This is a genomic window from Blautia sp. MSK18_10, from assembly GCF_020553185.1.
In the GTDB taxonomy this organism is placed as follows: domain Bacteria; phylum Bacillota; class Clostridia; order Lachnospirales; family Lachnospiraceae; genus Blautia_A; species Blautia_A wexlerae.
In genome coordinates this window covers 1-57,671 of sequence record NZ_JAJCGT010000009.1, presented here as the reverse complement: position 1 = coordinate 57,671, position 57,671 = coordinate 1, and the positions used below count along the sequence as shown (strand labels likewise).

The following is a 57,671-nucleotide window of genomic DNA, read 5'->3' as shown; positions in this document are numbered from 1 at the left end:
TGAGGAATAACACTGAGCTGTTTGCGTTCAACCAGCTCTTTACGGAATTTAACAAGTTTTCTGTCAACTTCTTCTGCAAGTTCTCTGCATCCAAGAGCTGCAATACGGATAGGTGCAACCGGCATGGATTTTTCCAACAATTCTATGTTTGGCATAATACTCCTCCTAAGTAGTGATTTTATACTCAAAAAATAGATTTCAATATAATATATAACATTTGCCCTAAAATACGTCAAGGAATTTATTGATTTTTTCTTTTACAATTGTTATGATATAAAAGATAGTGGATTCTGGGCGCAGGTATATTTTGCCCGGAATTACTGTCATATGATATCAGGAGTAAATGTCAGAAAGTTACTGTGCCTGCACAGTAAATAAATCAGCGGCTCCTGAATGATCGAGAAACAAAATGTGCCGGAAAAGTTTATCCCACACACAATTTCCGGTTACATTCCAATGGAGTAAAATTCATGAAAAAAAATTTACACATAATATCCAGGGTTCTTCCGGACAGTATCGGAGAAGAACTGGAACTGGAACCGGGAGATGCGTTGCTTTCCATTAACGGCCAGCCGGTAGAGGATGTGTTTGATTATCGTTATTTGATGAATGACGAATTTGTTACGCTCCTTATCCGAAAGAAGAATGGCGAGGAATGGGAACTGGAAGTAGAAAAGGAATATGAAGATGATCTTGGCGTGGAGTTTGAGAACAGTCTTATGGATGAGTACCGCTCCTGTTCCAATCACTGTATTTTCTGTTTTATAGACCAGATGCCGCCCGGTATGAGAGAAACTTTATATTTTAAAGATGACGATTCCAGACTGTCATTCCTGCAGGGAAACTATGTTACCCTTACCAATATGAGTGACTATGATCTGGATCGTATTATCAAGTTTCATCTTTCCCCGATCAATGTATCGTTTCAGACTATGAATCCTAAGCTTCGCTGTAAAATGCTCCATAATCGATTTGCCGGAGATGCCCTTGCAAAAGTTGACAGGCTTTATAAAGGTGATGTGACCATGAACGGGCAGATTGTGCTCTGCAAGGGGATTAATGACAGGGATGAACTGGAATACAGTCTGGAAAAACTGTCGGAATATGCGCCTGTACTGCAGAGTGTTTCAATCGTACCTGTAGGTCTTTCTAGGTATCGAAAAGGTCTGTATCCACTGGAATCTTTTGATAAAGAGGATGCAAGGTATCTGATCAGTCAGGTAGAGCGGTGGCAGAAGATCATGGTGAAGAAGCATGGTATTCATTTTGTACATGCTTCGGATGAATGGTATATTCTTGCAGGATATGAACTTCCTGAGGAGGGCAGATATGACGGATACCTTCAGCTGGAGAATGGTGTTGGTATGATGCGTCTGCTTGAAACAGAGGTAAAAGAGAGACTTGAGCAGCTTGAAGGCGATGACAGAGAGGTAAATGCCACTGTTGCAACAGGACGGCTGGCAGCGCCTTATATAGGTAAAATGATAAAACTGGTACAGAAGAAATTTCCGAATGTCCAGGCTGAAGTATATGCAGTAAAGAATAATTTCTTTGGAGAGAAGATCACAGTTTCCGGTCTGATCACAGCTACTGATCTTATGGATCAGCTTGCACAGAGAAATCTGGGAGAAAAAGTACTGATCCCATGCAATATGCTCAGAAGCGGCGAGGATGTTTTTCTGGATGACCTGACGGTGGAAGATGTCAGACAGGCTCTTAAGACGGAAATTGTAGTGGTAGATGAACCGGGTGCTGACCTGGTAAACTGTCTGATCGAAGCACCAGACCATAAAAAGATAAGAAGGAGACAGATATATGAGCAAACCGGTAGTAGCGATAGTGGGCAGGCCTAATGTAGGTAAATCCACATTGTTTAATGCGCTGGCAGGTGAGAAGATTTCTATTGTAAAAGATACACCCGGCGTTACAAGAGACAGAATTTATGCAGATGTGACATGGCTGGACAAGACATTTACCATGATCGATACAGGCGGTATTGAGCCGGACAGCAGTGACATCATCCTTTCTCAGATGAGAGAGCAGGCACAGATTGCCATTGATACGGCAGATGTTATCATCTTTATCACAGACGTTCATCAGGGACTGGTGGATTCCGATGCGAAGGTGGCAGATATGCTCCGACGCAGCGGCAAACCGGTTGTCCTTGTTGTGAATAAGGTAGACAGTATCCAGAAATTTATGATGGATGTTTATGAGTTCTATAACCTTGGTATCGGTGAACCGATTCCGATTTCTGCGGCAAACCGTATGGGGTTGGGTGATATGCTGGATGAAGTGGCAAAACATTTCCCTGAGGATGCAGATACAGAAGAAGATGATGAAATCCCGAGAATTGCCATTGTGGGAAAACCAAACGTAGGAAAATCGTCACTGGTAAACAAACTTCTGGGAGAAGACCGTGTGATTGTTTCTGATATTGCCGGAACTACAAGAGATGCGGTAGATACCAGAGTAAAATGGCAGGGAAAGGATTATATCTTTATTGATACTGCCGGACTTCGCCGTAAGGGAAAAGTTAAAGAGGAGATTGAGAGATACAGTGTGATCCGTACAGTGACTGCAGTAGAACGTGCAGATATTGTCATTGTAATGATTGATGCATCAGAGGGTGTTACAGAACAGGATGCCAAGATCGCAGGGATTGCCCACGAAAGAGGAAAGGGTGTTATCATTGCAGTAAATAAGTGGGATGCCATTGAAAAGAATGATAAGACTATTTATAAGCACACAAACAGAATCCGCGAGGTTCTGGCATATATGCCATATGCGGAGCTGGTATTTATTTCTGCAAAAACAGGACTCAGGATTTCCAGAATGTTTGAAACGATTGATGCGGTTATCGAAAACCAGACACTGCGAATCCAGACAGGTGTCCTGAATGAAATCCTTTCTGAGGCAGTGGCAATGCAGCAGCCTCCGTCTGACAAGGGAAAACGTTTGAAGATTTACTATATGACACAGGTGGCTGTCAAACCGCCTACATTTGTTATCTTTGTAAATGACAAAGAACTGATGCATTTCTCTTATACCAGATATCTGGAGAACAAGATCAGGGATGCCTTTGGATTTGCGGGAACATCACTGAAATTCATTATTCGTGAACGAGGTGAAAAAGAATAATCATGGAACGCCTGATTTGTATTGCAATTGGATATGCATGCGGACTTTTTCAGACCGCATACATTTTAGGAAAGATTTATCATATTGATATACGCAAACAGGGAAGCGGAAATCTGGGTTCTACAAATGTACTGCGTACACTTGGCAAAAAGGCCGGGGCATTGAATCTGTTGTGTGACTGTCTGAAGTGTATTGCGGCCATCCTGATCGTAAGGGCAATATTCGGAAATTCTTATGGAGATATTCTGCCGCTGCTGAGCCTTTATGCAGCAGCTGGGTGTATTCTGGGGCATAATTTTCCGTTTTATCTTAATTTTAAGGGCGGGAAGGGCGTAGCTGCATCTGTAGGACTTGTGATTGCTTTTGACTGGCGGATTTTTGTGATCTGTGCAATTGTATTTTTCGGACTGTTTTTCCTGACACACTATGTTTCTCTGTGTTCGGTAAGTGCATATCTGGCTGCATTTATCAGTATGATCGTATTTGGACAGATGGGTTCTTATCATATGGATTTTTCTCATATGATCGAGCTTTATACTGTTATGGGACTTTTGACAGTACTGGCATTTTACAGACATAAAAAGAACATAAAACGGCTTCTTGACGGGACAGAAAGTAAAATTTATTTAAGCAAAAAAAATAAATAAAAAGAGGTATTTATATGGCAAAGATAAGTGTGCTTGGTGCGGGAAGCTGGGGAACTGCCCTGTCTATCCTTCTTTACAATAATGGACACGAGGTGATTCTCTGGTCGGCGCTTGGGGAGGAGATAACAACATTAAGAGAAAAGCGGGAACACGTGAGCAAACTTCCGGGAGTAAAGATTCCTGAACCGATTGATATCACAATAGATCTTGAGAGAAGCCTGCGGGATACAGATGTGGCAATTCTGGCAGTTCCTTCGCCTTATACCAGAAGTACCTGCAAGCGTATGGCGCCTTTTGTAAAAAACGGACAGAAAATTGTAAATGTTGCCAAAGGTGTGGAGGAAAAAACTCTTCTTACTTTAAGCGAGATCATTGAACAGGAACTTCCACAGGCAAATGTGTCTGTGCTTTCCGGCCCAAGCCATGCAGAAGAGGTTGGAAAGGGACTTCCGACTACCTGTGTGGTAAGTTCTCACCAGAGAGAGACAGCAGAATATCTGCAGGGAATCTTTATGAGCCCTGTTTTCAGAGTTTATACCACGCCGGATATGCTGGGAGTGGAGCTTGGCGCAGCGTTAAAGAATGTGATCGCACTGGCAGCCGGAACCGCAGATGGTCTGGGATACGGTGATAATACCAAAGCAGCCCTGATCACAAGAGGAATTGCGGAAATTTCACGTCTGGGTGTTAAAATGGGAGCACGTATGGAAACCTTTTATGGTCTGTCCGGAATCGGAGATCTGATCGTTACCTGTGCCAGTGTCCACAGCCGTAACCGGAAAGCCGGATATCTGATGGGAAAAGGATATACCATGGAGCAGGCGATGGCTGAAGTGAAAATGATCGTGGAAGGTGTCTATTCCGCAAAAGCAGCAAAAGAACTGGCTGAGAAATATGATGTGGAAATGCCGATCATCACAGAAATAAACAAAGTCCTGTTCGAAGGAAAAAGTGCAGCGGAAGCGGTGATCGATCTTATGGTAAGAGATAAGAAAGTGGAGACGCCGATGCTTCCATGGGAAGACGGACAGAAAACTAACTGAGATGTTATAGAAAAACTGTAACTGTTCAGTACCTCGCGGGATAGCTGACTGCTGAATGGTTACGAAAAACTTTCGAATGCATCATTTACGGAAAATTCTATAGACAGAGATGATAAATATGCAAAAAGCAGATGTTATATAAATACATCTGCTTTTTACATTTGAATGATAAAATATTTTTTAACTACTCTTTATCAGAATGCAATGTCCCTTAAATCCTCGGGAATATGTGAACTGTGAAAATTCTCATTCAGAGTATCGATCAGATCCATGTCTTCCTGTTCGATTGTGAAATCAAAAATATTGCCATTGCTTCTGATGCGATCAGGATGTACGGATTTGGGAATTACGGAAATTCCCTTCTGAGTAGCCCAACGCAGACCGATCTGAGCGGGAGTATGAGCGTATTTGGTTCCAAGTACACACATTACATCGTTATCAAGATATGCGCCTCTGGCAAGTGGGGCATATGCCTGTACCTGAATTCCTTTATTCTGGCAATAATCAATCAGCTCTTTCGGATAGCAGAGAGGATGGCATTCAATCTGATTTACAGCAGGTATGATTCCGGAATTGGCTTCCAGTTCTTCCAGATGACGGATTTCAAAATTACTGACACCAATAGAAAGAGCCCGCCCGGATTTTTGGATTTCCTCCAGTACTTTCCAGGTGCTGAGATAACATCCCGGAACCGGCCAGTGGATCAGATACAAATCCACATAATCCAGTTTGAGCCGGTCCAGGCTTCTTTCAAAAGCACCCTGAATGTCTCCCAGACGCTGTGCGGTATTCCATACTTTTGTAGTAATAAAAAGTTCATTTCGCGGTATTCCACAGCTGGCGATTCCCCGTCCTACATTTTCTTCGTTTTTATATACGGAGGCTGTATCAATCAGACGGTATCCTGATTCAACAGCAGAAATAATAGCATTTTCGGCCTCATTTTCCCCGGTGGCTTTGTATACTCCCAGTCCGAGTAAAGGCATCTCTCTGTTTGTATTCAGAAAAACAGTATTATCCAAAACAATTCCTCCAATTCCTATATACACTTTGGGCAAGCTGCTTTGCCCGATAATCTTGTCCAAGTATAACATAAAAATGTGTCAGAAGTACATAAAAATTATTAAGTTTTTGCAAGAACACATTGTTAACAATATAACATAAGGGTTAAAGTATTAACAGTTCTTGTGAAAAAAGCTATTTCAAAGCATATATTTCAAAATTTTTTTAGTGATTATTTATGCTAAATGGCTTGCGGAAACGAAAAAAAAGATGTATAATATCAGTAAATTGATAATTTATTGTCATAAAAAAAGACTGAATTTTATAAATTCAGTGTATTTTTCAATAGAAGGGAGCATTTAACCATGCATTTAATCAAAGATGAAAATGGGAATCTTGTCCAGCATGGGCATGGACACACCCATGAACATACCCATGAAGATGGTATGACTCATACTCATGAGCATACTCATGGCGAAGGTCATGATCATGGACATTCTCATGCAGATCATGCCTGTGATACTGCTCATTGCGGATCCTGCAGTGAAGGTGACTGCAAGAATGAGACACTGGCTCTTCTGACATATATGCTTCAGCACAATGAGCATCATGCTCAGGAACTGGATCAGATGGCTGATAACCTTGCCAAGATGGGAATGGATGCAGCATGTAAGACTATTAAGGAAGCTGTTGCAGATTTTCAGAAAGGCAATATGAGACTTGGACTTGCCTTAACACTTGTTAAAGAAGAGATGAAATAGGAGGCGACATCACATGTGTCTGGCAACTGTATATAAAGAAAGTGACGATTCTGTTATTTTTAAAAATGTTTCCCGTATAGATGTGGATGGGAATAAATTGATTCTCCGTGATATTATGGGAGATGAGAGAGTGGTCGAGGGAACTATTTTAATGGTTGACCTTGCCAACAGTATTGTGAAACTGAAATGTGACTGATATTAAGATAGGGACAAAACTCCTTTTGACCTTAACATCATTTTTTATTTATAGAAAGAATACTAAGACAGATTTAGGAGGCACCTGGTTTTATGGCACACGTAATTGCTGTCGCAGGAAAAGGCGGCGTGGGAAAAACAACATTATGCGGAATGCTGATCCAGTACTTGTGTGAAAAGGGTAAAGGGCCGATTCTTGCAGTAGATGCTGATGCAAACTCAAACCTCAATGAGGTTCTTGGCGTAAAGGTAGAGACAACTCTTGGCGATGTGCGTGAAGAAATTGCACGTGCAGAGCTTGCAAAAGAGAATCCAATTCCTACCGGAATGTCTAAGGCTGATTACGCGGAAATGCGTTTTGAAGATGCGCTTGTAGAAGATGATGATTTTGATCTTCTTGTCATGGGCAGAACTCAGGGAAAAGGCTGTTACTGTTATGTTAATGGTCTTCTTCAGACTCAGCTTGCAAAATACCAGAATAATTATCCGTATATTGTTGTAGATAATGAAGCCGGAATGGAACATATCAGCAGAGGTGTTCTTCCGAGCATGCAGACTGCCATTCTGGTCAGCGACTGTTCCAGAAGAGGCGTACAGGCAGTAGGCAGGATTGCAGAACTCATTAAAGAATGTGATATGCATCCTGATACAGTTGGTCTGATCATTAACCGAGCTCCGAAAGGAGAATTGAATAAGGGAATTCAGGAAGAGATTGCAAATCAGGGACTGACACTTCTTGGTGTTGTTCCACAGGATGAAACAGTTTATGAATATGACTGTGAAGGACGTCCTACAAGCACACTTCCGGAAGACAACCCTGTCAAGACTGCACTTCGTGCAATCGTTGATAATTTAAAATTATAAGATACACCCCTTGTCGGATGAGAATCCGATGAGGGATGTTTGTGCGCATAGGAAATCTATATATGCAGAGATAAATACAAGTTTACATCTTTATTTTTTAAGTTAAATAACCCATGGGAGGGGATGGGATAGGTTATCACAGTTATTAGGTTATCACAGTTATCTTTAACGGAGCCAATTCTTCAGATATAGATAACCGGGATTTCCTGCCTGTGGGATTATTAATAAAATAAAAATGTGTATCTTAAAGGAATACACAAACCAGAATTAAAGGAGGTCTATAATGAGTGAATTCAAATTAACTACAGTGGAAGAGTTTGAAGAGGCTACTGCCAGACTTTTGGAGACAGGTGCAAAGGTTGGAGCTGACGCATGGCAGTTCCGTGTAAAAAACCAGACTCCACATTGTAAATTCGGTGAGCAGGGTGTCTGCTGTCGTATCTGTGCTATGGGACCATGTCGTATTACCCCTAAAGCACCAAGAGGTATCTGCGGATGTGACGTTCATGGTATCGTAGGAAGAAACTTCCTGAAATTTACAGCAGGTGGTGCAGCTACTCACTCTGATCACGGTCGTGAAATCTGCCACACATTATATTGTGCAAAAGACGGCGGAAACTATCAGGTAAAAGATCCTGAGAAACTGATCCGTATCGCAAAAGAATGGGGCGTAGAGACAGAAGGAAAAGATATCTATGATCTGGCTCATGAAATGGCTGAGACAGGATTGATGGAATATGGTAAACCATTTGGATATCAGAGATTCCTTGACAGAATGCCTGCAGGACAGAAAGAGAAACTGATTGAAAATGAAATTGCACCACGTGCGATCGACCGTGAGGTTTCCACTTCTTTACATATGGCTCATATGGGATGTTCTTCTCTTCCGGAAGCTCTTGTAAAACAGTCTATCCGCTGCGGTATGGCTGATGGATGGGGCGGTTCCATGATGGGAACAGAGTTCTCTGATGTTTTATTCGGAACTCCGAAGCCAATTGACACTGAAGCTAACCTTGGTGTAATGGTTGAAGAGAATGTAAACATCGTTGTACACGGACATGATCCGAGTCTTTCCGAGATGATTTGTGAATATGCAGACAGCAAAGAAATGATCGATTATGCAAAATCTGTAGGAGCAAAAGGAATCACTGTTTCCGGTGTATGCTGTACTTCAAACGAAGTAGCTATGCGTCGCGGTGTTCCGATGGCCGGTAACTTCCTGCAGCAGGAGAATGTAGTACTGACAGGTGCCTGCGAAGCGATCGTAGTAGATGTTCAGTGTATCTTCCCTGCATTAGGACCTTTAAGCAAATGCTTCCATACTAAATTTATCACAACTTCTCCGATCGCTCAGATGCCTGATGCTGAATTTATCAGATTCAATGCTGAGACAGCAGGAGAGAATGCAAAAGCAATCGTCAAGATGGCTATTGACAACTTCAAGAACAGAAAACCTGAACTTGTACATATCCCACAGCTGAAACAGAAAGCTACAGTTGGTTATTCCGTAGAAGCAATCGTTAAGGTTCTTGACGGTGTTACAAACTCTCAGGTTGATGAGACAGGAACAACAAAACCATTACTTGAGTGCATCACTTCCGGTGTTATCCGTGGTGCTGTTGCTATGGTTGGATGTAACAATCCTAAGATCCGTCCTGACTATGCACATATTGAACTGATGAAGAAATGTATCGCCAATGATATTGTTGTCATTGCTTCCGGATGTTCTGCGCAGGCAGCTGCAAAAGCAGGTCTTATGGACAAATCTGCAAAAGATCTCTGCGGTGCAGGTCTGAAACGTGTCTGTGAACTGGCTGATATCCCACCGGTACTCCACATGGGATCATGCGTAGATATTTCCCGTATGATGATCCTTGCTGCTGAACTTGCAAAAGATGCAGGTCTTCAGATCAATCAGCTTCCTGTAGTTGGATGTGCTCCTGAGTGGATGTCTGAAAAAGCTGTATCCATCGGTAACTATGTAGTAGGTACCGGTATTGATACATTCCTTGGTGTTGATCCATATGTTTCCGGTTCTTCAGAAATGGGAGAGCTTCTTACAGAGGGAACAAGAAAATGGACAGGAGCTGCTTATACAGTAGAAACAGATATTGAGAAATTAGTTGATCTGATGATCGAAAGAATCGAAGAGAAGAGAACAGCATTAGGAATTTAATCTGCTGTGATCTTAAAAATGTAATAAAAGGTGGATGACGTAAAATGAAAATAGCAGTTACAGGAAAAGGCGGCGTAGGCAAAACCACTTTTGCAGCAACGCTGGCCAGGTTGTATGCAGCAGAGGGCAGACCGGTACTTGCAGCAGATGTGGATCCGGATGCGAATCTTGGTCTTGCATTAGGCTTTGATGAAGAAACTCTGGATTCTATTGTACCGATTTCAAAGATGCGTAAGCTGGTGGAAGAACGTACAGGGGCTACAGCAGGAAATCAGTTCTATCATCTGAATCCGAAAGTAGACGATATTCCGGAGAAATATGGTAAGGTCTGTAATGGCGTACGGCTCCTTGTCCTGGGAACTGTCGAGACAGGCGGTGGCGGATGTGTATGCCCGGAACATGTAATGTTAAAGCGCATTATCAATAATCTGGTACTTAGAAGAGAAGATGTAGTAATTCTTGATATGGAAGCCGGCTTGGAACATCTCGGCAGAGGAACCACAGAAGGAGTTGACGCATTTATCGTAGTAATCGAACCAGGTGCAAGGAGTGTGCAGACATATAAAAATGTAAAGCGCCTGGCAAAAGATTTAGGAGTGTCTCAGGTAAAGGTTGTCGCAAACAAAGTGCGCAATGAAGATGACGAAAACTTTATCAGAGAACGGATTCCACAGGAAGATCTTTTAGGTATGATTCATTACAACACAGAGGTAATTGATGCAGACAGACAGGGAAAATCCCCGTATGACTTCAGCAAGACAGTTACCGATGAGATCATTAAAATAAAAGAAAAGATAGATCGTCAGTAATCATATATTAGGAGGTAGAACAAGTGACTTTATTTGAAAGTGTTTTTGCGGGAAACGACGCGGTTTATGGACTTACAGAGGGTGCCATCAACCAGGCAATTGAAAAATACGGCGCTGACAAAGCAGTCAGCTTCCCTGATACAGCATATTCTTTACCATGCTACTATGCAGTAACAGGAACAAAGGTTGGAACTCTTGCAGAGTTAAAAGATGCTCTTGCAGTAGTAAAAACTCTTATGACAAGAGAGAAAAGAACAAATGACGTATTTATGTCAGGTGTTGCTACAGCTCTCTGCGCAGAATTTATCGAAGTTCTGAAATATATTGACGGAGCAGTTCCTTATGAAGCTCCTTGCTACGGACATCTTGCAGATGCAGTGATCCGTGAACTTGGTGTACCGCTTGTAACAGGCGATATCCCTGGTGTAGCAGTTATCCTTGGAAAAGCTCCTTCCGCTCAGGAAGCAGCAGACCTTGTTAAATCCTATCAGTCTCAGGGTATCCTGATCACTCTGGTTGGTGACGTTATTGACCAGTTAGAGGAAGTTGGATACAAGACAGGTGCTAACGTACGTGTTATCCCGCTTGGAAAAGACGTTACAGCAGTTATCCATGTAGTATCTGTAGCACTTCGTGCAGCTCTTATCTTCGGTAACGTAAAACCAGGTGATGCTGCAACTCTGATGGATTACACAATGAAACGTGTACCTGCATTTGTTAATGCATTTGCACCGTTAAATGATGTGATCGTAGCTTGTGGTGCAGGCGCTATCGCTCTTGGATTCCCGGTTATCACAAACCAGGAAGATGTTGCAAGAGTACCGAAGAGCCTGATTTGCCAGAAAGACATCTCCAAATGGAATGCGACTTCTCTGGAAGCACGTGACATCAAGATTAAAATTACAAACATCGATATCCCGGTTGCTTTCGCATCTGCATTCGAAGGTGAGATTATCCGTCGTAAAGACATGCAGGTTGAATTCGATGGTTCCCGTGTAGACTGTGCAGAGCTTGTACATACATGTGATGCAAGTGAAGTAGAAGACCATAAGATCACAGTTGTTGGTCCTGAAGTAGACGACATGGAATTAGGAAGCAAGAACAGCATTGCATATGTTGTTAAAGTTGCCGGCAAGAACATGCAGCCTGACTTTGAACCTGTTATCGAGCGTAAGTTCCATAACTACATCAACTGTATCGAAGGTGTATACCATACAGGACAGAGAGATATGCAGAGAATCCGTATCAGCAAAGATGCATTTGCTGCAGGCTTCAAGATCAAACATATCGGTGAAGTTCTCTATACACAGGTTAAGAATGAATTTGACGCAGTTGTTGATAAATGTGAAGTTACTATTTATACAGATCCTGCTGAGTGTACAAGAATCCGTCATGAAGTTGCTATCCCGATCTTCGAGAAACGTGATGACCGTCTGAATACTCTGACAGACGAATCTGTAGATGTATATTACAGCTGTATCCTCTGCCAGGCATTCTCCCCGTCTCACGTATGTGTTGTTACACCTGAGAGACTTGGACTTTGCGGTGCCGTTTCATGGCTGGATGCAAAAGCTACCAACGAGCTGGATCCAAACGGACCTTGCCAGGTAATCACAAAAGAAAGACCTATTGATGAGAACCTTGGTTCTTATGAAGATGTAGATGAAGCTGTTAAGAAATTATCCCAGGGTGCATTAGAGCACGTTACACTGTACTCTATCATGCAGGATCCTATGACATCATGCGGATGCTTCGAGTGTATCTGCGGTATCGAGCCATTCTCCAATGGTGTTGTTATCGCTAACCGTGAGTATGCAGGCATGACACCTCTTGGAATGACATTCTCAGAAATGGCATCCATGACAGGTGGTGGTGTTCAGACACCTGGTTTCATGGGACATGGTAAACATTTCATCAGCTCCAAGAAGTTCATGAAGGCAGAAGGCGGTATTGAACGTATCGTATGGATGCCGAAAGAACTGAAAGAGTTTGTTGCTGAACGTCTTAATAAGACAGCAAATGAACTCTATGGTATTGAAAACTTTACAGATATGATCGGTGATGAAACAATCGCTACTGATCCGGAGACACTGGTTGGATTCCTTACAGAAAAAGGCCATCCGGCATTAGCTCTTGATCCGATGATGTAAAGATTGGTGGTTTTGCCCCGGAGGCGTGGATGGGCAATGCGGAAGCCACTAAACGTCTCCGGGGTTTAAACGCCTAAAGCGTTATATAGATAAAACCATAGTATTATTCTAAATACGAAATGGAGATGTGCAAATTGTTAATCGACAGAATCTTTAACGGAAATGATGCAGTCTACGGGTTAACCTGTCAGGCTGTAGAGGAAGCCATTGCACAGCACGGCGCAGACAAGGCAGTTGAATTTCCTCATACTGCCTACTGTCTGCCATGTTACTATGCAGTAACAGGAGTTAAGGTGAAGACCCTTGGCGAAATGAAAGAAGCACTTGGTGTGATCAAATCTCTTATGACAAGAGAGCATCAGTTAGATGACGCTTTGATGTCCGGAGTCGCTACCGCACTTTGTGCAGAGTTCATAGAAGTACTGAAGTATCTGGATGGAGCGGAGCCATACAGTGAACCGTACTATGGACACCTTCCGGATTCCATAATCCGTGAACTTGGTGTACCTCTTGTAACCGGTGATATTCCTGGTGTAGCTGTTATTATTGGATCGGCACCTACCGCACAGGAAGGTGTAGATCTGGTAAAGAGTTATCAGGCACAGGGAATTCTTGTTACACTGGTTGGAGGAATTATTGACCAGGCGCAGGAACTTGGATTGAAAATGGGCTATAATGTTCGAATCGTACCACTTGGAAAAGATATTACTTCTGTAATCCATGTAGTATCCGTGGCACTTCGTGCAGCTCTGATCTTCGGAAACGTTACTCCTGGAGATGCAGCCGCTCTGATCAAGTATACATCAGAGAGAGTACCGGCATTTGTCAATGCGTTTAAACCGATCGATGATGTGATTCTGGCTGCTGGTGCAGGAGCAATCAAACTTGGATTCCCTGTGATTTCCAATGAAGATGAAAACATTACAGAAGTTCCGGGTGCGCTGATCGCATGCCAGAATGTTGCTGATTTTAATAAGGTTTCTCTGGAAGCCAGAAATATTAAGATCAAAATTACCAATATTGATATTCCTGTTGCGTTTGCGTCTGCATTCGAAGGCGAGATTATCCGTCGTAAAGATATGCAGGTTGAGTTCGACGGTTCCCGTGTGGATTGTGCAGAACTTGTGCAGACAAGAAGCATGGATGAGGTAGAGGACCACAAGATTACAGTTGTAGGACCAGATGTAGATGAAATGGAATTGGGAAGCAAGAATCCGATCGCTTACGTGGTAGAAGTAGCGGGAAAGAGAATGCAGCCTGATTTTGAACCTGTAATTGAGCGTAAATTCCACAATTACATTAACTGTATTGAGGGAGTTTATCATACAGGACAGAGAGATATGCAGAGGATCCGTATCGGTAAGGAAGCTTACAATGCAGGATTCCGTATCAGACATATCGGTGAAGTTCTGTATACACAGGTAAAAAATGAGTTTGAAGCTGTAGTTGATAAATGTCAGGTAACCGTTTATACTGATCCGGCTGAGTGTACAAGAATCCGTCATGAGGTAGCAATCCCTGTATTCGATAAACGTGATGCACGTCTTGAAAATCTTACAGATGAAACTGTAGACGTATATTACAGCTGTATCCTTTGTCAGGCTTTTTCACCGTCTCATGTATGTGTTGTTACACCAGAGAGACTTGGACTTTGCGGAGCCGTTTCATGGCTGGATGCAAAAGCAACAAATGAACTGGATCCAAACGGACCTTGTCAGATCATTACAAAGGAAAGACCAATTGATGAGAACCTTGGTTCTTATGAGGATGTTGATGAAGCTGTACAAAAATTCTCACAGGGAGCTCTCGAACACGTTACACTTTATTCCATTATGCAGGATCCTATGACTTCCTGTGGATGCTTCGAGTGTATCTGTGGTATTGAGCCGTTTTCTAATGGTGTAGTAATCGCCAACCGTGAATATGCAGGAATGACACCTCTCGGAATGACATTCTCAGAGATGGCATCTATGACTGGCGGCGGTGTTCAGACACCAGGATTCATGGGACATGGTAAACACTTTATTTCATCCAAGAAATTCATGAAGGCAGAAGGCGGTATTGAACGTATCGTATGGATGCCTAAGGAATTAAAAGAGACAGTTGCGGAGCGTTTGAATAAGACAGCAAAGGAACTGTATGGTATTGACAACTTTACTGATATGATTGGTGACGAGACAAATACAACAGATCCAGAAGAGCTTGTTGCATTTTTAACAGAACATAATCATCCAGCCTTGTCAATGGACCCGATGATGTAGTATACTATATGAGATGATGTGATTTGTCTGCGTAGAGGCAAGTACATAGTAATTTTTTTAAGGAGGCCAAATAGAAATGCCGTTTAATCAGAAACTTCAGAAATTTAATGCAAAGATTAATACAGTCACAATTGGTAGCGGAGATAAGACTGTAACAATCGGCGGAGACTCTACTTATCCATTTTATTCTTTTGATGCACCATCAGAAAACACACCTAAGATCGGTGTTGAAATCTCTGATATGGGTCTTGAGAATATTGTATCCGAAGGTATCAAAGCATACTATGACGGAGCATCCACAATCGGAGAAATGGCTAAAAAAGCAGCAGCTATGGAAGGTGCTGACTTTGTAGCTCTGATCCTTGAGGGTGGAGATCCGAACGGTGTAAACAAATCTGTTGATGAACTTATCGCAGTTGTTAAAGAAGTTGCAGATGCAATTGATGCACCATTAGTAGTTGAAGGATGCAAGAATGTAGAGAAAGACGCAGAACTCCTTCCTAAGGTAGCAGAAGCTCTTCAGGGAAGAAACGTACTGATTCTTTCAGAAAAAGAAGAAAACTACAAAGCAATCGGTGCTGCAGCAGGACTTGCTTACGATCAGATCGTAGGTGCAGAATCTGCCGTAGATATCAACCTTGCTAAACAGCTTAACGTTGTAACTACTCAGTTAGGCGTTAATGCACAGAAAATTGTTATGAATATCGGTAGTGCTGCTGCCGGATATGGATATGAATATGTTGTATCCACTATGGACCGTATTAAAGGTGCAGCTTTATCTCAGAATGATAACATGCTGCAGATGCCTATCATTACACCGGTATCCGCTGAAACATGGGGCGTAAAAGAAGCAACAGCTTCTGAAGCTGACATGCCTGAATGGGGACCGGAAGAAGAGCGTGGAATCGATATGGAAGTTATGACAGCTGCTGCTGACCTTGCAGCCGGATCTGATGCAGTCATCTTAAGACATCCGGAAGCTGTTGCAACTATTTCCAGAATGATCAAAGCACTTGCGTAATTGAATAGGAGGAACAAATAAAATGGCACTGAATGGTATTCAGATCTTTAAATTAACACCAAAGAAAAACTGTAAGGAATGCGGATGCCCAACATGTATGGCTTTCTCTATGAAAGTTGCTCAGGGCGCTATGAAAATCGAACAATGTCCGCATATGTCTGATGAAGCTTTAGCATCTCTTTCCGAGGCAACTGCTCCGCCAATGAAGACAATCAAAATTGGTACTGGTGCAGAAGAGCACACTCTGGGTGGAGAAACAGTATTATTCAGACATGAAAAAACATTTGTAAGCAAGCCAAGATATGCAGTAGCTCTGTGCACATGTATGGATGATGCTACAGTAGAGGCGAAACTTGCAGAAATCCCGAAGGTAGATTATGACCGTATCGGTGAAAGAATGTATGCTGAACTTGTATATGTAAACTGTGGCGAAGGTGCAGATGCAGCTAAATATACTGCACTTGTAGAAAAAGCTGCAGGTCTTGGCAGAACTTTAGTTCTTGAATGTAAAGATCCTGAAATCGCAAAAGCAGCTCTTGCAGTATGCAAAGACAGCAAACCGGTCTTAAACGGTGCAGATGCTTCCAACTATGAAGCAATGAACGCAGTTGCTACAGAAGCAGGTGTTGTTCTCGGTGTATCCGGTAAAGACTTAAATGAATTATATGATACAACAGCAGCTCTTGAAAAACTCGGAAACAAGAACCTTGTTCTTGATACAACAGGCGCTGACATCAAAGAAACCTTTGCAAACACTGTACAGGTTCGTCGTGCAGCTCTGAAAGATCAGGACAGAACATTTGGTTATCCATCTATCGTAAACCTTGTTAAGATCGCAAAAGGTGACCTTCACTTACAGGCAGCTTTAGCATCTATGTTTACAATGAAATATGGTTCCATCATCGTTATGGAGCAGATGACATATGCAGAAGCTCTTCCATTATATGGTCTGCGTCAGAACGTTTTCACTGATCCGCAGAAACCAATGAAAGTTGAGCCAGGCATCTATCCATTAAATGGTGCTGATGAGAATGCAGTAGTAGTTACTACTGTAGACTTCGCTCTTACATATTTCGTAGTATCCGGCGAGCTGGAGCGTTCCGGTGTTCCGCTTAACCTGGTAATCAATGATGCAGGCGGACTTTCCGTACTGACATCCTGGGCAGCTGGTAAATTCTCCGGCAACAGCATTTCCGCTTACATCAAAGAAAATGTTGAGCCTAAGGTAAAATCCAGAAAGCTTATTATCCCAGGTAAGGTAGCAGTTCTTAAGGGTGACCTTGAAGCAAAACTTCCTGGATGGGAAATCATCGTTGGACCAAGAGAAGCTGTACAGCTTGTTAAATTCTTAAAAGATATGCAGGCTGACGGTCAGATCTGATCGGAATGACATGCCGGACCGGTCATCTGACCGGTCTGGCTCTTAATAAGAAGCATACAGGTTTTATTCCTGTGTAAATAAATAAAAAGGAGAACACGGTTATGGCAAAATTTGTAACAATCGGAGAAAGACTTTCCACTACTGCACCTGCAGTAAACAAAGCATTTACAGAAAGAGATCCAGAGCCGATCATCAAAAGAGCAAAACAGCAGCTTGACGCTGGTGCTACTTACCTTGATGTAAACATCGGACCTGCTGAGAACGATGGAGAAGATCTGATGAAATGGGCAGTACAGCTCCTTCAGTCAGAGTTTGACAATGTTCCGCTTGCACTGGATACAACAAACAAGAAAGCTATTGAAGCTGGTATCTCTGTATATAACAGAGCAAAAGGAAAACCGATCGTTAACTCTGCTGATGCTGGTGACAGAATCACAAACATCGACCTTGCAGCAGCAAACGATGCCATCTGTATCGCACTTTGCTCTTCCGGTATGGTAGCAGCAGACAATGATGAACGTATGATGCACTGCCAGAACATGCTTGAAAGAGGTATGTCTCTTGGTATGGAAGCTGAAGATCTGTGGTTTGACCCGTTATTCCTGGTTGTAAAAGGAATGCAGGACAAACAGATGGAAGTTCTTGAAGCAATCAAAATGTTCTCTGATATGGGACTGAACTCCACAGGTGGTCTTTCCAATAACAGTAACGGTATGCCGAAACATATCCGTCCGATCATGGACTCTGCTCTTGTAGCAATGGCTATGATGAACGGTCTTACATCTGCAATCGTTAATCCTAACGACCTTCGTCTGATGGAAACTATTAAATCCTGTGATGTATTCAAAGGCAATACACTGTATGCAGATTCCTATCTGGAAATCTAATCAGTATAGCTGAGAAATCTAATAAAATATTCGACCGACATAAATGAATACATAATTATGGGGGCTGAAGGCTTCGGTCTTCGGTCCCTGTTTTATTACAGGCTATTACGACTATGAGAAAGGTGGTTGCCGAATGTTTAAGGTAACATTTTCATTCGAAGATGGCAGTATGGTAGAAACTTTTGCCAATGCGGGGGATAATTTACTGGAGGTTGCACGAAGTGCCAATGTGGCTATTGATGCACCATGTTCCGGAAACGGAGCCTGCGGAAAATGTCGTGTCCAGTTAAAGAGCGGAGAACTGGAAAGCAAAAAGACATTACATATTTCTGACGAAGAATATCAGGCGGGATGGCGTCTGTCTTGCTGCAGCAAGATCAGTGCGGACGTCAATGTGCTGGTACCTGATATTGCATCTGCCTATAAGAGCAGAATGAAAGTAGCTGATTTAAGTTCGAAAGAGGAAATAGCCATTTTTGAAAATGCCAAGAGTGATATACAGCTGGCAGGCATTGAACTGAAAAATAGTCTGGAGGTTGTGGATGTGCTGATGGACGTTCCCTCTCTGGATGATACTATGCCGGACAATGAGAGACTGACACGTGCATTGCGGAAATATTTAAATATCAACAGAGTACGGATACCATATGTAGTCCTGAAAAAACTCCCTGATGTATTGAGAGAGAACAATTTTGCAGTGAAATGTGTGATCCGCGCTACTTCTGACGATATGTATGTCTATGATATATTTGGTAAAGACGAGGATGTTATCATCGGAGGTCTGGCAATTGATATCGGTACAACTACAGTTTCTGCTGTACTGATTAATATGGAGAATGGAGAAATTCTGGCAAAAAGTTCTGCCGGAAACGGACAGATCCGTTTTGGTGCAGATGTAATAAACCGAATCGTGGAATCACAGAAACCCGGAGGTCAGAAAAAATTGCAGGATGCTGTGATCAAGGAGACTATCAATCCAATGATCCACGAAATGTGCAAGAGTGCAAAATTCCCCAAAGACCACATCTACAGGATGTGTGTGGCATCCAATACAACTATGAATCATCTGTTTGCAGGAATCAATGCGGATCCGTTGCGTACAGAGCCTTATATCCCTGCATTCTTTAAGACCAATTCCCTTTTTGCTTCTGATGTGGGAGTTGATATCAATAAAGATGCTCATATTATTATGGCGCCGAATATCGGAAGCTATGTAGGTGGCGATATCACAGCCGGAACTCTGGTCAGCCAGATTTGGAACAGGCCCGAATTCTCACTGTTTATCGACCTTGGTACAAATGGAGAGCTTGTATTTGGAAACTCAGACTTTATGATGAGCTGTGCATGTTCAGCAGGTCCTGCCTTTGAGGGTGGTGACATCAGCTGTGGTATGCGTGCCACAGACGGAGCTATCGAAGCATGTACCATTGACAAAGAGACTATGGAGCCTACCTACAAGATCGTAGGTGATCCGGGAACGAAACCTGTAGGTTTATGTGGATCCGGTATCATCGATGTGATCAGTGAACTTTATATCTGCGGAATCATCAACCCCAAGGGTAAATTTATCCGTGAAGGAAAGAGAATCAAACATGACAAATACGGAATGGGCAGCTATATCCTTGCATTTGAGGAAGAGGCAGGTTCTGTAAAGGATGTTGAGATTACAGAAGTTGATATTGACAACTTCATCCGTGCCAAAGGTGCCATCTTCTCAGCAATCCGTACAATGCTTACTTCTCTGGACTTCGATGTGAGCATGATCGATGATGTGTATGTTGCAGGCGGTATCGGAAGCGGTATCAACATGCAGAATGCAGTCAACATCGGTATGTTCCCGGATATCCCGATCGAGAAATTCCACTACATTGGTAACTCTTCTCTGACAGGTGCGTATCTGATGCTTCTGTCAACACCGGCAGAGAAGAAGACTTATGAACTTGCTGCAAATATGACATATATGGAACTTTCTACAGTACCGATCTATATGGATGAATTTGTAGGTGCATGTTTTATTCCTCATACAGATACAAGTATGTTCCCGACTGTAATGGAAGAGGTTCAGAACCGCTGATGAATTTCAGTAATTTCTATATGAGAAATTATGAATATCTAGAGAAATAAAAATAACAGGACGGATCTTTAGATCCCTTTGATCTGTCCTGTTTATGGAGATTTATATGGCGTTTAGCTTAAGTGATTTAAATTATGAAAAAGACAGTAAGGAAAGAATGCCCTGGGAGCATTACACTCAGGAGTTTGCAACTGCAGATCCGAAGGAAATTGCTTCCAGACTGTCTATTCCTTACGATGAAGAAGCAAAAAAACTTACTTTAACTTTTCTTGGAACACAGTATCAGATTACATGGCCGGATTTTGAAGTAACACATACTCCGGATGATAAAGGTTTTTATCCACTGGAGAACATGATCTATGCAAGGATCCTGACGATTCGTTTTCTTTTAAACGGTGTGAAGTCTGAGAGTTCCGGAAAATTTAAGACATACCGGGAGATGCCATGGGGAGAAGTATATTTAAGACAGTTTGACGGCAGATGTATCAAACGTCTGGCATTTTCCTATGGTAACCGTCCGGGAGATTTCAGGGCGATCATGGAGCATATCAGTGCCATACCTGTAAAGCATGGAGATATTGCCTATGAAGTAGAAATTTTTCCGGAATATAAAATACAGATGATCCTCTGGGAAGGCGATGAGGAATTTCCGCCGTCTTCACAGATTCTCTTTTCTGACAACTTCCCTGTTTCTTTCCAGGCAGAGGATATGGCAGTTATGGGAGATGTGATCATTGGTTCTCTGAAAGCATATCTGAAATGCGTTCAGAAATGACAAATGATATCAGGATTATAGAGATTACAGAATAATCCGCGGATATCAGAGTCAGATAAGTAAATATAAACAGAAAGAAAGAGGGAGAAAAATGGGATTTTCAACAAGTACATGTACAGAATTCGTTGAAGTTCTGGCATCTAAGGCTCCGGTTCCGGGCGGCGGCGGTGCGTCTGCATTAGTTGGTGCAGTAGGAACTGCTCTTGGAAATATGGTAGGAAGCCTTACTGTAGGAAAAAAGAAATATGCGGATGTTGAAGACGAAATGTACGAATTAAAAGCAAAATGCGATCAGTTACAGAAGGATTTCCTCCGTCTGATCGAGCGTGATGCAGAAGTATTCGAGCCATTATCAAAGGCATATGGAATGCCAAAAGAGACAGAAGAAGAGAAAGCTGAGAAAGCCAGAGTCATGGAGATCGTATTAAAAGATGCCTGCTCTGTACCAATGGAGATCATGGAGAAATGCTGTGAAGCAATTGAACTGATCGTAGAATTCGGTGCAAAAGGCTCTAAGCTTGCCATCAGTGATGCAGGCGTTGGTGCAGCTTTCTGTAAAGCAGCATTACAGGGTGCCAGCCTGAACGTATACATCAACACAAAATCCATGGCTGACAGAGAGTATGCAGAAGAATTAAACAGAAAAGCAGATGCGATGCTTGAGAAATATACAAAGATCGCAGATGACACATTTAACAGCGTACTTGGCAGACTGAAATAATAGTAAATAAAATAGAAATTTCTGTATTGTTTTCCGTCTCTTTTAATAAAGTGTAACATTATTTATTGAGATGTATTTTTTTACAGAGTGCATATGATTTATGAGGCGGTTATGCTGAAATCATTCAGATACAGTATAGAATAATAACGTATAATTTCGGAGGGAACGACAAATGGCTAAGCAGTTATTAGGTAAAGAAGTAACAGCAGCATTAAATGAGAAAATCAAAGCAAACGTAGCAGAGCTTCAGGGAAAAGGAGTAAATCCTACCCTCTGCATCATCCGTGTTGGTGAAAACCCAAGTGATATCTCCTATGAAAGAGGAGCAACAAAACGCTGCGAAACTTTAGGCGTTGCATGTGAGAAAATCTTACTTCCGGAAGATGTTTCCCAGGAAGAACTTCTTGCAACAATCGATAAAGTAAACAAAGATGACAGCATTCACGGCGTATTATTATTCCGTCCGCTTCCAAAACATCTGGATCAGGCAGTGATCGAGAATGCACTTGCTCCTGAAAAAGACGTTGACTGTATGACAGACCTTTCCATGTCCGGTGTATTTACAGGCAAGAAGATTGGTTTCCCGCCATGTACACCACAGGCTTGTATGGAAATCCTTGATCATTACGGAATCGACTGCACAGGCAAAAAGGCAGTAGTAATCGGAAGAAGCCTTGTTGTTGGTAAACCTGCAGCAATGATGCTGGTTAAAAAGAACGCAACTGTTACAATCTGCCACACAAGAACTGTAGATATGCCGTCTGTAGCACGTGAAGCAGATATCATTATTGTAGCAGCAGGCCGCGCCGGTGTTGTTGGTGCCGAATATGTAAAAGAAGGCCAGACAATCATCGATGTAGGTATCAACGTAAATGCAGAAGGCAAACTCTGCGGTGATGTTGATTACGCAGCAGTAGAGCCTATCGTAGATGCTATTACACCTGTACCTGGCGGTGTTGGAAGTGTAACAACTTCTGTACTGGTTGGTCATGTGGTAGAAGCTGCAATGAGAAAGGTAAACGCATAAGATGAAAAAAGTGCCGGGAAAATATTTCTGGCTGCTTATGACAATAACAGGTGCCCTGATGTTCGGGGCACCTGCTTTGGTAAGTGCCAGTGAAGGGATAGCGTCCACTGATACAGAAAACAGCGCAGCAGACAATGCTGCAGATACCCCAGATGACGACACGATAGCTAAAACAACTGATAGTGCAGAAAAAAACAGTCAGGAAACTGATCATTCAGGAGAGGGACAGATCTCCAAACCTAAATATCTCGAAAATGCAGAAAGTAACGGAGAAGAAATTATCTCCGATGAAGACCCGACAGATAATACTTATGGATACTACACGATTATGGGTGGAACAACTGTTTCCGTCGATGAAATGTGTTCATTATACAACAGTCAGGGATGCACTTACCCATCTGAAGAACTCAGTGGCGGCGGAGCATCTGATATAGATACCTTTTGCAATATTATTGTAGAGGAGGCAAATGCCGAGAATGTACGTGGTGAAGTAGTTTTTGCGCAGGCAATGCTGGAAACCGGATGGCTGAGTTTCGGTGGTGATGCGGGAATCGACCAGTTCAATTTCGCAGGTCTTGGAACAACCGGAGGTGGAGTCAAAGGAATCGCATTTCCGGATGTAAGAACAGGAATACGTGCTCAGGTTCAGCATCTCAAAGCCTACGCCTCCACAGATTCACTGAATCAGGAATGTGTAGATGAACGCTTCGATTACGTGACAAGAGAGACGGCGCCTTACGTGGAATGGCTGGGAATCCAGGAAAATCCTTATGGCGGCGGCTGGGCAGCAGGAAAAGATTATGGAAGTAAATTAAGAAAAATACTGGCAGATTTGAAATCAGGGACATAAAGACAGAGTTTTGCGCCTTATTTGTATTATTTTTCTGAACTGCTGTAAATGATTTTTAAATTCTTAAATAAAGAAAGGATGTTGAGTAAAATGAAAAGAAAATTGATGATCTGTGCAATGGCTTTGTGTATCTGTGCAGGATTGACCGGTAACACTGGAGAGGTCAGCGTATGGGCATCCGAAGGATCATCTTCGGATGCTGTCCGGATAGGCGCCCTGAAAGGTCCGACAGCAATGGGAATGGCGCAGCTTCTTGATGAAGACGGATACGATTTTACGATTGCTGCATCTCCGGATGAGATTGTTCCGATGGTAGTACAGGACAAGCTTGATATTGCAGCTGTTCCGGCAAATCTGGCAGCAACGTTGTATCAGAAGACAGATAAGGATGTCAGTGTCCTGGCGGTCAATACGTTGGGTGTTCTCTATCTTGTAGAGAATGGAGACAGTGTAAAATCTGTGGAGGATCTTAAGGGAAAGACCATTTATGCCAGTGGAAAGGGTGCAACCCCGGAATATGCTCTGAACTCTGTTCTTAAAGCGAATGGAATCGACCCTGAAAAAGATGTGACTGTTGAATTTAAATCTGAGCACGCAGAGGTAGTCTCCGCACTTGTGCAGGATCAGACAGCAGTCGGACTTCTTCCGCAGCCTTTTGTAACTACAGCGCTGATGAAAAACGATAAGCTGAAGGTTGCCCTGGATCTGAACAAACTGTGGGAAGATTCCATGGATGACGGAAGTAAACTGGTGACAGGAGTTGTGATCGCGAACAATGAGTTTATTCAGGATCATGCAGATAAAGTAAATGATTTTATGGATGCTTATAAAGAATCTGTAGATTTTGTCAACAGTGACACAGAAGCTGCGGCCCAGATCATAGGAGATCATGATATTATTGCAAAAGAAGTTGCACAGAAAGCAATCCCTGACTGCAGTATTGTGTTTATTGAAGGTGATGAGATGAAAACCATGCTTTCAGGATATCTGGCAACCCTGGATGATCAGAATCCTGAGATTATAGGAGGACAGTTGCCGGATGATGCATTCTATTACAAACGATAGAGCAAAAACTGACAATGGAACGAAATATACAGGAATTCGCATATTAGCAGTACTTTTCTGGATTGCAATCTGGCAGTTTGCGAGTATGTATCTGAAACAGGAGATCCTTCTGGCATCTCCTGTTTCTGTTGTCCGAAAGCTTTTTGAACTGATTTTCAGCGGAAATTTCTGGCAGTCTGTCGGATTTAGTTTTGTACGCATTGTGACAGGATTTCTTCTGGCTGTGCTTCTGGGAATCTTTCTGGCAGTGTGGGCATATTGGTCAAAAACAGTGGAAATCCTGACAGCACCTGTGATCGCAGTGGTCAAATCTACACCTGTGGCATCTTTTATTATTTTGTGCCTGATATGGATTCCTTCGAAAAATCTGTCAGTTTTTATTTCCTTTCTTATGGTTCTGCCGGTGATATATACAAATATCCTTGAGGGAATACGACAGACGGACAGGAAGATACTGGAAATGGCAAAAGTATTTCGTGTGAATCTCAGAAGACAGATCAGGTATATTTATGTATCGCAGGTACTGCCTTATTTTCTCTCAGCATGCAGGCTTTCTCTTGGAATGTGCTGGAAGGCAGGAGTGGCAGCAGAGGTTATCGGAGTACCTTCAGGTTCTATTGGTGAGAAACTGTATAATGCAAAAATATATCTGAATACTCCGGATCTTTTTGCGTGGACAATTGTGATAATTGTGATCAGTTTTGTATTTGAAAAGTGTTTTCTTGGAATTGTAAGCAGAGTAGTTTATATGATAGAACATAGATAACGGAAATTTTGATTTATGATAATCCTCTTAAATGCATTATTTATGAGGTCTGTTACAGGCGGAGAAGAGATATGGATATAAAGGTAGATCATATTAGTAAAGCATACGGAGAACAGCAGGTACTGCAAGATTTGTCCTGTGTTTTTCCGGAAGGGAAAACCACTTGTATCAGAGGAAGATCCGGATGTGGCAAAACAACACTGATACGGCTTCTTCTGAGACTGGATGTTCCGGATAAGGGGAAAATAGAAGGGGTAAGTGACAGAAAACTCAGTGCAGTATTTCAGGAAGATCGTCTGTGTGAAAATCTGAGCGCTGCTTCTAATATAAGACTGGTATGTACAGAAACAATAACAGACAGAGAACTGGAGGAGGCGTATAAAGCAGTTGCGCTTACTGAGATATGGCAGAAACCGGTTCGTGAACTGAGTGGAGGAATGCGCAGGAGAGTATCTATCCTAAGGGCATTGCTGGCTGAATCAGACTGTGTGATCATGGATGAACCTCTCAGAGGTCTTGATGAAAAAACCAGAGCAAAAACAATTGATTATATTTTGAAAAAGACGGAGGGAAAGACGTTGATCTTTGTTACTCATGAAGAAAAAGAAGCAGTTTGGTTAAAGGCTGACAGAACAGTAGATATATTGACAAAACATTAAAATTAATGAAAAACTAAATTTCGGTTATAGATTATAGCGTGTTTGAAAAATCATTTCTACAATCTTCAAACACGCTATAACTCCAAAAGAGGAAAAACTTATGATTACATTAAATGATTATCTGTATTCAGGAGATACGGTTTTAAAAATTTTACAGAAATATACCCGGGATCTGAGAAAAGAAGCGAAACTTACTCATAATGAAATTGATATGATGCATGTGAATTTCCTGATTCAGATCACAGAGCTTTTAGAACACAATGATTTCCTTACGGCCCAGTCCCAGAAGATCCGGGAATTTTATAAATATATGGCTCATGAATATCCGTTTCTTGCGTTTACATTTAAAGGAAGGATCAAATCGCTGATCCGGGCAGAAGAGAAATTTAACGGCTATATTGTGGAATATATTTACGATTATTATACAAAACATGGAACCTATCCTCCTGTATCGGAACTGAAAAATAAACTCAGTTGTTTTCGGGATTTTATTGCATACAGAATTGTGTTGTGTATGCCCAAGTGTCATCTGAAACCAGGAGAAGATCAGGAAACGGCGTCGATCCGCTATCTTTATGAGATTGCCAATGTTCTTCCCGGGTTCCTGGAAGAACGAGGGTTTACGGTGGAGTCTGCCTATGGAGTAAAGAAAAGTACGTCGCCACTTCTTAATGAAGATGTGAAGATGTATTACCGGGATTATATCTGTGGAACCAGCGGGGAAGGATATCAGTCATTACATATCACAGTTTATGATAACAGTTCCCGTTCTTTCATGGAAGTGCAGCTGCGTACCCAGAAAATGGATGACACTGCGGAAATTGGTCCGGCGAATCATCTGGGATATGAGAAGAAACAGCAGGATGAGCGTGCAAGACGTGATGCTATTCCAGAAGGCGAGTGCGTTTATTTCGATGAAGCCTATGAACGGGGCATGCGTCTTTTGCAGCTGGAACTGGCAGATCTGGATGTAAATATGTTTTCCGCAGTAGATAACAGCCTGATCAATGATGGGTGCGGACTGTTCAGGGGAAGACTGATCTTACCTTATGAACATTTGTCAAGATTTCAGAATGATGTGATTGATTGAATAAAACACCTATCTTTTGATGTATAAAAATACAGAGAAATGACAAAAATTGATAAAATATGTAAATTTTTAGTTATATTTTAGGCATTCTATGGTACACTGATATAGTATATCAAAAATGGGAGGGAAACTCGAAAATGAGCAAAAAAGAAGGAAAAGGGTTAAAGTCTTTTAACAAGGGGTTTCAAGTGCCTGACACCTACATTATTATCTTTTTAGTAGTTGTTGTCGCTGCACTTCTGACTTTCCTTGTACCAAAGGGATTTTACGAAACACAGGATATTTCGTATATGATCAATGGTGTTGAGAAAACCCGTACAGTAATCAAAGACGGAAGTTTCCAGTATCTGACAGATGATGCAGGAAATGTAGTAACAGAAGGAGTAGCACTCTTTAGTGGAGATGGTGGAACAGGATTCTTCAACTATATGTATAACGGAATCGTAAGCAGTTCTGCAATCGAGATTATCGCATTTCTTATGGTAGTAGGCGGTGCATTCGGTATCATGATCCGTACAGGAGCGATTGAATCCGGATTGATTGGATTGATCCGTAAGGCAAAGGGAGCAGAAAAACTGCTGATTCCGATACTTTTCGTATTGTTTTCTCTTGGTGGAGCAGTTTTTGGAATGGGAGAAGAAGCACTTCCGTTTACTATGATTCTTTGTCCGTTGTTTGTAGCAGTTGGATACGATTCAGTTATTGCAGTTCTTGTTACTTATGTTGCAACACAGATTGGTTTCGGTTCATCATGGATGAATCCATTCTCTGTAGGTATTGCACAGGGAATTGCAGGTATTGACGTATTCTCCGGAGCAGGATTCCGTATGGTAATGTGGGTAGTATTTACAGCACTCGGCTGTGGAATGACTATGTTCTATGCATCAAAGATCAAAAAGACTCCGACAATCTCAATCGCATATAAGACCGATGCATATTTCCGTGAGCAGAATGAAAAAACAGGAATTGACGAAGGACATTCATTTGGTCTTGGACATATTTTAGTTCTTCTGACACTGGCTGCTACAGTAGTATGGGTAGTTTGGGGAGTTATGACTCAAGGATACTACATGCCGGAGATTGCTACACAGTTCTTCATTATGGGAATTGTTTCCGGTGTGATTGGAGTTATCTTTAAACTGAACGATATGAAACTGAATGATATCGCAACATCATTTAAAGATGGAGCAAAAGACCTGATAGGTGCTGCACTTGTTGTTGCTATGGCACAGGGTATCATGCAGGTTCTTGGTGGATCTGATCCGACAACACCTACGGTTATTAATACAATTATGTATAATATTTCAAATGCACTGTCTGGAGTTTCCGGAGCAGTTGCAGCAGTACTTATGTATCTGTTCCAGTCCGTATTCAACTTCTTCGTTGTATCCGGAACAGGACAGGCTGCGATCACAATGCCGATCATGGCTCCACTGTCAGACCTGTTAGGTGTTTCACGTCAGACAGCTGTAGTTGCATTCCAGCTTGGTGATGCATTTACAAACCTGATTGTTCCTACATCAGGATGTTTGATCGGATCCCTTGCAATTGCAAAGATTGAGTGGTCTAACTGGATTAAATTCATGTGGAAATTCCTTGGTGTATTAATGATTGGTGCAATCATTACAATTCTTATTGCAGTTGGAATTGGATTCTAAAACATACATTTGATAATTGAGAGAGATTTATGATGAAATTAATTCAGAATATTGATGTCTATGCCCCACAGCATCTGGGGAAAAAAGATGTACTTACAATCAATGATAAGATTGTCAAGATTAAAGATGCAGGTTCTATATCCGCAGAAGGATTTCTTTCTGAGACAGAAATAATCAATGGAGAGGGGTTACTTTTAACTCCGGGATTCATTGACTGTCATGTTCATGTACTTGGAGGCGGTGGCGAAGGTGGATTCGCCAATCGTACTCCGGAAGCAACTATGGAAGGACTTACGAAGTTTGGGGTAACAACAGTTGTTGGCTGCCTTGGAACGGATGGAATCGGTCGTGATATGTGTGCACTGGTTGCAAAGACAAAAGGATTGAATGAGCAGGGAATGTCTGCATACTGTTATACAGGCAGTTATCAGATTCCGGTTCACACGTTGACGGACAGTATTGTCAAAGATATTATGATGATTCAGGAAATCATTGGAACCGGAGAAATCGCGATTTCTGATCATCGTTCTTCACAGCCGACTTTTGAGGAATTTGCGCGTGTCGTTGCGGATACAAGACTTGGCGGTGTTCTTTCTGGGAAAGCAGGTATTGTAAATGTTCATCTTGGCGACAGTCCGAGATGCTTAGATCTTATTGAACGAGTGGTAGATGAGACAGAGATACCGGCTTCTCAAATACTGCCAACACATATCAATCGAAATGAGATGCTTTTTGGCAAGTCGATTGAGTATGCGCTGAAAGGCGGAGCAGTAGACTTTACCGGAAATGAAGATATTGACTATTGGGAAACTATCTGTGATGAGGTACGTGTATGTAATGGTATCAAACGGATGCTGGATGCAGGAGTAAATCCTGACCGCATGACAATTTCTTCTGATGGACAGGGAAGCCTTCCGATGTACAGTAGTGATGGTGAATTCCTTGGAATGGGCGTTGGACAGTCCAGCTGCCTTCTGAAGGAAGTAAAGGAATGTGTATTTAAAACAGAAATTCCTTTAGAAATAGCTATTTCTACAATTACATCTAATCCGGCAGATATTCTTCGGCTCAAAGGAAAAGGTAAGGTTGAAGAAGGCTATGATGCGGATCTTTGTATTCTTGACCAGGAACTTCAGCTTGTTGAAGTAATTGCAAAAGGGAATACAGTTTATACAAAATAAAGTATATTGATGTTAAAAGCACCAGTCATTCAGTTGGCTGGTGCTTTTTGCAATATTAAATTCACTTTAATAAGCACTTTATGATATAATGGGCTCGTAGTCTTTTACAGACATAAGAACGGGTATAAGGAGAATATAGTATTGATTAATCAGACAGCGAAGAAGATTTTGAAAGCTCTGTCTTTTGATGGTGTGGAAGTAGAAGCATTTCGTCATATGGCGGATTTAAAACGATTGGATCCGATGAAGATTTTTTATAAAAAAATAGATGAGAAAATATATAACGGGAGTCATGCAGTCCCGATTCGTATTTTCTTTCCAACTGAAAAAAGTTTTCGTGAGAGTGAAGAAAAGAAACATAATATTCAAGATAAAAAGATGCTTTTGTTTATACATGGCGGCGGCTGGGTTACAGAGAGTATCGATAATTATGAAAGAATTTGTGCCCGGCTTGCTAATGCAACCGGACAATATGTAGTTGCAGTTGAATATCGACTGGCACCGGAAGATAAATTCCCGGCAGGTCTGGAAGATTGTTATGCCGTTGCGAAAACATTATATTCCGGAGATTTTATGCTCAACATAAAACCCGAAAATATTACATTGATCGGAGATAGTGCCGGAGGGAATCTTTGTGCAGCATTATCTTTGATGGCTAGAGATTGTGGAGAATTTATGCCAAAAAGACAGATACTGATCTATCCGGCTACATATAATGATTATACAGAAAATTCACCATTTCCATCTGTTAAGGAAAATGGAACAGATTATCTTTTGACAGCTGGGAAGATGCAGGATTATATTGATCTTTATGCGAGAAATAAAGAGGATAAGAAGAATCCTTATTTTGCACCATACATAGCAGAAGATTTAGCGAATCAACCTGATACATTGATTCTTACATGTGAATTTGATCCACTTCGAGATGAAGGGGAAGCATATGGGAAGCGCTTAAAAGAGGCTGGAAATTATGTGGAGATACATCGGATCAAAGATGCATTACATGGATATTTTGCGTTGGGGATCAAGCAGCTTCATGTACAGGAAAGTTTCACCTATATCAATGAATTTCTGAAAGAGGAAACACTGTGAATAAGAAAAAAGCACGTTGGAGAAAACTAGATAATGCAGCAAAATTATATTCTGCTGCCAGTAATAAAAAAGATACGAGAGTGTTTCGTTTTTACTGCGAATTGAAAGAAGAAGTAAATCCTGACGTTTTGCAGGAAGCATTGAATCAGACAATAGAAATATTTCCTACGTTTTTAATGGTGCTTCGCAAAGGATTATTCTGGCATTATCTTGAGCCATGTAATTTACGACCGATTGTAAAGGAAGAGTACAAAGAGCCTTGTAGTAGACTCTATATAAAGGATAAGAAGACACTGCTTTTTGAAGTAACCTATTATAAAAAACGAATCAACTTCGAAGTATTCCATGTATTGACAGATGGCACAGGAGCGACAGAATTTTTAAAAGAACTGGTAAAAAATTATCTCTATCTTATTCACAAAGTAAATGGATTAGAAGCAGTTTCATTGTTACCAGAAGATATGACGGTACAAGATCAAGAAGTTGATAGTTTTTTGAAATATTATTCAAAAGATCAGAAACGACCGAAAAAAAGAAAACTACATGCTTTCCAGATACGGAAAAGAAAGAAAGATGGAAATCATCTGCACGTCCATGAATCTGTTGTTTCAGTTCAGGCAGTATTGAAGCGGAGCAGGGAACTCGGAGTATCTATGACAGTCTTTTTGACAGCATTATTTATGATGGCAATAAATGAAGAAATGTCTAAAATGCAAAAGAAAAAGCCGGTCGTGTTAATGGTTCCGGTTAACTTAAGAAAGTTTTTCCCGTCTTTATCGATGCTGAATTTTTTTAATTGGATTGAGCCGGGATATAATTTTACTACACAAGATCAAAGTTTTGAGGTAATACTGAAATATACGAAAGAATTTTTTGAGACAGAACTGACAAAAGAAAAGATGTCAGCACATATCAGCGAGTTGCTTGCTTTGGAACTGCATCCGATTCTGAGGCTTGCACCTTTGGAACTGAAAAATCTATGTATTCAGGCCGGGGCAAAATATTCAGAGAAGAACACGACAGCAATCTTCTCTAATATGAGTGCGGTTAAAATGCATGCGAGTTATGTGCCTTATATTGAACGATTTGGTGTGTACACAAACACTCCTAAGTTTGAATTGTGTTTGTGTTCTTTTCAGGATAAATTATCATTTGCATTTACATCCAGATACGACACAGTGAACATTGAACGTAATTTTTATCGCTTGTTAAAAGAACAGGGAATTGCATCTGAAAAAGTAAAACCTGAATTTCCAAAGACAGATGAGCCAAGCGAACAGGAAATGAAAGTCTATAAAATTTATAGCTTTCTGTGTATTGCAATTGTTGCAGCAATGCTTGTTACGGAGTATAATTTCCATCCTAGAATTCGCTGGACCTTATTCACAGCCGGAGGCGTTGTGACAATGTGGATTGCCTCATCGATTGGATTTTTTAAACGCTATAATCTGCTGAAAAATGCGATGTGGCAGCTTTTTATCGGTACTATTATCTGCTTTATATGGGATGCACTGACCGGTTGGCACAGTTGGTCTGTAGATCTTGTGCTGCCGATCATGAGTGTATCTACACTTACAGCGATGTTTGTAATCGCTAAGGTGCGGAAATGTCCTGTGCGAGAGTATCTTATTTACGAAATTATGGCTGCCGGATACGGATTGATTCTTCCGGGAATCTTACTCTTATGCAAAGTGGTGAAAAATCCAACAGTAAGTATGTTTGGAGCGTTAATATGTTTCCTGTTTCTTGTAGCAGTGATATTGTTTAAAGGAAGAGAATTTAAAGAAGAGATGCAGAAAAATCTGCATGTATAAAATAGTGTTGATGAAACATTAGAGCGTGTCTGAAAATGCTGAACTGAATAATTTCACTTTGTCAGAAAGCATTGTTAGAAGTAGCAAAATAAAGGAGTATTTAATTATGAAGTATGAAACAATAGACAGAATTAGAAAATTTACAGAAGATCGAAACTGGGATCAGTTTCATTCGCCGGCAAATCTTGCAAAATCAATCGTAATTGAGGCAGCAGAGTTATTAGAGTGTTTTCAGTGGTCTGATGAAGAATATGATCTGCAACATGTCAAGGAGGAATTGGCGGATGTTTTGGTTTATAGTCAGAATCTGTTAGACAAACTGGAACTGGATGCAGATGAAATCATAAATATGAAGATGTCGCAGAATGAAGCAAAGTATCCGGTAGATAAGGCAAAAGGGAGTGCGGCCAAGTACGATCAGCTATAATAGTGGAAAAGGAAGAGGCGTTATAAGAACAATGATAAAAATACTATTTATATGCCACGGCACTCTTTGAAAGCTTCGCCCAAAAGCCAGTAAAATCACAGTCTGAAGGGCATAGGCGGTTAGAAAATAATCCAAAAATAACCCACGGTATTTTGTGCAGATATGTCTGGGATGCAATATGATAGAATGGTTACAAGAAAAATTTGTAGGAATATAAAGATATGGAATTAAGATTATTACGCTATTTTTTAACAGTAGCAAAAGAACAGAGCTTTACAAAAGCAGCAGAACAATTGCATATTACCCAGCCAACGCTATCCAGACAAATGGCGGCATTTGAAGAGGACCTGGGAATAACATTATTTATTCGAAACGGGAAGAAAATATCGCTCACTGATGAAGGAATTTTATTAAAAAGGCGTGCCTTGGAGATTCTTAATCTTGAGGAAAGGACGCTTGAGGAACTGAAAGGAAAAGAAGAGGTTGTAGAGAGCACGATAACCATTGGATGCGGTGAATTTGCAGCAGTGGAGACATTGGCGAAGATATGTAAAACATATAAAGAAAAATATCCGCTGGTTCAGATTGTATTGCATACTGCAACAGCAGATGCAGTGTATGAGATGATGAACAAAGGAATTGTAGATATTGCATTATTCATGGAGCCGGTGGACACCGAAGGGCTGGATTATATCCGGATCACAGATTGCGATCACTGGTGTGTCGGAATGCGGCCGGATGATCCGCTGGCAGAAAAAGAGTTTATAAAAAAAGAAGATCTTATTGGAAAGCCCTTGATCCTGCCGGAAAGAATGAACGTTCAAAGTGAACTTGCCAACTGGTTTGGGAAAGACTTTTCAAAATTACAGATTGCTTTTACGAGTAATCTTGGAACGAATGCCGGAGTTATGGCGGCAAATGGACTGGGGTATCCAATTTCAATTGAGGGTGCTGCAAAGTATTGGCGAGAGGATATTCTTGTACAGCGAAGAATTTCTCCTGAAATCAAGACTAGTACGGTGATTGCCTGGCGACGGAATATCCCATATTCTTTGGCAGTCCGTAAAATGATCGAGGAGATTAATGCTTTTCAGGCATAAAACAAAATTCAATATAAGCATTAGACATGATGAAGCGATAGAGCTTAAAATAGATGTGTAAGATGAATGTAAATCTTATACATCTATTTTTTTGTGAAAAATACGTATAGAAAGGGGCTTTTTATTATGAGTAAAAAATTAGTGGCATTTTTTAGTGCAAGCGGTACAACAAAAAAAGTAGCACAGATGATCGCAGAGGAAGCAAAAGCGGATTTGTTTGAGATTGAGCCGAAAGTTCCATATACAAAGCCTGATCTTGACTGGATGAATAAAAAATCCAGAAGCAGTGTGGAAATGAGTGATAAAAAATATAGACCGGCGATTATGAAAAAAGAGATGGATATGAGTTCTTATGACGAGATCCTTCTGGGATTCCCAATCTGGTGGTATGTGGCTCCGACAATCATCAATACATTTTTAGAAGCTTACGATTTCAGTGGTAAAAAGATTGTGCTTTTTGCAACATCCGGAGGAAGTGGATTTGGGAACACTGTGAAAGAATTGCAGTCATCTGCATCAGACGCAGTTATTACAGAAGGCAGACTGTTAAATTGTGGAACGAAACAGGAAATCACTGAATGGGTAAACTCTTTATAAATAACAGCGTTATGGAGGTATACAGAATATGGGAAAAATAGTACAGACAGCAGGAAGAAATACACTTGGTGAATTCGCACCGGAATTTGCACATTTTAACGATGATGTACTTTTCGGCGAAAACTGGAATAACCAGGACATCGACGTAAAAACAAGAAGTATTATTACAGTGGTTGCTCTGATGGCTTCCGGAATTACGGATTCTTCTTTAAGATATCATCTTCAAAATGCAAAAAATCATGGTGTGACACAAAAAGAGATTGCTGCAGTGATCACACATGCCGCATTCTATGCAGGTTGGCCAAAAGCATGGGCTGTTTTCAATCTTGCAAAGGAAGTGTGGGAAACAGGCGAGGGAGATTTGCCATACGAAGAGGAAGCGATGCGGGCGCATGCAAAAGAGATGGTATTTCCAATTGGTGCACCAAACGATGGCTTTGCACAGTATTTTTCGGGCAGGAGTTTTCTTGCACCGATTTCTACTTCTCAGGTTGGAATTTTCAATGTGACATTTGAACCAGGATGCAGAAATAACTGGCATATCCATCATGCAAAAAGTGGGGGAGGACAGATCCTGGTATGTGTTGCCGGAAGAGGATATTATCAGGAAGAAGGGAAAGATGCTGTAGAAATGAAGCCAGGCGACTGCATCAATATTCCGGCAGAAGTGAAACACTGGCATGGCGCCGCACCGGATGAATGGTTTTCACATCTGGCAATAGAAGTTCCGGGCGAAAATAGTTCCAATGAATGGCTTGAACCGGTAAGTGATGAAGAATATAGAAAACTAAAATAGGAAGGTTGAAAAAAATATATTTATTTCTCCGCGGCTTTTCTTCCAGGATGGGAGAGTGCCGCGGAGAATTTTTTGCGAAGAAAGAATTGCTATAGCTTTTGTAATTCCGGGAAAACCTTTATCTAAGAAAAAAATACAATATTAACATGAATATCATGAATATAATATTGGAGGCTGTGAATATTCCCAAATACTTCCCTCTCAGATTCCTGTTTTCTTTTGCAATATATTTGAAACTTATCAGGCTTGCCATGGATGCAATCAGAGTGCCGAGACCTCCAATATTGGTTCCGACAATTAAAGCCCGGTAATTATCTGTAAAGCCGGATAAAAGAAGCGCAGCGGGAACATTGCTCATAATCTGACTGGCAAGAACAGCAGTAAATGTTTCCCTTCCTGCCATGATTCTTTCCAGAAAACTGCTGAATTGCGGAATCCTTCCAAGGTTGCCGATAAAAATAAATAATGCGATAAAGGTGGCAAGCAGGGAGTAATCCACCCTGCTTATATTTTCCCTGTTTCTTAGCAGCATATATATAAGAACCAATACAAGAGGAATCTGGTATGGAATGATACGTGCAACAGTGAGCAGGCAGATTATAAATAAGATCAGGTAAGCGGCCAGGTATTCCATGTTAAGTTCTTTTCTGTCAGAGAATCCCAAAAGAGTTTTATTTTTTTCGGAACCGCATACGTGAGGTGCTTTGGCAGCGGCTACCTGTATCCATATCAGAAGAAGGATAAGTGCTGTGGCGGAATAGGGAAGCATCAGGGTTATTAATTCTGCCGCGGACATCCCTGCTCTGGCATATAGATAAAGGTTCTGCGGATTTCCGATTGGTGTGAGCATGCTTCCGAGATTAGCAGCGATTGTCTGCATGGCTACTATTTTAAGAAGCCAGTAATTGCCCAGTTCCTTTGGCAGTTTATGCACAATGATCAGTGCAAGAGGAACAAAAGTAATCAATGCCACATCATTGGTGATCACCATTGACAGGAAGAAACATAAGAGTACCAACAGCCTGATCACACCCACAGTTCCCGATGTTCCCATCAGCAATTTTTTGGCAAGTATATCAAAAACACCAACAGCCTTCAAACCAGCTACAATTGCCATCAAACAGAAGAGGAGCCCGAGAGTCCTGAAATCGATATAAGTAAAATAAGCCTTATCCGGTCTGACCCAGAACATAGAAAGAAGCGCCAGGATCACTGCAATTGACAAAACGGTTTCTTTCCTGAAAAAAACATATAATTTTTGTAACATAATATTTCCTTTCCGGTCTGATACGACCGCGTAAAAGTATATCACAGAAACATCCAGAAAAAAAGAACATCATTTTGTATTGTGGATTGTGTTTGCGATTACCGCCTCATTCCTGTGTAATAAAAATGTTATCAATGGCGACATCATTTCAAAAGTTCAGAATATGAAAGGAAAACGTTTTGGAAGAACTATACAGAAAATATCAGGGAAAAACAATAAAAGATGACTATGGGAAAAATTCCAAGGAATTTATAGATTTTGCAAATGACATGAAAAAGAGCATGAAAATTAATGCCGCAAAATATGGAGTAAGGCTTATTACCTTTGAGACGGGGCATTACGATATGTGCGGATATTTTAACATAATATATAGCAAGACTTCTCCTTTCTCTATAGGTGGGAGATGAATTGCAAAAAAAACAGAAAAGAACACTTGTTCTGCAACGCGATTCATGGTATAATAGAATCAGTCGATAAGGTAAAAGATCAAAAAAGGACTGTTTTTATGGAAAAAATAGATCACAATGCACATTCAGTATATTTGATGTATTATCATCTGATCATGGTGGTAAAATATCGAAGAAAAGTTATCAATGACCCAATTTCAGAAAGAGCAAAAGAAATATGGGAATATATTGCACCCCGATATGGAATTGTTTTGGAGGAATGGAATCATGATATTGACCATGTGCATGTAATGTTTCGTGCACAGCCTAAAACGGAACTCAGTAAATTTATCAATGCATATAAAAGTGCCAGCAGCAGGCTGCTGAAAAAAGAGTATCCGGAAATCCGGGAAAAACTTTGGAAAGAATCATTCTGGAGTCAGAGTTTCTGCCTTTTGACGGCAGGAGACACACCAGCTGAAGTGATCCGTCAATACATCGAAACCCAGGGAGAGAAAAAGCATTGAACATAGCATATCGTTTCCGGATCTATCCAACAGAAGAACAGAAGATACTTCTGGGAAAAACATTTGGCTGCTGCCGTTTTCTGTATAACCAGATGCTTAATGACAAGATCCGGGAGTATAAAAAGACGAAAAAACTGTTAAAAAATACACCAGCCATGTATAAAAAGGAGTATTCATTTCTGAAAGAAGTAGATTCGCTGGCACTGGCAAATGTTCAGCTTCATCTGGAGAAAGCATATAAGAATTTTTTCCGTGATCCCAAGGTTGGATTTCCACGTTTCAAGTCAAAACATCACTCCAAAAACAGCTACACAACAAATGTAGTCAACGGAAATATTCTGGTAGAAGATAAGCGGATCCGGCTTCCAAAATTAAAATGGATCTCCATGAAAAAACACAGGGAGCCTGCGGAAAACTGCTGTCTGAAATCAGTGACAGTCAGTATGGAGCCGTCCGGAAAGTATTTTGCAAGTCTGCTGTATGAAGGATACAGCTGCGAAAACCAAGCAGCAGATGAAGATTACAGCAATGCCAAAATACTGGGGATTGATTATGCGATGCAGGGGATGGCAGTGTTTTCAGAAGAGATTGAACTTGAAAAAGCAGGATTCTTCAGAAGAAATGAAAAAAGGCTGGCAAGGGAGCAGCGTAAACTGTCGAGATGTGTAAAAGAAAGCCGCAATTATGTGCGGCAGAAAAAGAAAGTTGCCAGATGCCATGAAAAAATACGAAACCAGAGAAAGGATTATCTGCATAAACTGAGCCGCAGGATCACAGACCAGTACGATATAGTCGCGGTAGAAGATATTGATATGAAAGCAATGGGCCAGTGCCTGCACTTTGGGAAAAGTGTACAGGATAATGGATACGGGATGTTCCGGAATATGCTGGATTATAAGCTTGCCTGGAAGGGAAAGAAATTAGTAAAGATAGACCGCTTTTTCCCTTCAAGCAAAAAATGCAGTAAATGCGGAAAGATAAAAAAAGAGCTGGGATTATCTGAAAGAGTATACTGCTGCACGTGTGGAAATAAGATGGACAGAGATCGAAATGCAGCGATCAATATCCGTGAAGAGGCAAGAAGGATGCTGGCAGTATAAACTGTCCATATCCGGACAATAAGTAAGAAAATACACCCGTGTCCGGGCAAAAAGAATCGCGGGGCACGCGAGGATAGCTTGTAGATACTTGGCTCAGTAGAGTCATTGAGCAAGAAGCCCCCACTTCAAAATCTGGGATTTAAGTGGTGGGAGCATGTCACTTGTAAAATTTATGGGGAACTAACATCAGCTTATTGACATAAATTTAAAAATAAGTATAATAATAGTTGATTAATTGTTCAACTATTATTATTTGGAGGTGAATATATGCCAAAAACGTCTTATATTTGTAATTGCGATGTAATTCATGAGGATATTGTGAATGATGTGAAATCCAAGATGCAGCCAAAAGATGATTATATCCAGTTGGCTTCTTTGTTTAAGCTATTTGGAGATGGAACTAGAGTACAAATCTTACACGCTCTAGAACAGAGTGAGATGTGTGTATGTGATCTTGCAGTGCTACTGGGGGTAACAAAATCTGCAATTTCGCATCAGTTAAAGGCATTACGCCTTGCGAATCTGGTAAAATTCCGTAAAGAAGCACAGATAGTTTACTACTCGCTGGCAGATGATCATGTGAAAGAGATTATTGACAAGGGATTTGAACATCTTTGGCAGAAATAATATTTTTTAACATTATAGTTGAGTAATTGAACAATTAAACAAATTATGAGGAGATTAGCATGAAACGCATATTTCTATTAAAAGGGTTGGACTGTCCAAATTGTTCCGCAAAAATTGAAAAAGAAGTCGGAGAGTTGGATGGAGTGCAATCCTCAGTGGTAAATCTGATGAAGCAGACGCTTACAATCAATGTTACTCAGACAGCCGCAGATACGATAGCCAGTCAGATTGAAACGATTGTTTATAGTCATGAGCCAGATGTGGAGGTTCAGGAAGAAACAATTATCCCCGTTACAAAGAGTTATTTGTTAAAGGGCTTGGACTGTCCGAACTGCTCCGCAAAAATTGAAAAAGAAGTCGGAGAATTGGATGGAGTACAATCCTCAGTTGTAAATTTGATGAAGCAGACGCTGACAATCAATGTTGCTCCAGTTGCCGCAAATACAATAGCCAGTCAGATTGAAACGATTGTCCACAGCCATGAGCCAGATGTAGAAGTTTCCGAAATTGCACAGGAATACTATATACCTGCAAAAAAACAGGATACCAATACATCCTATAACAATGAGGACAAGAAGTTGACGATTCGTTTAGCGATTGGCGCAGCAATCTATGGTATTGGTATGGCATTGACAGTTTTTGCGAAAGTGCCACTGCCTGTCGAGTTAGTTTTTCTCATTGTCTCCTATATTATTCTTGGCGGGGATGTTGTATGGCAAGCTGTGAGGAATATTTCAAAGGGACGTGTGTTTGATGAACATTTCCTGATGAGCGTTTCTACGATTGGTGCTTTTGTCATTGGTGAATATCCGGAAGCAGTTGCTGTTATGCTGTTCTATCAAGTTGGTGAATTTTTCCAGTCATTGGCTGTTGAGCGTTCCAGAAAATCTATATCAGATTTAATGGATATACGTCCGGATTGTGCTACAGTCAGAAGGAACGGAGAATTGATTACCATATCTCCTGAAAGTGTTGCCATTGGTGAGATTATTATTGTAAAGCCTGGTGAAAAAATCCCATTAGACGGTGTGGTATTGGATGGAGATTCTATGCTGGATACGAGGGCTTTAACTGGAGAATCGGTTCCGAGAAGCGTTCATAAAGGAGACGAAGCACTTTCCGGTTGTATGAATCAGACGGGTGTTTTAACGATTAAGACAACGAAAGCATTTGGTGAATCTACTGCTTCAAAGATTATTGATCTTGTGGAGAATGCGTCCAGTAGAAAAGCACCAACAGAAAATTTCATTACTACATTTGCACGTTATTACACTCCTGTTGTTGTAATCTTAGCAGCTATTCTGGCAATTCTGCCACCGATCCTTCTTGGTGGAGGTTGGACAGAGTGGATTCGCAGAGGATTTGTTTTCCTTGTGGTATCTTGCCCATGTGCATTGGTCATTTCAATCCCGCTGACTTTCTTCGGAGGTATTGGTGCGGCATCTAAACGAGGTGTTCTTGTAAAAGGAAGTAATTATTTAGAGGCGCTTAATAATGTCAGCATTATTGTGTTCGATAAAACTGGAACACTTACAAAGGGTGTTTTCAATGTGACTGATATTCTGCCTGCAAATGGATTTTCAAAAGAACAGGTTCTGGAGTATGCGGTCCAGGCAGAGAGCTTTTCTAACCATCCTATTGCAAAATCCATTCTCTCTGCTTATGGAAAAGAAATTGACCAATCAGTTATCTCTGATTACAAGGAAATTTCCGGATATGGAATCAGTGCCATGGCAGGAAAGAAGAAAGTTTATGCCGGCAATACGAAACTTATGGATTCAGAGCATGTGGAGTACACAGCCTGTGAAAAAGTTGGTACAAAGGTTTATGTAGCAGTAGATGGTCAATATGCCGGATGCATTTTGATAACAGATGAAGTAAAGCCGGACAGCAAAAAAGCAATTTCTGATTTGAAACATATCGGTGTGGAAAAAACAGTCATGCTTACTGGTGATGATGAAAAAATCGGAAAGGCTGTTGCGGAAGAATTGCAGTTGGATGAATATTATGCACAACTGTTTCCTGATCAAAAAGTGGAAAAGGTTGAGCTTTTAGACAGTAAAAAGAGACAGGGAAGCAAATTAGCTTTTGTTGGTGATGGTATCAATGACGCTCCTGTCCTTGCTCGTGCGGATGTTGGTATTGCAATGGGTGGTCTTGGTTCAGATGCGGCCATTGAAGCTGCGGATGTGGTTCTGATGACAGATGAACCATCTAAGCTGGTGGATGCGATTGATGTGGCAAAAGCGACAAAGCAAATTGTCATGCAGAATATAGTGATTGCCCTTGGAATTAAGAGTGTGTTCCTGATTCTTGGCGCTCTTGGTATTGCGGGAATGTGGGAAGCTGTATTTGGTGATGTAGGCGTTACCATAATTGCTGTTTTGAACGCAATGAGAATTTTGAAAAAATAGGAAATGAGGTGGGAATGTGAAACGAAAACTGATTCTGTTAGTTGTTACGATTGTTTTTCTTGTAGGTTTTGGTGTCATATTACATTCACCGCCTTCTATGATTGATGCAGTCACAGGAGCAACACCGAAGTCAAAAAAGGCGGCTCAAGCCTCCGCACAGTTGGAAGGCTCTTATGTTCTCGGTATTAATATGATGTCAGATGGTCTCGACAACGAGAACACCCGGAATAAATTAAAAGAATTGGCACTGGACGATTCGGAAACAAATGAAACAGATCTCATGAAAACGGACATTAGTTTTCGGTTATATGTATCTGAGACGGATTATCCGCTTGCCAGTTATGCTAAGAAACTCTGTGACAGGTTGAAACAGGCCGGTTTTTTCGTAGATCTGAAAGAGTACAGTAACACAATGATGCTATCAAGAGTGGTAAGTGGAAAGTATGATGTATTCCTGGCATCGGATGATTTTATTGACGTTACAACGTTATCACAGATGGACTATATGATCATGGACAGCGAAGAAATGAGGTGAGCGGGAATTTATGAGAAAATGGAATACGATTTTGTCTGTTTTAATGCTTCTCATTTTTATGATTCATGGAATCATGGGAAGCTTTATGCTGAACGGAGTTGGAAGTAGTGCAGGGAAACTTCTTGCATGGATTGGTGTTGGTATTCTTGTTGTGCATACGGTGATTGGTGTCATCCTGACAGTTCAGAGTTTACAGACAGCGAAGCAATCCGGAAAAATGTATCTGAAACAGAACGCCATATTTTGGGCGAGACGAGCCAGTGGGCTGGCAATACTGATCCTGCTGTTCTTCCATATTGGCTTGTTTGGAAAGGTGCAGAATGGGACATATATTTTGTTCCCTTTTACAACGGTAAAGATGGTAACTCAGCTTTTGTTCGTGGCGGCAATCTTTGTTCATATTTTTATCAATATCCGCCCATTGCTCGTATCGCTGGGAATCATCAGTTATAAAGAACGAAGGGGTGATATTTATTTGATTCTTTCGGTGCTCCTTCTGTTTATAGCGGGCGCAGTTATTTTCTATTATATTGGGTGGCAATATCTATGAGTAAGACAATTATTATTATAGGTGCTGGACTGGCAGGACTTTCAGCGGCTTTGCAGGCAGCGGAAAATGGATGCAATGTAAAACTGGTTTCCTCCCTTCCGTCAGAGCGGGCACAGTCTGTTATGGCGGAGGGCGGTATCAACGCAGCTTTGAATACAAAAGATGAAAACGACAGTCCCGAAGAACATTTTACAGATACAATAAAGGCAGCATGTGGTCTGGCAGATCCAAATGCAGTTTGGGGAATGACACAGGCAGCACCGGAGCTGGTGCACTGGCTGCTAAAACTTGGAGTTAAATTTAACATGAGTGGCTATGATGATGTGGATCTGCGAAATTTTGGCGGGCAGAAAAAGAAACGGACTGCTTTTGCACAGAGCGATACCGGGAAGCAGATCATGACAGCTATGATAGACGCTGTTCGCAGGAAAGAAGCATTTGGTATGGTAGAACGGTTCAGCCATCATTCTTTCCTAACACTTCGTCTGTGTGGCAATATTTGTTGTGGCTGCGTAATCAGGGATGAATACAGTCAGGAGACTGTGGAATTACCGGGGGATGCGGTTATTGTTGCCACCGGTGGTATGCACGGATTGTTTGGAAATACAACGGGTTCGCTGAGCAATACAGGAGAAGTCACCGCAGAATTGTTCCGGCTTGGTGTTCCTCTGGCAAATGGCGAGATGATCCAGTATCATCCGACAACTGTGAAATGTGGTGGAAAACGCATGCTCATCAGCGAGGCGGCCAGAGGGGAAGGTGGCAGGTTGTTTGCCATGAAAGATGGAAAACAATGGTATTTCATGGAGGAAAAATACCCGGAGCTTGGAAATCTGATGCCACGAGATATTACCGCCAGAGAGATATGGAAGGTCAGCCATGAATCAGAGGTATTTCTTGACATGACGGAAATATCGGAGGAGATTATTTCAAATAAGCTATCTGGTCTGGCAGACGATTGTATGACCTATCTGCATAAAGATATACGAAAGGAACCGGTGTCTGTTTTACCGGGAATTCACTATTTTATGGGAGGTATTCTGGTGGATGAGCAGCACAGAACGCCGATTCAGAATCTTTACGCTGCCGGAGAATGCTGTGCCCAATATCATGGTGCCAACCGTCTTGGTGGAAATTCTCTGTTAGGAGCGTTATACGGAGGACGTGTTGCGGCAAAATCAGCATGTGAACAGGCAGATGTAGTAGATCTATCTTGTGCGACACAGATAGATTTTCCACCAGCGTCTCAAATTTCAGAAATAAAGCAATTAAACAAAGTGATGCAGGAGACTATGGGCGTTGTCAGAAATGAGAATACGTTGTTAAATGGGATTCAAACGGTACAAGCGCTGACAGGAAATCTTCCATTGCTTGGCATGGCAGTTCTAAAGAGTGCTCTTGCAAGAAAAGAAAGCCGTGGTGCACACTGGCGGGAGGATTATCCGAAGAGCAATGACAATGATTACCTTAAAACAACGGTAGCCAGATTTGATGGAAAGCAGATACAGATTTCCTTTGTACCTGTTCCAGAAAGGCGGTGATTCACTTGGTATATAAAATAAAAATCAGGCGGCAGGAGAGTCAGAAATCAGATAGTTATTGGCAGGAATTTGAGTTTGACGGAAGCAAAAACAGCTCTGTTGCCAATGTTCTAAAGGAATTGAACAGTAGAACCCCTTTGAAAGATAATTCAGGGAATATAGTTACTCCCATCAGCTGGGAATGTAGCTGCATGGTGCGAAAATGTGGGGCTTGCGCCATGCTGATTAACGAACGTCCGAGGCTGGCATGCTCTACATTTCTACATACGTTAAAAGGTTCTACAATCACCTTGGAACCTTTAAGCAAATTTCCGCTTGTAAGAGATTTGATCGTTGACCGGTCAATTCTGTTTGAAAATTTGAAAAAACTGAACCTTTGGCTTGAAAGTGAAGCTTATATGAATCCGTGGACACATGAACCGAGATACCAGTCGGCACGCTGTCTGATGTGTGGCTGCTGCCTTGAAGTGTGTCCTAACTTCTCTGCAAATGGGACTTTCGCAGGTGCTGTTGCTGCAGTCAACGCATTTCGGATTCTGAATGAAGAACAGGAAAGCACTCATTTGAATGAGATTTCTGCTGAATATAAGAAGAAATATTTTGAGGGATGCGGGAAGTCGTTATCTTGTCATGATATTTGTCCGATTGGTCTGCCTGTGGAAGAACTGCTTGTAAGGTCGAATGCAGCGGCTGTTTGGGGCAAATAAAATGGATGATAAAAGCTATAATGAATGTATGAAGAGAATCAAAAACTTGATTCTCTTTTTTTAAAATACATACATTGACAAATATCTATGTATATATTATATTGAACATAGACAATGATCAATGTGAGGTGTCAATATGAATGCAATGGATGTGGCTTTGATATGCAAGGCTTTGGGCGATGCGAACCGGCTGGAAATTGTACAGATGCTGTCGGATGGAGAAAAGTGCGGGTGTAAACTTTTGGAAAGATTTAAAATTACCCAGCCAACTTTATCCCATCATATGAAGATACTGGTAAGATGCGGCCTTGTGAATGATCGTAAGGAAGGAAAATGGCATCACTATTCTTTGAATTGTGAGACATTGATGAATTACAAACACTTTATAGAATCCCTTACTTGCCTTGGATGCGGTGACGGGGATTGTTGTAAATAATTTAAGGAGAGCAGATATCATGAAAAAAGAATCAAATTCAGGAATTAGTTTTTTCCAGCGTTACCTGACTGTATGGGTAATTATCTGTATGCTTATAGGAATTATGTTGGGACATTTTCTTCCGGGAATGAAAGAGGCACTGAACTATCTGGAATATGCAGGAATTTCTATTCCGCTGGCAGTTCTTATATGGATTATGATCTATCCAATGATGATGAAGGTTGACTTCAAGAGTATTAAAAATATCGGGAAAAACCCGAAAGGTTTATTTGTTACATGGATTGTAAACTGGCTAGGGAGATTCCGAAGAGCTTTTGTTCAGATGATGAAACAATAGGATTGGTACAGGAAATATATGGAACAAAAGTTAATAAAGGGATTTGTTGCGTTTTCCGCTATAATAATCTGCCAGCAAAGAATGTGTTGCCTGAATATGTTTGTGATTATAAGAAACGAGCAGGGTTATTTCAAAGATCAGCAGATTTAGAGTAGTTCTTTTTTTCTGAGAGAAAATTAAAAATCGTTTTTGGTTCTTCTGGAGAGTGATTATAGCGTTTGGGAAACATCCGGAGAAACCATTACCTCAGGGTGTCGTGAAGTTCTTTATCAAAGAAGGCTTTGAGATGCCCTTTCTTTTTTATCCAAATCTTACATATATAAACCTAAGAAAAAGCTTGACGTTTAAATATTACAAGTGTAATATTTAAGAAAATATGAAAAAAGGAGAAATAAAACTATATGAGAAAAAAGAAAAGAAAAAAACACACGAAGATTATCACAAAAATAGTTTTATTTAGCGGTATATTGATTGGTGGTGAAATCGGTATTGTAACAATAATGAATTGTAATGTTCCTGAAAAAAGACTAATGGAATATATGAAATATATTGAAAAAGGGGAATATGAGCAAATGTATGCCATGCTGGATCAGAAAAAAAGCAGCATGAACAGTAAGGAAGAATTTATAGAACGAAATTCTAAAATATATGAAGGCATTGAGATGTCTGATCTGTCCATAACCGATATTACAGTAAAAAGACAAGAAAACGGAAATGCGGCAGTTTCCTATACAACAAATATGCAGACTGCTGCAGGAAATGTAGAATTTACCAACGATGCGGTATTTTCACATGATTGGACAGGATATCATTTAATCTGGCAGGATCAGTTGATTTTTCCAGAGTTATCTGCAACGGATAAAGTTCAGGTAACGTCAGAAGAGGCAAAGAGAGGAGATATTTTAGACAGAAATGGTCGTCAGTTGGCTGGAGAGGGAACTGCATCTTCGGTAGGAATTGTTCCGGGCAGGATGGAGAACAGAGAAGATACAATAAAAAAACTGGCAGAGTATCTTGGAATTGGAGCAGACGAAATTGAGGATAAGTTAGAAGCCGGTTGGGTAAAAGCAGATTCTTTTGTACCAGTAGCAACAATTCCTAAAATACAAGAGGTCGATCTTCTGACAGTGAATCCGGATAAAACTGTTCTGGAAGAAAAAGAAAAGCAGGACACATTATTGAAGATTCCAGGTATTATGTTATCTGATGTAAAAGTACGAACTTATTATCTAAAAGAAGTTGCCTCTCATCTGGTAGGGTATGTACAGGCGGTTACAGCCGAAGATTTGCAGGAACATAAAGGGGAAGGGTATCGTACAAACAGTGTGATTGGAAAGACTGGACTGGAAACGCTTTATGAAAAAGAACTAAAAGGAACAGATGGGTGTGAAATCTGTATTGTAGATGCAAATGGAAATAAAAAAAGTGTTATTGCATATGAGCCTAGAAAAGATGGAGAAGATATCCATACTACGATTGATGGTGATCTTCAAAGTACTCTTTATGAACAATTTAAAGAAGACAGAGGATGTTCTGTGGCTTTGAATCCTTACACAGGGGAAGTATTGGCGTTGGTAAGTACGCCATCTTATGATGATAATGATTTTGTACGTGGAATGGACAACAGCCAGTGGAGTGCATTAAATGAAAATGAAGATAGGCCTTTATACAACCGCTTTCGCCAGACATGGTGTCCTGGCTCAACTTTTAAACCTGTAATTGCTGCAATTGGATTAAAAGTGGGGGCATTTACTGCAAATGACGATTTTGGAAATGAGGGTCTGGCGTGGCAGAAAGATTCCTCGTGGGGAGATTATACAGTGACTACACTTCATGATTATGAACCTGTGATCTTGAAAAATGCGCTTATTTATTCAGATAATATTTATTTTGCAAAAGCAGCATTAAAAATTGGTGCGGATCAACTGATGCAGTCTCTAAATCAAATAGGATTTAATCAGGAACTTCCATTTGATATTAAAATGTCAGAGTCCCAATATTCTAATATGGACAAGATAGAAACAGAAATCCAGCTTGCTGACAGTGGGTATGGACAGGGACAGATTCTGGTAAATCCTTTGCATCTTGCAAGCATTTATACGGCTTTTCTAAATGATGGAAATATGATAAAGCCATATCTTCACGCGGATGGTGGAAGCACTTCCAGTGAAATCTGGATAAAAGATGCTTTTTCACCACAAATTGTTTCGGAGGTTATGGAGGGGTTAGAGGGTGTAGTGAATAACCCGGAAGGAACTGGTTATGGAGCATGCCGGGAAGACATTAGATTAGCAGGAAAAACCGGAACAGCGGAACTGAAAGCTACAAAAGAAGATACATCTGGAACAGAAATTGGCTGGTTTACAGTTTTTACTACAGATAGAGATACAGAGAATCCTATTTTGCTCATCAGTATGGTAGAGAATGTGAAAGATATTGGAGGAAGCGGTTATGTGGTGGAAAAGGATAAGGCGATACTGGATGAATATCTCGGTAATGAATAATTTTTACCTTTAAATATTACAAATGTAAGAGGAAAATGATATGAAAAAAATTTGGAAAATATTTTGGGGAGTTATTTTTCTTGCTGTCTGTAGTGGATGTGGCATAAAGAAAGAGCAGAAAAAGACAATTGAAGATACGAAAGAAAAAATTTACAGAGAGTGTGAAATGCTGGCAGAAGACTATCAGAGCATATATGAGAATGCTGCGAAAGAAAATGCACTATATGAGCTGAGTACAATACAAAAAAGTATGGATTATTTTGGAAAATATGGATATGCAGTAATTGATTCCTACAATCAGCTGGATATGGTTCAAAGTATTAAAGTAGATGATTTTTTGAAAAAAGCAGAAAAAGAGAAGAATGGAAAAACTACTATATTTCAAGTTATAGCAGGAGATCATTTTATTCGGTATGATCTGAAAACCAAACAGGGGAAAATAGACGTTGAAGTAAGCTCTTTTAAATGGAAAGAGGATACTTGGCAGGAAACATATTATCATGAGTTTAGAGCTAATTCATGGAAATATACAGAAAACGGGTATTTCTTTATGGAAGAATATCATCCGGCTGGATATGATGGACCGTCTGGATATCGGGCCTTTCGGGTAGTGCCGTTAAATAAAAAATGCAGGGAGCTGAATCGAAAATATATACTTCCTTTTGGATATACACTTAATAAATTGTTTACTTCTAATTGGAGTGAAAAAAATTATGATGGAATAAATTTTTATGATGTTTTTGACCGTTTACTTTCAATGGAAGAAAAAACTGATGAATTTAAGGAAGGAAAGACTTATGAAATCCCAAAAGAATCATTTGAAGCGATATTTCAAAAATATTTTAATATAAGCGCAGAGATACTGCAGACAGGAACGGTATTTCACACGGAAACACAGACATATCGGTATCGAACCAGAGGAATCGTATATGATTTTGCTCCCACACCATATATTCCATATCCGGAAGTTGTTTCCTACATAGAAAATCAAGATGGAACAATAACACTGGAAGTAAATGCGGTATGGCCACAAAAAGAATTAGATCAGGCGTTTTGTCATAGCGTAACCATTCGGCTGTTAGATAAAGATAGATTTCAATATGTATCCAATTATGTATCAAGGTCAGAAATAGAGGTTACCTGGTATACGGAAAGATTATCAGACGAAAAGTGGGAGGAATGTTATGGAGATAATTGATATGAGTACAAAAAGAAAACTGAAAAAGATGGTGAGTGTTTTATTTATTTTGGGATGCTTTTTCATAGGAAATACAAAATGTAAAGGGGCTGATTTAGAATATATTTCACAGGAAACTGCGAATTATGCTGTACAAGAAAGAGGATATGATTTGCCAGTAGATGAAGTCGTGAAAGAAGAAGCTATTGAAGATTGTAAGAATGTTATGAATCAGATGAAAGCCATTTATCAAAAGGCGGATAAAGGAACTTCATCGAATGTAGTAGTTTCTGAGACAGTAATGGAAGAAATGCAGGAAGTATTAAAGGAAAAAAATGTCCCTGTTATTACATCAGCGCCGTATTCAAATATGGCTAATTATTCTAAAATGGAAGAATTTCTTTTCAGGGCAGAACAGGATCTGACAGGAGATATCGTCTTATATAGGATTAACAGGGATGGTGGGATAGAAAGACTCAAATTCAATTATGATGGGACAGATATGTATTTGCTGGCTGTGAAAGCTGTTTGGGGTATGAACGACAATCCATCTATTGTATATGTTTCGTATACAAGGATAGAAGAATGGAAATATACAGAAAAAGGCTGGTTTGGTTATACGCTATGCGTTCCAAAGTATCCGGAAGTATCAGAAGCGGTTGATGGCAGTTCTATGATAAGAATTAAACCTTTAAGTGATGAATGCCGGGAAGTTTCGAAGAAGTGTGTGTATTTGCTTGGATATCAGGGGAATAATCTTTTATGTTCTGATTGGGATAGATCTGATATGGAAGGGTTAGATTATAATGGTTTATATGAATATTTATATCGAATGAAATACGGGGAGAGATATGAGTTTTCAGGTAACTCAAGTGGAATTCCGGCAGAAGAGTTTGAAAATCTGATAATGGAGTTTTTGCCGATAACAGCGGAGCAAATTAAAAAATGGGCAGTATTTGATTCGGAACATCAAACTTATGACTGGGAACGATTAGGTTGTTTAAATTATAGCCCTACTTATTTTGGAACATCTTTACCGGAGGTCGTTGAAATAAGAGATAGCGGAGAGGGAAACAATGTGCTGGTTGTTGATGCTGTATGTGATACATTTATATGTAATGATGCCGTTATTACAAGTGAGCTGACTGTTAAGTTCAACGATGATAAGAGTTTTAAATATATGGGGAATAAAATTCTGAATAATGGTACGAAAGAAGTTCCCAAATATCAATATAGAATAAAAAGAAAGAACTGATAACAACTATCAGCCCTTTCATATTTGTTAATTCCATATATGTAATTTTTTTAAGATATCAGAAGTGATTTCAAATGCTTTTTTGCCAGTTGCATTAGAATCACTTTGGATATTGGTTGCAAAATAATAGCTGTTATCGGAAGTTTCTACATATCCGATAAACCAGCCGTTGATATCCTGTCCGTTGACACGACCGGTTCCAGTTTTTCCGTAGAAATTACCATTAGGTGTACTGGCAATTTTTATAGCATTTTTAACAGAAAATACATTTTGGGAATTTAGATGGAATTCATTTGTGTTAAATTTTTTCAATAATGTTACTTGCTCTAAAGGCGAGATTTTTAATGAAAAATCGGACCAGTATAAATCCAGATTTGAACTGGTTGTCTGGTTTCCATATTCTATTTTATTCAAAAATCCCTGGACTCTGTTAATTCCGAGCTGCGAATCAATTGCCTGGAAATACCAGTTAACGGAATTTTGCATAGCAGAGTTTAAATCCTGATCAGCTTCCCAGGATGGAAAAGGAAAGGCATCACCATTCCATGTCATGGAAGAGTGTTCTGGTGTGATGATTCCGGATTCCAACCCTAATAATGCATCGTATATTTTGTAGGTAGACTCTGGCGGAATACGTTTGGTGGCTTCTTCAAGATTGTATATTTTCCAGGAATCCAAATTATTGTCATACAAAACAAATGATCCATCATATGTTCCAAATGTTTCGGATATATCTAACAGGGAGATATTTTTGTCTGTATCACTAAAATGATATACGCTTTGAGTAGAGGCATCAATGGATAAAATGGGTGTACATCCAATAAAAACAGCACTAATGACCAGATAAATTATCAATGCTCTCATTTTTTGATAAAGAGTTTCTTTCCTAAAAACGGCGATGTTGAGAATACGTCGTTTCATCTGCCTGAAATTTCCGGACATTCCAACTGCCAGTGGAGAGGAAAAAGAGGATATTTTTTCTGCAAAATTAATCAGTGTAGTTCCATAAGCTTGGTATTCATCAGCAGAAATCATCTGCAATACAGCAGAATCACAGGCTATTTCACGGTCACAGAGAATTTCTTTTAAAGTGTACCAAACAAAAGGGTTAAACCAGTAGAGTATATTACTTATGACCATGAGGAAGCCAATAAATGTATCTTTGTGACGGTAATGCTGTAATTCGTGTAGCAGCATAAAACGCATATCATCAGGATTCAGTTCGGAAATTAAATGGATGGGAATGTAAATTCTGGGATGTATTATTCCGATTAAAACTGGTGATTTTAAAAATGCAGTACTGTAGACTGATACTGGGTGAGAGATTTTAAGTTCCTTTAAACAATTGTAATAAATAGTTTTTACCTGCTGATTTTGAAGCGGGAGAGCAGATCTTTTTATGGAACGTACATAGTTTAATGAATGAAGGGTGAGGACTGACATAATCATAACACCCGTTATCCATATTAGAAAGAGTATGGTATTCAAGCCTCCAGAAAATTGACTACTGATGGAAACTGAAAAATCATTCACCTGGTTTAACAAAATATTTTGTGTATTACTGGTAAGTTCGGATAGCGTGTCGGTACCAGAGTTAAGTCCTGAGTCAGTTTGAAAAAAATGTAACCATGAAAAAAGTTGTGAGCCATGAATCTGTACAGGAAAAAATGGCACGGCAAGTAGTAAAAATAAAAGAAAACAGAGATGGTACTGTGTAGCCGCAGATAAATATTTTTTCAGAAGTTTTTTTGTTCCGATTATTACAAGTGTAAAAATACATATGAAGATATTACTGATTAAAAAGTGGATAATCCAGTTGCTCATTCAAAACCTCCTATTTCTGATGTTTTGATAATAAATGGCGTAAGTTATCAATTTCTGTTGAAGAGAGCTTATCGTCTTCAAGGTAAGAAGCCAGCATAGAAGAAAGATTTCCATTATAATATCGCTTTAAAAAAGAATTGCTTTCCTGGCGTATATATTCATCTTCTTGGACTAATGGAGTATAGACAAATACCCGGCCTTGTTTTTCGTAGGAAAGAGCTTTTTTGGAAACAAGTCTCTTGATAAGAGTTTGAATTGTTTTTGGACTCCAGCTGGTAGTTAGAGTAAGTTTTTCTGTAATTTCATTTGTATTGATGGGAGCATATTTCCATACAATTTTCATAACTTCAAATTCGGCTTCTGAAATTTGGGGTAGTGACATAATAAAATCCTCCTGCTAAATCCTACATATGTAATAAATATATTATATTACTTGTAGAAGAAAAAAGTCAAATGGCAGATGATATATAGAATATAAAATTAATAATGTAGAGGCAATAAAGGTGAAAAAGATAGAAATTATTGAGAGAATCACAGATGCTAATGGAAGCATAAGTGAAAACATATTGACTAGCTGGGAACATAAAAACCAATTCATACCGGAAATTATAAGGTTTGGAGAATTAAAAATATATCTACAGGAACGAATTGTCAAAAAGAATGATAGTGATGTTCATCTTTCAAAATATGAATATGATATTTTACTTCTTTTAGCGAAAAGTCCAGGTAGAATATTTGGAAAAGAAATGGTTTATGATCTGGTATGGAATGAACCTTATTCCGGTGATTATAATGTGGTTATGCGACATATCTGCAATATCAGAGAAAAAATAGAAGATGATCCTGGACAACCATTATATATACAAACAGTACGAGGTGTAGGATATCGGTTTAACGGGAATTTAGGCAGCGAGTGAAATCACTGCCTATTATTATGGTTTTACAAAGAAGGAAGTTTGTTATGGGAAGATTTTTCTATTTCAGGATCATCCGGTTTTAGATACTTGGACAAGTTTTGATGTATCAATTCCAACTCTTTCATTTCTTTCCGAAAGGAAACATATTGAGTATTTATTGACTTCTTTCTGGAAATAAGCTCTGAAATTTGAGCCTGTAACTTATTGGTATTGAGCTGTTTCAGGTCTATACCATTTTCCTGTAAAATATGCTCGGCACCAGCGAAAAGGATAATTTGAGATTCATATTTACGGAAATAACGATCCGAATCTTTTGAGCTTTTATAATGGTCGTTATAAATTTTATTTTTCTGATATTGTTCAGCGTATTTTAGCAGTTCTCGAAGATGTCGGATCTGTGATTCAAGAGAGACGACAGTGGTATTTACCTCTTTTTGTTGCATATGTAACAAGGTTATGCGGCTTTCAAGTTCTGAAAAATTATGTAGATTATGTGTAAGCATCTGGCTATATGTAGTAGAAACAATCTTTAAATTTTCCTTATTTGCCCATTTCTGAAGGCCGATGTTTCCTGTTATATTGGGAGCGTTGGTGTCTATTAACTTCTTGCGAACAGAAGAAATGGCAGTTCTCTGGAGTTTATTCTCAATACGTTCTTTGATACGTTCCTTAGTAAAATTTTTTCCTAAAGATTTAGTACTTCCACGCACTGGACGGGACATATCGGGAGAACGAAAGGTAATGTATTTCCTGCTGTTTTCGCCAAATTCTGCGTTTTTTATTTCATATCCTTTAGCTTCCATAAATGCAAGAAATTCTGAGTAAGTGGAAACGATTCGGATTGTCTGGTTGATATCTTTTCGCAGCTGCGCTTTTTTACTGGATTCAGATTTATTTGCAGCCCATTCATTGTATTTCATTCCCTTTTTACCATTTGGCATAATTGTGGACAGGTTATGTTCCTGGCATAAAGTGTCGCTGAGATTTCGTATTTTCCAGTAATTCTTTTTACAGTCATGGTAATGAGAAAAAGTGATGTTATCTGCAGAACAGAAAATTAAATGGTTATGTACATGACCTTTATCAGTGTGTGTTGTCAGAACATAGGAGTATTTTCCCTCCAGTAAGCGATCCGCAAGTTCTTTGCCAATTTGATGGGCTTCTTCATAGGAAACTTCACCAGGGGAAAATGCCTGAATCAGATGAAATGCCTTATTTGTATTGTGCGGATCTCTGCAGTCATGTGTATGATCCAAAGTGTATTTAAAGTCAAGAACGGCTGTTTCGGGAGAGCAGGCAAAGGAAGAAATATATAGATTCTGGTCAGTTTTATCTGGATTGCAGATGTATTCTATTGCTTTATCAACGGTTGTTTTGATACCATGGATTTTTGTAACTGCCATATTTTTTCCATTAACTCCTTTATATCGTCCAGGTCCTTTGGGTAAACTGTATTGGTACTGTTTATACGATGGGTGATCTGATTCAAATTGCTGCTGATATTGCCCAGCAGGTTATTCATTTTTCGGATATGAGAGTAGTCTACTTCATATACAAATCCATATAAGATTATTTTCCGTAGAAAGGCAGATTTGCTTTTCATTCTGGAAAGACGATATTTTTCTTCTAAAATGTATTGTTCATCATCATTTAAATAAAATTGTACGGGATGAGTTCTGGTACGTTTGCTCATTGAAATCCTCCAATTTGTTTTTTCTATAAAAAAGAGTACAAAAAAACTGTCTAACCAGTTCGGCTATGACAGTTATATTACTTGGCTGTATGATGTTTTGGACAGATGTGTCTACAGTTTATTTTAACAGGAGTAGGCGGAAGCGTCAAATTAAGAAATTATAAAATATGAGAGGACCAGGGATACCTTTCAGAAAAATCTCTGATCGGCTTCCAGCTATTTATTCCGGATATGTATAAGTTGATCTTTGCAACAGGATATTTTCCCAATCTCGTTCATGGCGCAACACTCGGAGAATATGAATCTCTTTTGTTTCTTCCATTATAATATAAAAAATAATAGATGGCGGAAAAGATCTTTTATGTATGGAATATCCTCTGTACAGAATTTGAGTTCGGGGAAAGGCAGTACTGAACTGGCTTAAATTCTGCATTTGTTCTTTCAGATCAGATTGAAAACGGTCAGCACGTTGCTGGCCGAATTCTTCTTCAATATAATCTGCAATGTCTGTGACATCGTAAATTGCTTCCCAGGTTAAAATAATTCTATATTCTTGCATTTCTTCGTGCATCCCTTAATTCTGCGATTTTGCGAAAAGCATCTTCCAGTGGCAATTCACGACCAGCTTCCATATCATCAATTCCCCGGTCTAACATGCGGAGAAGATGATTGTTTTCCTGGCTTTTATCGGTTGTAGGGATTTTTTTTGTTAATTCCATGAAATCACTCCAATCATACGGTTTATAAATAGTGTATGTTGTTCAGAAGTATCTATCCATAGTCTAGCATATAATTGGAAGCAATACAATTAAATTATTTTGCAGGAGCGTCCGTCAGACCAAGAAGATATTCGCAGGAAACATTAAATACTTCGGCCAGTGCGACAACTTCGTAGTCGGGAACGAAACGTGTGCCTTGTTCAATTCGCAGGATTGCCAGATCATTAAAATCATATCCTGCAAGTTGTAATTTGGCAGCGAGCGTTTTCTGAGTAAGATTATGAGCCTTTCGTAATTCTTTTACCCGTTGTTCTATTCTGTTTTTGCTGTTCGTTTTTTATCCCAATAAATAATCGTTCTGATCCTCAAAAGTTTCTAAAGATGAAGTATTATTATTGATTTTAAGGAAAAATATTGTTACTATACTTCTCCCCTTTGGTCCAAAACCGGAATTTAGTTTTTCATTTAAGTTAACTAGCTTTTTCTATAAAAAGCTGTATCCAGCATTATAAAAAAGAAAATATGTTCGATATTTTATTGCGAAATTTTTGATATCATGGTATACTATATGTATGAAAGAAAATCTTATACATTACCGCACTTGTGTGTGTAATATTAATTACCATATGGTATGGTCAGTGAAATACCGGCGGAAGATATTAAATGCGGAGGTCGAGGCATATCTGCAGGAACTGGTGCAGGAGATCGCAGAAGATAAGGGCTTTACGATCCATCTGTTTGAATGTGGGGAAGGAGACCATGTACACTGTTTTGTGTCAGCCCCTCCGAAATTATCCATAACTGCGATCGTGAAATACCTGAAGGGGATCTCCGGCAGGAAACTTTTCGAACGTTTTCCGGAAATAAGAAACCAGCTTTGGAAAGGAGAGCTGTGGAACCATTCCTATTATGTGGAAACGGTTGGATCTGTATCGGAAGAAAATATCCGCAGGTATATCGAACATCAGAGCAAAGCGTACTGATACGATGGAGGAGAGGAAATGCTGCTGTCAAAGAAAACATCCATAAAGGTCAGCCGGGAATATGCGAACCTCATCGGGCATATGTGTTATGCAGCATCCAAGCTCTGGAATGTCTGTAATTACGAGCGTCAGCATTACAAAG

At 40.2% G+C, this 57,671-nt stretch carries 56 protein-coding genes and 1 pseudogene (1 of these 57 running past the window's edge); 47 read left to right on the top strand and 10 right to left on the bottom strand.

Annotated elements, in window-relative coordinates; translation table 11 throughout:
* Positions 1–155: the start of a ribose-phosphate pyrophosphokinase gene (locus tag LI074_RS06035; protein ID WP_020994041.1), read on the bottom strand. 1,015 nt of this gene lie to the left of the window's left edge; 155 of the gene's 1,170 nt are visible here — the first part of the coding sequence; the start codon lies at positions 153–155; the stop codon falls past the left edge of the window.
* A gap of 315 nt (positions 156–470) precedes the next feature.
* On the opposite strand from LI074_RS06035, the gene LI074_RS06030 reads away from it, so the two are divergent.
* The 4 genes from LI074_RS06030 to LI074_RS06015 are packed head-to-tail and all read left to right on the top strand — an operon-like array spanning position 471 to position 4,831.
* Complete coding sequence (locus LI074_RS06030) at positions 471–1,853, top strand: DUF512 domain-containing protein (RefSeq protein ID WP_173698006.1); 1,383 nt, start codon at positions 471–473, stop codon at positions 1,851–1,853.
* A complete protein-coding gene (der, locus tag LI074_RS06025) occupies positions 1,816–3,141 on the top strand; it encodes a ribosome biogenesis GTPase Der (protein ID WP_025577071.1) in 1,326 nt (441 codons plus the stop codon). The genes LI074_RS06030 and der overlap by 38 nt, the downstream gene beginning before the upstream one ends.
* A gap of 2 nt (positions 3,142–3,143) precedes the next feature.
* Complete coding sequence (plsY, locus tag LI074_RS06020) at positions 3,144–3,788, top strand: glycerol-3-phosphate 1-O-acyltransferase PlsY (RefSeq protein WP_172678293.1); 645 nt, start codon at positions 3,144–3,146, stop codon at positions 3,786–3,788.
* A gap of 14 nt (positions 3,789–3,802) precedes the next feature.
* Complete coding sequence (locus LI074_RS06015; RefSeq protein WP_025577069.1) at positions 3,803–4,831, top strand: NAD(P)H-dependent glycerol-3-phosphate dehydrogenase; 1,029 nt, start codon at positions 3,803–3,805, stop codon at positions 4,829–4,831.
* Between the two features lie 194 nt (positions 4,832–5,025).
* Here LI074_RS06015 and LI074_RS06010 read toward each other — a convergent pair whose 3' ends face one another.
* Positions 5,026–5,853 (bottom strand): aldo/keto reductase, encoded by an 828-nt coding sequence (locus tag LI074_RS06010; RefSeq protein WP_096788350.1) that lies wholly within the window; start codon positions 5,851–5,853, stop codon positions 5,026–5,028.
* Between the two features lie 345 nt (positions 5,854–6,198).
* Here LI074_RS06010 and LI074_RS06005 point away from each other — a divergent pair, with 345 nt between their 5' ends.
* From LI074_RS06005 to LI074_RS05875, 27 genes are all read left to right on the top strand, one after another.
* The gene (locus LI074_RS06005) at positions 6,199–6,594 is read left to right on the top strand and encodes a hypothetical protein (protein WP_022380761.1); all 396 of its coding nucleotides are present in this window, start codon (positions 6,199–6,201) and stop codon (positions 6,592–6,594) included.
* A 13-nt stretch (positions 6,595–6,607) separates the two neighbouring features.
* Positions 6,608–6,790 carry a CooT family nickel-binding protein gene (locus LI074_RS06000; protein ID WP_008703891.1) on the top strand — a complete coding sequence of 61 codons (183 nt, stop codon included), beginning with the start codon at positions 6,608–6,610 and terminating at the stop codon, positions 6,788–6,790.
* Between the two features lie 92 nt (positions 6,791–6,882).
* On the top strand, positions 6,883–7,653 hold the full coding sequence (locus LI074_RS05995; RefSeq protein ID WP_008703890.1) for an ATP-binding protein: 771 nt from the start codon (positions 6,883–6,885) through the stop codon (positions 7,651–7,653).
* A gap of 283 nt (positions 7,654–7,936) precedes the next feature.
* Positions 7,937–9,829, top strand: a complete 1,893-nt coding sequence (cooS, locus tag LI074_RS05990) for an anaerobic carbon-monoxide dehydrogenase catalytic subunit (protein ID WP_008703889.1) — start codon at positions 7,937–7,939, stop codon at positions 9,827–9,829.
* A 44-nt stretch (positions 9,830–9,873) separates the two neighbouring features.
* A complete protein-coding gene (locus LI074_RS05985; protein WP_019161837.1) occupies positions 9,874–10,638 on the top strand; it encodes an ATP-binding protein in 765 nt (254 codons plus the stop codon).
* 23 nt (positions 10,639–10,661) lie between these two features.
* Positions 10,662–12,788: an acetyl-CoA decarbonylase/synthase complex subunit alpha/beta gene (gene acsB, locus LI074_RS05980; RefSeq protein WP_022380764.1), complete on the top strand. Its 2,127-nt coding sequence runs from the start codon at positions 10,662–10,664 to the stop codon at positions 12,786–12,788.
* A gap of 125 nt (positions 12,789–12,913) precedes the next feature.
* Positions 12,914–15,049, top strand: a complete 2,136-nt coding sequence (gene acsB, locus LI074_RS05975; protein ID WP_173697103.1) for an acetyl-CoA decarbonylase/synthase complex subunit alpha/beta — start codon at positions 12,914–12,916, stop codon at positions 15,047–15,049.
* A 76-nt stretch (positions 15,050–15,125) separates the two neighbouring features.
* Positions 15,126–16,070, top strand: coding sequence for an acetyl-CoA decarbonylase/synthase complex subunit delta (gene acsD, locus LI074_RS05970; RefSeq protein ID WP_173698005.1), 945 nt, complete (start codon positions 15,126–15,128; stop codon positions 16,068–16,070).
* A gap of 22 nt (positions 16,071–16,092) precedes the next feature.
* Complete coding sequence (gene acsC, locus LI074_RS05965) at positions 16,093–17,451, top strand: acetyl-CoA decarbonylase/synthase complex subunit gamma (RefSeq protein ID WP_008703881.1); 1,359 nt, start codon at positions 16,093–16,095, stop codon at positions 17,449–17,451.
* Positions 17,452–17,552: 101 nt separating this feature from the next.
* Positions 17,553–18,338, top strand: a complete 786-nt coding sequence (gene acsE / locus LI074_RS05960) for a carbon monoxide dehydrogenase/acetyl-CoA synthase methytransferase subunit (RefSeq protein WP_008703879.1) — start codon at positions 17,553–17,555, stop codon at positions 18,336–18,338.
* A gap of 133 nt (positions 18,339–18,471) precedes the next feature.
* A complete protein-coding gene (gene acsV / locus LI074_RS05955; RefSeq protein WP_173698004.1) occupies positions 18,472–20,412 on the top strand; it encodes a corrinoid activation/regeneration protein AcsV in 1,941 nt (646 codons plus the stop codon).
* Positions 20,413–20,518: 106 nt separating this feature from the next.
* Complete coding sequence (locus tag LI074_RS05950) at positions 20,519–21,187, top strand: DUF3786 domain-containing protein (protein WP_008703875.1); 669 nt, start codon at positions 20,519–20,521, stop codon at positions 21,185–21,187.
* A 91-nt stretch (positions 21,188–21,278) separates the two neighbouring features.
* Positions 21,279–21,908: a cyclodeaminase/cyclohydrolase family protein gene (locus LI074_RS05945; protein WP_008703872.1), complete on the top strand. Its 630-nt coding sequence runs from the start codon at positions 21,279–21,281 to the stop codon at positions 21,906–21,908.
* 172 nt (positions 21,909–22,080) lie between these two features.
* Positions 22,081–22,935: a bifunctional 5,10-methylenetetrahydrofolate dehydrogenase/5,10-methenyltetrahydrofolate cyclohydrolase gene (locus tag LI074_RS05940; protein ID WP_008703871.1), complete on the top strand. Its 855-nt coding sequence runs from the start codon at positions 22,081–22,083 to the stop codon at positions 22,933–22,935.
* Between the two features lies 1 nt (position 22,936).
* Positions 22,937–23,785: a glucosaminidase domain-containing protein gene (locus tag LI074_RS05935; RefSeq protein WP_243868786.1), complete on the top strand. Its 849-nt coding sequence runs from the start codon at positions 22,937–22,939 to the stop codon at positions 23,783–23,785.
* 90 nt (positions 23,786–23,875) lie between these two features.
* On the top strand, positions 23,876–24,850 hold the full coding sequence (locus LI074_RS05930; protein ID WP_055052412.1) for an ABC transporter substrate-binding protein: 975 nt from the start codon (positions 23,876–23,878) through the stop codon (positions 24,848–24,850).
* Positions 24,828–25,616, top strand: a complete 789-nt coding sequence (locus LI074_RS05925) for an ABC transporter permease (protein ID WP_055052596.1) — start codon at positions 24,828–24,830, stop codon at positions 25,614–25,616. Before LI074_RS05930 ends, LI074_RS05925 begins: the two co-directional genes overlap by 23 nt.
* Before the next feature lie 71 nt (positions 25,617–25,687).
* Complete coding sequence (locus LI074_RS05920; RefSeq protein WP_055057455.1) at positions 25,688–26,275, top strand: ATP-binding cassette domain-containing protein; 588 nt, start codon at positions 25,688–25,690, stop codon at positions 26,273–26,275.
* A 100-nt stretch (positions 26,276–26,375) separates the two neighbouring features.
* Positions 26,376–27,365, top strand: a complete 990-nt coding sequence (locus tag LI074_RS05915) for a guanosine polyphosphate pyrophosphohydrolase (RefSeq protein WP_062807829.1) — start codon at positions 26,376–26,378, stop codon at positions 27,363–27,365.
* 137 nt (positions 27,366–27,502) lie between these two features.
* Complete coding sequence (gene yfcC / locus LI074_RS05910) at positions 27,503–29,023, top strand: putative basic amino acid antiporter YfcC (RefSeq protein ID WP_022380777.1); 1,521 nt, start codon at positions 27,503–27,505, stop codon at positions 29,021–29,023.
* Positions 29,024–29,055: 32 nt separating this feature from the next.
* Complete coding sequence (iadA, locus tag LI074_RS05905; RefSeq protein ID WP_025577058.1) at positions 29,056–30,204, top strand: beta-aspartyl-peptidase; 1,149 nt, start codon at positions 29,056–29,058, stop codon at positions 30,202–30,204.
* 141 nt (positions 30,205–30,345) lie between these two features.
* Positions 30,346–31,296: an alpha/beta hydrolase gene (locus LI074_RS05900; RefSeq protein WP_020994037.1), complete on the top strand. Its 951-nt coding sequence runs from the start codon at positions 30,346–30,348 to the stop codon at positions 31,294–31,296.
* On the top strand, positions 31,293–33,110 hold the full coding sequence (locus LI074_RS05895) for a DUF6320 domain-containing protein (protein ID WP_173698003.1): 1,818 nt from the start codon (positions 31,293–31,295) through the stop codon (positions 33,108–33,110). The genes LI074_RS05900 and LI074_RS05895 overlap by 4 nt, the downstream gene beginning before the upstream one ends.
* A 106-nt stretch (positions 33,111–33,216) precedes the next feature.
* Entirely contained in the window at positions 33,217–33,537 is a 321-nt protein-coding gene (locus LI074_RS05890; protein WP_008703857.1) for a nucleotide pyrophosphohydrolase, read from the top strand.
* A 221-nt stretch (positions 33,538–33,758) separates the two neighbouring features.
* Positions 33,759–34,637, top strand: coding sequence for a LysR family transcriptional regulator (locus LI074_RS05885; RefSeq protein WP_055052408.1), 879 nt, complete (start codon positions 33,759–33,761; stop codon positions 34,635–34,637).
* A 126-nt stretch (positions 34,638–34,763) separates the two neighbouring features.
* Entirely contained in the window at positions 34,764–35,234 is a 471-nt protein-coding gene (locus LI074_RS05880; RefSeq protein ID WP_026648204.1) for a flavodoxin, read from the top strand.
* Positions 35,235–35,262: 28 nt separating this feature from the next.
* Positions 35,263–36,030, top strand: a complete 768-nt coding sequence (locus tag LI074_RS05875) for a carboxymuconolactone decarboxylase family protein (protein ID WP_173698002.1) — start codon at positions 35,263–35,265, stop codon at positions 36,028–36,030.
* 118 nt (positions 36,031–36,148) lie between these two features.
* Here the strand turns inward: LI074_RS05875 and LI074_RS05870 are convergent, their stop codons facing one another.
* Positions 36,149–37,297: an SLC13 family permease gene (locus tag LI074_RS05870; protein WP_173680743.1), complete on the bottom strand. Its 1,149-nt coding sequence runs from the start codon at positions 37,295–37,297 to the stop codon at positions 36,149–36,151.
* 179 nt (positions 37,298–37,476) lie between these two features.
* Between LI074_RS05870 and LI074_RS05865 the strand changes: the two genes are divergently transcribed.
* From LI074_RS05865 to LI074_RS05800, 14 genes are all read left to right on the top strand, one after another.
* Positions 37,477–37,704, top strand: coding sequence for a hypothetical protein (locus LI074_RS05865; RefSeq protein ID WP_173680742.1), 228 nt, complete (start codon positions 37,477–37,479; stop codon positions 37,702–37,704).
* 98 nt (positions 37,705–37,802) lie between these two features.
* Entirely contained in the window at positions 37,803–38,210 is a 408-nt protein-coding gene (gene tnpA, locus LI074_RS05860; RefSeq protein WP_173698001.1) for an IS200/IS605 family transposase, read from the top strand.
* Positions 38,207–39,310 carry an RNA-guided endonuclease TnpB family protein gene (locus LI074_RS05855; RefSeq protein WP_173698000.1) on the top strand — a complete coding sequence of 368 codons (1,104 nt, stop codon included), beginning with the start codon at positions 38,207–38,209 and terminating at the stop codon, positions 39,308–39,310. The genes tnpA (LI074_RS05860) and LI074_RS05855 overlap by 4 nt, the downstream gene beginning before the upstream one ends.
* A gap of 267 nt (positions 39,311–39,577) precedes the next feature.
* Positions 39,578–39,937 (top strand): ArsR/SmtB family transcription factor, encoded by a 360-nt coding sequence (locus LI074_RS05850; RefSeq protein ID WP_005330964.1) that lies wholly within the window; start codon positions 39,578–39,580, stop codon positions 39,935–39,937.
* Between the two features lie 59 nt (positions 39,938–39,996).
* On the top strand, positions 39,997–42,351 hold the full coding sequence (locus LI074_RS05845; RefSeq protein WP_173681665.1) for a heavy metal translocating P-type ATPase: 2,355 nt from the start codon (positions 39,997–39,999) through the stop codon (positions 42,349–42,351).
* Between the two features lie 16 nt (positions 42,352–42,367).
* Positions 42,368–42,886: a DUF6921 family protein gene (locus tag LI074_RS05840; RefSeq protein ID WP_173681666.1), complete on the top strand. Its 519-nt coding sequence runs from the start codon at positions 42,368–42,370 to the stop codon at positions 42,884–42,886.
* Between the two features lie 10 nt (positions 42,887–42,896).
* Positions 42,897–43,436 (top strand): hypothetical protein, encoded by a 540-nt coding sequence (locus LI074_RS05835; protein WP_008703787.1) that lies wholly within the window; start codon positions 42,897–42,899, stop codon positions 43,434–43,436.
* On the top strand, positions 43,433–44,977 hold the full coding sequence (locus LI074_RS05830) for an FAD-binding protein (RefSeq protein ID WP_173681667.1): 1,545 nt from the start codon (positions 43,433–43,435) through the stop codon (positions 44,975–44,977). The genes LI074_RS05835 and LI074_RS05830 overlap by 4 nt, the downstream gene beginning before the upstream one ends.
* On the top strand, positions 44,974–45,684 hold the full coding sequence (locus LI074_RS05825) for a succinate dehydrogenase/fumarate reductase iron-sulfur subunit (protein ID WP_330594089.1): 711 nt from the start codon (positions 44,974–44,976) through the stop codon (positions 45,682–45,684). Before LI074_RS05830 ends, LI074_RS05825 begins: the two co-directional genes overlap by 4 nt.
* A 136-nt stretch (positions 45,685–45,820) precedes the next feature.
* Positions 45,821–46,120: an ArsR/SmtB family transcription factor gene (locus LI074_RS05820; protein WP_173681668.1), complete on the top strand. Its 300-nt coding sequence runs from the start codon at positions 45,821–45,823 to the stop codon at positions 46,118–46,120.
* A 19-nt stretch (positions 46,121–46,139) separates the two neighbouring features.
* Positions 46,140–46,457 carry an arsenic resistance protein gene (locus tag LI074_RS05815; RefSeq protein WP_055058979.1) on the top strand — a complete coding sequence of 106 codons (318 nt, stop codon included), beginning with the start codon at positions 46,140–46,142 and terminating at the stop codon, positions 46,455–46,457.
* Positions 46,458–46,858: 401 nt separating this feature from the next.
* Complete coding sequence (locus LI074_RS05810) at positions 46,859–48,961, top strand: penicillin-binding transpeptidase domain-containing protein (RefSeq protein WP_173681669.1); 2,103 nt, start codon at positions 46,859–46,861, stop codon at positions 48,959–48,961.
* Positions 48,962–49,001: 40 nt separating this feature from the next.
* Positions 49,002–50,159: a DUF6070 family protein gene (locus LI074_RS05805; RefSeq protein ID WP_055052404.1), complete on the top strand. Its 1,158-nt coding sequence runs from the start codon at positions 49,002–49,004 to the stop codon at positions 50,157–50,159.
* The gene (locus LI074_RS05800; protein ID WP_118339508.1) at positions 50,146–51,393 is read left to right on the top strand and encodes a DUF6070 family protein; all 1,248 of its coding nucleotides are present in this window, start codon (positions 50,146–50,148) and stop codon (positions 51,391–51,393) included. Before LI074_RS05805 ends, LI074_RS05800 begins: the two co-directional genes overlap by 14 nt.
* A gap of 27 nt (positions 51,394–51,420) precedes the next feature.
* Here LI074_RS05800 and LI074_RS05795 read toward each other — a convergent pair whose 3' ends face one another.
* Positions 51,421–53,217 carry a BlaR1 family beta-lactam sensor/signal transducer gene (locus LI074_RS05795; protein WP_173681670.1) on the bottom strand — a complete coding sequence of 599 codons (1,797 nt, stop codon included), beginning with the start codon at positions 53,215–53,217 and terminating at the stop codon, positions 51,421–51,423.
* A 10-nt stretch (positions 53,218–53,227) separates the two neighbouring features.
* Positions 53,228–53,602, bottom strand: a complete 375-nt coding sequence (locus LI074_RS05790; protein WP_173698012.1) for a BlaI/MecI/CopY family transcriptional regulator — start codon at positions 53,600–53,602, stop codon at positions 53,228–53,230.
* 118 nt (positions 53,603–53,720) lie between these two features.
* Here LI074_RS05790 and LI074_RS05785 point away from each other — a divergent pair, with 118 nt between their 5' ends.
* Positions 53,721–54,134, top strand: a complete 414-nt coding sequence (locus tag LI074_RS05785; protein WP_005426519.1) for a winged helix-turn-helix domain-containing protein — start codon at positions 53,721–53,723, stop codon at positions 54,132–54,134.
* 23 nt (positions 54,135–54,157) lie between these two features.
* Here LI074_RS05785 and LI074_RS05780 read toward each other — a convergent pair whose 3' ends face one another.
* The 5 genes and pseudogenes from LI074_RS05780 to LI074_RS05765 all read right to left on the bottom strand — a co-directional run bounded on the left by LI074_RS05780 (position 54,158) and on the right by LI074_RS05765 (position 56,546).
* Positions 54,158–55,054 (bottom strand): hypothetical protein, encoded by an 897-nt coding sequence (locus LI074_RS05780; protein ID WP_420314066.1) that lies wholly within the window; start codon positions 55,052–55,054, stop codon positions 54,158–54,160.
* A gap of 42 nt (positions 55,055–55,096) precedes the next feature.
* Positions 55,097–55,537, bottom strand: a pseudogene (locus LI074_RS18120) (relaxase/mobilization nuclease domain-containing protein); the annotation flags it as partial.
* Complete coding sequence (locus LI074_RS05775) at positions 55,486–55,827, bottom strand: plasmid mobilization protein (RefSeq protein WP_173697998.1); 342 nt, start codon at positions 55,825–55,827, stop codon at positions 55,486–55,488. The pseudogene LI074_RS18120 and the gene LI074_RS05775, both read right to left, overlap by 52 nt.
* Positions 55,828–56,047: 220 nt before the next feature.
* The gene (locus LI074_RS05770; RefSeq protein ID WP_243246204.1) at positions 56,048–56,398 is read right to left on the bottom strand and encodes a type II toxin-antitoxin system RelE/ParE family toxin; all 351 of its coding nucleotides are present in this window, start codon (positions 56,396–56,398) and stop codon (positions 56,048–56,050) included.
* Positions 56,373–56,546: a hypothetical protein gene (locus LI074_RS05765; protein ID WP_173681671.1), complete on the bottom strand. Its 174-nt coding sequence runs from the start codon at positions 56,544–56,546 to the stop codon at positions 56,373–56,375. The genes LI074_RS05770 and LI074_RS05765 overlap by 26 nt, the downstream gene beginning before the upstream one ends.
* A 572-nt stretch (positions 56,547–57,118) precedes the next feature.
* On the opposite strand from LI074_RS05765, the gene tnpA (LI074_RS05755) reads away from it, so the two are divergent.
* A complete protein-coding gene (gene tnpA, locus LI074_RS05755) occupies positions 57,119–57,529 on the top strand; it encodes an IS200/IS605 family transposase (RefSeq protein ID WP_025580237.1) in 411 nt (136 codons plus the stop codon).
* The last annotated feature ends 142 nt before the right edge of the window (positions 57,530–57,671 follow it).

Excerpts from the sequence above, each read along its gene's own strand:
- LI074_RS06030 (WP_173698006.1), top strand. The coding sequence starts at position 471 with ATGAAAAAAAATTTACACATAATATCCAGGGTTCTTCCGGACAGTATC.
- der (WP_025577071.1), top strand. The coding sequence starts at position 1,816 with ATGAGCAAACCGGTAGTAGCGATAGTGGGCAGGCCTAATGTAGGTAAA.
- plsY (WP_172678293.1), top strand. The coding sequence starts at position 3,144 with ATGGAACGCCTGATTTGTATTGCAATTGGATATGCATGCGGACTTTTT.
- LI074_RS06015 (WP_025577069.1), top strand. The coding sequence starts at position 3,803 with ATGGCAAAGATAAGTGTGCTTGGTGCGGGAAGCTGGGGAACTGCCCTG.
- LI074_RS06005 (WP_022380761.1), top strand. The coding sequence starts at position 6,199 with ATGCATTTAATCAAAGATGAAAATGGGAATCTTGTCCAGCATGGGCAT.
- LI074_RS06000 (WP_008703891.1), top strand. The coding sequence starts at position 6,608 with ATGTGTCTGGCAACTGTATATAAAGAAAGTGACGATTCTGTTATTTTT.
- LI074_RS05995 (WP_008703890.1), top strand. The coding sequence starts at position 6,883 with ATGGCACACGTAATTGCTGTCGCAGGAAAAGGCGGCGTGGGAAAAACA.
- cooS (WP_008703889.1), top strand. The coding sequence starts at position 7,937 with ATGAGTGAATTCAAATTAACTACAGTGGAAGAGTTTGAAGAGGCTACT.
- LI074_RS05985 (WP_019161837.1), top strand. The coding sequence starts at position 9,874 with ATGAAAATAGCAGTTACAGGAAAAGGCGGCGTAGGCAAAACCACTTTT.
- acsB (WP_173697103.1), top strand. The coding sequence starts at position 12,914 with ATGTGCAAATTGTTAATCGACAGAATCTTTAACGGAAATGATGCAGTC.
- acsD (WP_173698005.1), top strand. The coding sequence starts at position 15,126 with ATGCCGTTTAATCAGAAACTTCAGAAATTTAATGCAAAGATTAATACA.
- acsC (WP_008703881.1), top strand. The coding sequence starts at position 16,093 with ATGGCACTGAATGGTATTCAGATCTTTAAATTAACACCAAAGAAAAAC.
- acsE (WP_008703879.1), top strand. The coding sequence starts at position 17,553 with ATGGCAAAATTTGTAACAATCGGAGAAAGACTTTCCACTACTGCACCT.
- acsV (WP_173698004.1), top strand. The coding sequence starts at position 18,472 with ATGTTTAAGGTAACATTTTCATTCGAAGATGGCAGTATGGTAGAAACT.
- LI074_RS05950 (WP_008703875.1), top strand. The coding sequence starts at position 20,519 with ATGGCGTTTAGCTTAAGTGATTTAAATTATGAAAAAGACAGTAAGGAA.
- LI074_RS05945 (WP_008703872.1), top strand. The coding sequence starts at position 21,279 with ATGGGATTTTCAACAAGTACATGTACAGAATTCGTTGAAGTTCTGGCA.
- LI074_RS05940 (WP_008703871.1), top strand. The coding sequence starts at position 22,081 with ATGGCTAAGCAGTTATTAGGTAAAGAAGTAACAGCAGCATTAAATGAG.
- LI074_RS05935 (WP_243868786.1), top strand. The coding sequence starts at position 22,937 with ATGAAAAAAGTGCCGGGAAAATATTTCTGGCTGCTTATGACAATAACA.
- LI074_RS05930 (WP_055052412.1), top strand. The coding sequence starts at position 23,876 with ATGAAAAGAAAATTGATGATCTGTGCAATGGCTTTGTGTATCTGTGCA.
- LI074_RS05925 (WP_055052596.1), top strand. The coding sequence starts at position 24,828 with ATGCATTCTATTACAAACGATAGAGCAAAAACTGACAATGGAACGAAA.
- LI074_RS05920 (WP_055057455.1), top strand. The coding sequence starts at position 25,688 with ATGGATATAAAGGTAGATCATATTAGTAAAGCATACGGAGAACAGCAG.
- LI074_RS05915 (WP_062807829.1), top strand. The coding sequence starts at position 26,376 with ATGATTACATTAAATGATTATCTGTATTCAGGAGATACGGTTTTAAAA.
- yfcC (WP_022380777.1), top strand. The coding sequence starts at position 27,503 with ATGAGCAAAAAAGAAGGAAAAGGGTTAAAGTCTTTTAACAAGGGGTTT.
- iadA (WP_025577058.1), top strand. The coding sequence starts at position 29,056 with ATGAAATTAATTCAGAATATTGATGTCTATGCCCCACAGCATCTGGGG.
- LI074_RS05890 (WP_008703857.1), top strand. The coding sequence starts at position 33,217 with ATGAAGTATGAAACAATAGACAGAATTAGAAAATTTACAGAAGATCGA.
- LI074_RS05885 (WP_055052408.1), top strand. The coding sequence starts at position 33,759 with ATGGAATTAAGATTATTACGCTATTTTTTAACAGTAGCAAAAGAACAG.
- LI074_RS05880 (WP_026648204.1), top strand. The coding sequence starts at position 34,764 with ATGAGTAAAAAATTAGTGGCATTTTTTAGTGCAAGCGGTACAACAAAA.
- LI074_RS05875 (WP_173698002.1), top strand. The coding sequence starts at position 35,263 with ATGGGAAAAATAGTACAGACAGCAGGAAGAAATACACTTGGTGAATTC.
- LI074_RS05870 (WP_173680743.1), bottom strand. The coding sequence starts at position 37,297 with ATGTTACAAAAATTATATGTTTTTTTCAGGAAAGAAACCGTTTTGTCA.
- tnpA (WP_173698001.1), top strand. The coding sequence starts at position 37,803 with ATGGAAAAAATAGATCACAATGCACATTCAGTATATTTGATGTATTAT.
- LI074_RS05850 (WP_005330964.1), top strand. The coding sequence starts at position 39,578 with ATGCCAAAAACGTCTTATATTTGTAATTGCGATGTAATTCATGAGGAT.
- LI074_RS05845 (WP_173681665.1), top strand. The coding sequence starts at position 39,997 with ATGAAACGCATATTTCTATTAAAAGGGTTGGACTGTCCAAATTGTTCC.
- LI074_RS05835 (WP_008703787.1), top strand. The coding sequence starts at position 42,897 with ATGAGAAAATGGAATACGATTTTGTCTGTTTTAATGCTTCTCATTTTT.
- LI074_RS05830 (WP_173681667.1), top strand. The coding sequence starts at position 43,433 with ATGAGTAAGACAATTATTATTATAGGTGCTGGACTGGCAGGACTTTCA.
- LI074_RS05820 (WP_173681668.1), top strand. The coding sequence starts at position 45,821 with ATGAATGCAATGGATGTGGCTTTGATATGCAAGGCTTTGGGCGATGCG.
- LI074_RS05815 (WP_055058979.1), top strand. The coding sequence starts at position 46,140 with ATGAAAAAAGAATCAAATTCAGGAATTAGTTTTTTCCAGCGTTACCTG.
- LI074_RS05810 (WP_173681669.1), top strand. The coding sequence starts at position 46,859 with ATGAGAAAAAAGAAAAGAAAAAAACACACGAAGATTATCACAAAAATA.
- LI074_RS05805 (WP_055052404.1), top strand. The coding sequence starts at position 49,002 with ATGAAAAAAATTTGGAAAATATTTTGGGGAGTTATTTTTCTTGCTGTC.
- LI074_RS05800 (WP_118339508.1), top strand. The coding sequence starts at position 50,146 with ATGGAGATAATTGATATGAGTACAAAAAGAAAACTGAAAAAGATGGTG.
- LI074_RS05795 (WP_173681670.1), bottom strand. The coding sequence starts at position 53,217 with ATGAGCAACTGGATTATCCACTTTTTAATCAGTAATATCTTCATATGT.
- LI074_RS05780 (WP_420314066.1), bottom strand. The coding sequence starts at position 55,054 with ATGAAATACAATGAATGGGCTGCAAATAAATCTGAATCCAGTAAAAAA.
- LI074_RS05775 (WP_173697998.1), bottom strand. The coding sequence starts at position 55,827 with ATGAGCAAACGTACCAGAACTCATCCCGTACAATTTTATTTAAATGAT.
- LI074_RS05770 (WP_243246204.1), bottom strand. The coding sequence starts at position 56,398 with ATGCACGAAGAAATGCAAGAATATAGAATTATTTTAACCTGGGAAGCA.
- LI074_RS05765 (WP_173681671.1), bottom strand. The coding sequence starts at position 56,546 with ATGGAATTAACAAAAAAAATCCCTACAACCGATAAAAGCCAGGAAAAC.
- tnpA (WP_025580237.1), top strand. The coding sequence starts at position 57,119 with ATGAAAGAAAATCTTATACATTACCGCACTTGTGTGTGTAATATTAAT.